Genomic DNA, 57,671 nt, shown 5'->3' on the forward strand with positions numbered 1-57,671 from the left:
ACGGTGCCGGGGGTGGTGGGTGGCGATTCGGGTTCTAACCCGAATCGCCACTCACGACCACCTGTACCGACCACGACACGTCCGGCCTTCCCTCACTAGGTACTCGTCTTTGCGTTCTTCACGGAGCGGAACTGCAGTAGCGCGGCCAAAACGATGATCACGCCCTTGGCGATGTTCTGGATGTCGGTGTCCAGGTTGTTGAGCGTGAAGATGTTGGACAGCACGGTGAAGATCAGCACGCCGATCAGGGTGCCGATGAGCGAGCCGCGGCCACCGGTGAGCAGCGTGCCGCCGATGACGACCGCCGCGATGGCGTCGAGTTCGTAAAGCATGCCGTTGGTCGAGGCGCCCGCGGTGGTGCGGGCGACGACCATCAGGGCGGCGATGCCGCAGCACAGGCCGGCGACGCCGTAGACGAGCGCGGTGTGCCGTTTGACGTTGATGCCCGCCAGCCGCGAAGCCTCGGCGTTGCCGCCGACGGCGAAGGTGCGGCGGCCGAACGTGGTGCGGTTCAGCAGCACCCAGCCGACCACGAACACCAGCGCGAACATCCAGATCAGCACCGGGACGCCGAGCAGGTCCCCGCGGAAGAAGTCCAGGAAACCCGCCTCCGCCACCACCTGCGTGCGGCGGCCGCTGATGCGTTCCGCGAGCCCGCGGGCCGCGACGTACATCGCCAAGGTCGCGATGAACGGCACGATCTTCCCGTAGGAGACCAGTATCCCGTTGATCAGCCCGCAGCCGAGGCCGACCAGGAGTCCACAAAGGATCATCACCCACGGGCCGTAGGACTGGGTGGCCAGCGTGGTCAGCCAGACGCTGGAGAGCGCCACGATCGACCCGACCGAGAGGTCGATGCCGCCGGCGATGATCACGAACGTCATCCCGACGCTGACCACCCCGATGGCCGCGGCGAGCCGCAGGATCGTCGAAACGTTGCCTTCGGTGAAGAACTGGTCGGGCCTGGTCACCTGGCCGACGATGCACAGGACGACCAGTACCCCGGCCAGCCCGAGCAGCCGGGTGTCGAGCGAGAAGTTTCGCTTTTCCTTGGGTGGCACGGTTTCCACGGCGGTATCCGTACGCACCGATTCGGCTTGGTCGGTCACGCCGCACTCCCCTCGAGAATCACGTCGAGCACATCCGCCTCTGTCAGCTCCGCAGACGGCTTTTCAGCCAGGACACGTCCTTCACGCAGCACCAGCACCCGGTCGGACAATCCGAGTACTTCGGGGATCTCACTGCTGACCAGCACGATCGCGACCCCGGTCGCGGCCAGCTCTTCGATCAGCCGGTACAGCTCCGCCCGCGCGCCGACGTCGACCCCGCGCGTCGGTTCGTCCAGCAGCAGGACCCGGCAGCCGCGGACCAGCCAGCGCGCGAGCACCGCCTTCTGCTGGTTGCCGCCGGACAGCGTGCGGATGATGCGGTGCGGGTCGGCGGGCCGGAGATCGAGGCGCCGCAGGCTTTCCCCGGCGTCGTCGAGTTCCCTGCCCCGCTCGGTGAAACCGAACGTCGCGTATTTGCTCAGGCTCGCCAGGGTCACGTTGTGCACGACGGGCAGGTCCAGCAGCAGGCCCTGGCTCTTGCGTTCCTCAGGTGCCAAGCCGATCCCTGCCTTGACCGCCGCGGACACGCTGCCCGGCCGGACCGGTTCGCCGTCGACCGAGACCGTTCCCACGTCCTGTTTGCGCGCGCCGAAGATCGTCTCCAGCAGCTCGCTGCGCCCGGATCCCACAAGGCCCGCGATACCGACGACCTCCCCGGCGTGCACGGTGAAGCTCACGTTCTCGAACTCGCCCGCGGTGGTCAGGTTCTCCACCTTGAGCACCTCTTTGTCCGGGTTGACGTGTTCCTGGTGGCGCGGGCCGAACACGGTTTCGACCTTGCGGCCCGCCATGAGCGCGACGAGATCCGACGTCGGCGTCTCCTTGGCGTCGAGGCCGGTGGCGACGGTCTTGCCGTCCTTGAGCACGGTGACGCGGTGCCCGATCCGGCGCAGTTCTTCGAGCCGGTGGGAGATATAGACGATCGCGACGCCCTCGGCGGTCAGTTCGCCGACGATGCGGAACAGGTTGTCGACCTCTTCCCCCGCCAGCGCCGCGGTGGGCTCGTCCATCACCAGCAGCTTCGCGTCGTACGCGAGCGCCCGCGCCATCGAGACCAGCTGCTGCCCCGCCGCGGAGAGCTTGCCGACCTCGGTCGACGGCGTGATCTCCGGATGCCCGAGCCGGGCCATCAGTTTCGCGGCCATGGCGCGCGATTCGCTGATCCGCGTGAAACCGAAGCTGGCCCGCTCGCGGCCGAGGAAGATGTTGTCCGCCACGGAAAGTCCCGGCACCAGGTCGAGTTCCTGGTACATGGTCGCGATGCCGATCTTCAGCGCGGCGACCGGTGAGGGCAACGTGACCGGCTCGCCCTGCCAGAAGATCTCGCCACCGTCGGGACGGTGCGCCCCGGCGAGGGTCTTGATCAGCGTCGACTTGCCCGCGCCGTTCTGGCCGAGAAGACAGTGCACCTCGCCGGGTTCGACGTCGAAGTCGACGCCGTCGAGCGCGCGGACCCCCGGGAAGGTCTTCACGATCCCCCGGACCGATAGCAAGGTCATGCCGGCGCCTCCTCGGTGAGCACTGGTACGAGCGTCGGGTCGGCGAAAAGCCGTTCGGTGGCAAGGTGTGCGGCCCCGCGCAGGGGAGCGGTGGTGCCCAGCGGCGACGGCTCGACCCGGCAGGCGGGATCGTGCCCGAGCGGCCGCGCGGACAGTTCGCGGCGCACCGGCTCGACCAGCCACTCGCCCAGTTCGGCGAAGTAACCGCCGAGCACCACGACGTCCGGGTCGAGCACATCGACCACAGTGGACACCGCGACGCCGAGCGCGACCCCGAGTTCCGAGACCGCCGCGACGGCGCGCTGGTCACCGCGCTGGACACGATGTTTGAGCAGCCCGACCCGGCCGTCGACGCCGAGCGCGGGATCGTGCAGCGAGTCGCCCGGCGAGGCGGCGACCCGCAACACGGCGTTGAGCCCGGCCTTGGTCTCCAGGCAGCCGACCCGGCCGCACTGGCACTGCTCGCCGGACGGGTCGACGGTGATGTGCCCGACCTCGCCGGCGAAACCCCTGGCACCGCGCAGGATCGCGCCGCCGGAGACGAGTCCGCCGCCGACGCTCATCCCGCCGCTGAGGTAGAAAAGCTCCCGCACGCCACGGCCGGCCCCCGCGACCGCCTCGCCGACCGCGCCGAGGTTGGCCTCGTTGTCGACGACGATGGCGTCGACCGGCAGACCGAGCCGGGCGGCCAGCAGGTCGGCGATTTCGGCGTCGCGCCACCGCAGCGTCGGCGCGAACCGCAGCACGGCGGCGGCCGAGTCGACCAGGCCCGGAACCGAGACGGTGACGCCGACCGGCTGCTCGTCGCACAGGACCTGTCCGGCGAGGAAGGCGAGTTCGTCCATGCTCCGGTGCAGACCGAGCGCGGCGACGTCGGCGGACTCGGCGCGTTCGGCGATGACCCGGCCGTCGAGGTTCGTGACGACGGCGGCGAAACGATCGGCTTCGACACTCAGCGCGAGCCCGTAGGCGCTGGCGCCGTTCAGCTCGACCAGCTGGCTGGGCCTGCCGTTGCCGCTCGCTTGGAGTCCGGCGGAGCGGACGAGACCACGCTCGGACAGCTCGGTGACCAGACCCGAGACGGCCGCCTTGGTGATCCCGCTCCGCGCCGCGAGCTGGGTACGCGACAGCGGCCCCGCGCGCAGCGCCCGCAGGAGCGCGGCGAGGTTCGCCGTGCGTGGGCTGACCGGGTCGAGCTGCCCGGGATCAGTCGCGGCCACACTGCCCCATTTGACGACGCCTCACTTACGAATCGGCCGTAACAAACTTTGTTACTTAGCCAGCGAAAGTAGGGTGACTGCTGTCACTCGTCAAGGTGACAACAAGACAGAAATGCCCCCCGTCACCCGTTTAGCCGCTCCGATCGGTGCAGACTTTTGTACTTTTCAAGCGAAAGTCTGTACGATCTTGACGTTACTAATCGGAATCAGGTGAGTGCCCAACGTGCCGTGAGACGTGGGTCGAGTGGGTCGTGAGTGGCGATTCGGGTTCTAACCCGAATCGCCACTCACGACCACCGAAAGCGCTCAGCTGCTCAACGTGAACGCGCGGTCCGTGGCCGACCAAGCGGCCCCGATGACCCCGGCGGTGTCCCCGAGTTCGGACAGCACGATCGGCAGGTTCCCGGTCGCCAGCGGCAGCGAGCGGCGGTAGACCGAACTGCGGATCTCGGCGAGCAGCTGATGCCCGAGCTGCGCCACGCCGCCGCCGATCACGACCATCCCCGGGTTCACGAAACTCACCAGCGAAGCGACCACCTGGCCGAGCCGCCGCCCGCCGTCGCGGATCAGGTTGACCGCGCCGAAATCGCCCGACGCCGCCGCGCGGCCGACGTCCGCGGCGGTGATCGCGCCCCGGTCCGCGACGACGTCGGCGAGGTACGCCGACCGGCCGCTGCGCGCCAGCGTCAGGCCGTCGCGGGCCAGTGCGGCGCCACCGAAATACGCCTCGAGGCAGCCTGTCTCACCGCAGACACAGGTCGGGCCGTAGTCGTCGAGGCGGATGTGCCCGATGTCGCCCGCGGTGCCCGCGACGCCGCGGTACACCTTGCCGCCGAGCACGATCCCGCAGCCGATACCGGTACCGATCTTGACGAACACCAGATCGTCGATGGACCGGGCGACGCCGGCATGCCGTTCCCCGAGCGCCATCGAGTTGACGTCGTTGTCGACGGTGACCGGGCAGCGCAGCAGCCCGCCGAGATGGTCGCGCACGGAAAACCGGTCCCAGCCGGGCATTATCGGCGGCGCCACCGCCATCCCCTCGGCGAAGCTCACCGGCCCCGGCAGGCCGATTCCGGCGGCGATCAGCTTGCCCGGCGCCTCTTCGCGGATCTTCTCCGCCAGCTCCACGACGCGTTTGAGGACGGCGTGCGGTCCCTGCCGGACGTCGCAGTCCTCGACGGTGTGCACCAGCACCTCGCACGAAGCGTCGGTGAGGGCGACCCCGACCGACGTCGCGCCGACGTCGACGGAGAGCACGCGCAGGTCTCCCGCCAGCCGCACCAGCGTCGACCGCCTGCCGCCCCGGCTCGCCGACGGACCCGCCGTCTCGACGAGGCCGACCTCGGCGAGGCGGGTCACCTCGGCACCCACCCGGGCACGCGGCAGCTCCAGCCGCTCCCCCAGTTCGACCCGGGACATCGGGCCCTCGTCCCGCAGCAAGGTGAGCAACTGGGTTTGGTGCCGGGTTTCGACCATCGGATGCTCCGTGGTGGATGCCGTGCTCATTCAGCCGAGCCTACGGCGTTGTCCACTTCCTGTCCCGGACGCCCGTGGCCGTCCGGCCGCGCCTGAACATCGCGCGGTGGTCCCGCGGCCGATGTCCGGTCAGCCGCGCGAAGACCGCGCCGAATGTCCCGGGATCTCGATAGCCGACCTCGGCGGCGATACCGGCGACCGTCCGCTCCGTGGTCTCGAGCAGATGCTTCGCCCGGCGCACCCGTGCCTCCTGCAGATGGCCGAGCGGGGTCTTGCCGGTCTCGTCGCGAAATCGCCGCAGGAGGGTTCGCGTGCTGACATGGAACGTCGTGGCGAGCAGCCCGAGGTCGTACCGCTCGCGCAGGTTCTGGTCCAGCCAGCGCTGCACACTTTGGGAGAAATCCCTGCCGCCAGTGGGCAACAAGTCTGTGTCGACATACGGCGTCTGGCTCGACCGCGCGTCGTCGACGAGCGCGATCCGCGCGGTCGCACGGGCTACCCGGCCTCCGTGGTGTTCGCGGATGAGGCCGAGTGCGAAGTCGTACATCGCGCTGAACGCGCCCGTCGTGGTCACCCCGCTGTCGGTGATGACGAGTTTCTCCGGCAGGACTTCGGTGCCAGGGCATCGGGCCGCCAATTGGTCGGCGAAAAGCCATGACGTCGTCGACCGCCGTCCGTCGAGCAAACCCGCGTCGGCCAGCAAGAACGCGCCGACGCAGATCGAGACCACCGCGACTCCCGCCTCCGCGGCCGTCCTGATGGCTTCGATTTCCGGGCGGAGCGACCTGAGCCTGGTATCGAGATCGAGTCCTGGCGTCAGCTCGAACCCGGGCACCACCAGGACATCGACCGGCCGCACCGGGGAGACCGCGAGCGCCGCTCCGCCGGAGGCGACCACACGCCGCCGCGGCGACAAGATCGAGACCTCGTAGGAAGAATCCCCGTCGGCGGCGACATGCGAGGCCATCGTGAGGAGATCGGGAACCCCGAAGACCTCCGACGCGAAGCACCCCGGATAAGCGAGAACTCCGACGCGCGGCGGGGCCACCATGATGGCGAGATTACCCGGTCTTATGGCGATCTCGCCCCTGCCCGGATCCGGAGCCGTACCGGACGATGGCGTGATGGACACCCTCGCGGACTTCTCGAAACGGCTTGTCGATGTCGAAGGAGTCGCCAAAACCGTCTATGTCGCCGGATCCGGCGCGGCGGTGGTGCTGATGCCGGAGATGCCCGGCATCAGCCCGGACGTCGTCCGCTTCGCCCGGTGGATCCGGGACGCGGGTTTCACGGTCTACCTTCCGTCGCTTTTCGGTGTCGACGGCGCCTTCCCCACCGCCGCCGACGGAGAGAAGGTCGCCCGTCGCGCCTGCGTCAGCGCCGAGTTCCGGGCTTTCTCCGGCGGCGGCACGAGCCCCGTCGTGAGCTGGCTGCGCGGGCTGGCGAGGAAGGCGTTCGAGGAGTGCGGCGGGCCGGGCGTCGGTGCGATCGGACTCTGCTTCACCGGCAACTTCGCCCTCAGCATGACCCTTGAACCGGCCGTCATCGCGCCCGTCGTCAACCATCCTTCGTTACCGCTGGACGACCCCGGCGGGCTGGAAATCGGCGAGGCGGACGCCGTCGCGATACGCGAACGCGTCGAGCGCGACGGGCTGAAGGTGCTCGCCTACCGCTTCGACAACGACCGATGGTGCACCGGGCAGCGTTTCGCCGCGTACCGGGCACTTCTCGGTGACGCGTTCGATGGTCGCGTCATTCCAGGTGCGGCGGCCAATCCCGAACCGCCGCCGTTCTTCCGTGACGTCGTCGCGTGTCCCCACAGCGTCGTCACCGCTCACCTCGTCGATCAGGAAGGGCACCCGACCGTCCGGGCCAGGGACGAAATCCTGGCCTTTCTCGCCGATCGGCTCGGACGAGAATCGCGGCCGGGATCAGCACGATCGCGGTGACACCGACGATCCACCAGTGTGTGGCGGCGATGGCCGACGCGGACCCCGGCGACGTGTTCGCCAGCTGGACGGCGACGAGCACGGTGAAGAGCGAAGTCCCGAAGGAACCACCGATCCTTTGCAGCATCGCGAAAAGGGGCATCGCCTGGGAGATCTGTTCCTTCGGCACCATCAGCAACCCGACGGCCAGCGCCGGTGTCGTGGTCAGGCCGATGCCGACACCGCGGACGATCTGTACCGCCGAAAGCCACCAGTAGCCGTCGGTTTCGGTGATCATCGCCAGCGGCACCGTGCCGAGGACGGTGATGGCCAGGCCCGCGAAGATCACCCGCGCGCCACCGATCCGGTCGGTCAGCCTGCCCGCCAGTGGCAGTGCCGCCACCGTGCCCAGCGCCAGCGGCGCGGTCAGCAGGCCGGTGTCGACGAGGCTTTCGTGCCGGACGTCCAAGTAGTACAGCGGCAACACGATCATCGCACCGAACAGCGCGATGCCCATGCCGAAGATGACGAGTGCGGCCGACGAGAACGCTTTGTCGCGGAACAGCCGCAGGTTCAGCAGCGGATGGCTCGACCGCAGCGCGGTGACGACGAACGCCGCGAGCAGGAGCGCGCCGGCGATCGCCGGGACCGGGGCGAATTCCGAGACGCCGTACACGAGTAACGGCAGGCCCGACACGGTGAGGACCAGACCGCGCCGGTCCAGCGGTTGTGTGGTGGCCGGGGTCTGGCGCGGCAGCCACTTCCGGCCCAGCAGCAGGCTGAGCACCGAGATCGGCACGTTCACCAGGAACAGCCACGGCCACCCGAGCCCGTCGGTGAGCATGCTGCCGAACAGCGTGCCGAGCACCGGGGCCAGATAGATCGGAATGCTCAGCACACTCATCATCCGGCCAAGCCGCTTCGGTCCTGCCGCCACCGCGAACAGGATCTGCCCGGCAGGCACCAGCAGCCCGCCGACGGCGCCTTGCAGGACCCGGAAAACGATCAGCGCCTCGATCGACGTCGCCATCGCGCAGCACGCGGAGAAAATCGCGAACAATCCGACGCACCCCAGCCACAACCTGGTCGCCCCGAAGCGGCGGCTCGCCCAGCCGCTCACCGGCACCATCGCGGCGAGCGCGAGCAGGTAACCGGTGGCGCTCCACTGCGCGGTGCCGAGCGGCGTGCGGAACGCCGCCGCGATCGTGCCGAGCGCGACATTGACGACTGTGGAGGTGAACATCGACAGGAACCCGCCCAGGGTCAAGATCGAGGCCATTCCCCACAAAGCAGGGGAAATGCGCTCGTCAAGTGGACGCCCGATCATCCTACCAGCCAACCTTATCGCCATTAAGATCTTAACAGTGATAAGATTCGGTCGAGTTGTCAAGTCCGCTACGGACCGGCGAAGGTGTGCGCATGGTCGTGAGACGGGATGGGTACGTTCGAGCCGCGCTCGAACTCCTCGACGAGGTCGGGCTGGACGGGTTGAGCCTGCGCAAGCTCGGGGAGAAGCTCGGCGTGCGTGGTCCCGCGGTCTACACGCACTTCAAGAGCAAGCAGGCGCTGCTCGATCAGATGGCCGAAACCATGCTGGACGACGAACTCGCCCCGCTCGACGATCCCGCGTCGGTGGACGAGTGGCCCGCGTGGCTGGCCAAGCGAGCCCGCGCCATCCGCCGCACCCTGCTGTCCTATCGCGACGGTGCCCGCCTGCACGCCGGCTCCCGCCCTACCGAGCGATCGGCGATGACGCCGCTGATCAAGCCGTTGCTGGCAGCCGGTTTCACCGAGGAAGACGCGACACACGCGATCCTCGCCGTCAGCCGGTACACCCTCGGCTGCGCGATCGACGAGCAGCAGTACGTCGAGGACGAGTCGGCCGACCACGACGAAGACCCGGCCGCTTCCTTCGAATACGGCCTCTCGCTTCTGATCGCTGGCCTCCGCTCCGCCGCCCCCTGATTTCGCCCCGCGTTTGGTCCTCTAAATGCGGTCAGGACCACAGGTAGCGCCGTTCGGGGCGTCCCGTCCCGCCGTACTTGAGGCTCACCTCGGCCTTCCCGGTCGCCACGAAATGCTCCAGGTACCGCCGCGCGCTCACCCGTGCGACGCCGGTCGCCTCGGCGCATTCGCTCGCGGACATCCCGCCCGCCGCACCGCGCAGCGCGGTCTCCACCAGCCGCGCGGTTTCGGCGGTGAGTCCCTTGGGCAGCACGGGTTTCGCGCTCGGCCGGGCACCGAAGACCTGGTCGACGTCGGCCTGCCCGGCCTCGGCCAGCCGGTCCAGCCGCTGGTGCAGCGACGCGAAATGGGTGAGCTGATCCCGCAGGGACGCGTATTCGAACGGCTTGATCAGGTAGTGCAGGACACCGCCCCGCATCGCCTGCCGCACGGTTTCCACGTCGGTCGCGGCGGTGATCAGGATGACGTCGACGTCCTCGGTGGCGCGCAGCTCCCGCAGCACCGAAAGCCCGTCCAGGTCAGGGAGATAGACGTCCAGTAGCACCAGGTCGGGCTTCAGTTCCCGCGCCAGCCGGAGCGCGTCGGCGCCGGTGTGCGCGACCCCGACGACGGCGAACCCGTCCGTGCGCGCGACGTATCCACTGTGGACTTTCGCGACCATGAAATCGTCGTCGACGACCAGTACCCGGATCATCGCGGAAGCCTTGCCGTGAACACCGCGCCGCCGGAATTGTGCACCTCGACCGATCCTCCCCGCCGGACGCACGCCTGCCGGATCAGCGCCAGCCCGAGACCACGCTGGCCGTGTGCGGCCGCCTTCGTGGTGAAGCCGTGTTCGAACACTTCCTCGGCGATCTCCGGGGCGACACCGGGTCCGGAATCTCGGACCTCCACCCGCACTTCGTCTTCCTCCTGCCACACGCCGACCTCGATCCAGCCACGCTCACCACCCTGCTTGTGTGAACTCAGTGCGTCCAACGCGTTGTCGACGAGATTTCCCAGCACGGTCACCAAATCCGTGGACAGCCCCTCCTCGACCCGGTCCAGTTCGCTGTCCGGGGCCATCCGCAGCCCGACCCCGCGTTCCGCGGCGAGCGACGCCTTCGCGATCAGCAGCGCCGCCACCGCCGGGTCGCCGATGCGCGAGCCGACCTCCGCGCGCCACTCCCCCTGCGCCGAACTGATCCGGCTGACGTAGCCGCGAACCTCGTCGTACTCCCCGAGTTCCAGCAGCCCGGAAATGGTGTGCAGCCGGTTGCTGAACTCGTGCGCCTGCGCCCGCAACGTGTCGGTGGCGTGCCTGCTGGCGTCGAGTTCGTCCCGCAGCGTCATCAGATCGGTGCGGTCCCGCAAGGTGACGACGGCGCCGCGCACGTCGATCGGCATCCGGTTCAGCGTCAGCACTTTCCCTTGCCGCAACACGATCTGGTCGGCGCCGGTCGCGCGGCCGGTGAGCAGATCGCGGATGCGCTCGTTGAGGTCGAGGTCCTCGACCGACCGGCCGACGGCGTCCTCCGGCAACGCCAGCAGTTCGCGGGCCTGATCGTTCACCAGGGTGATCCGGTGCTGCGGGTCGAGGCCGACGACACCCTCCTTGATGCCGTGCAGGAGCGCCTCCCGGTTTTCCACCAGGGCGGTGATCTCATGCGGTTCCAGGCCGAGAGTCTGGTTCTTCACGCGCCGCGCCAGCAGCAGCGAGCCGCTCACGCCGATCACCAGCGCGACACCCAGCACCCGCAGGGCGTTGTCCGGTGAGTCGAGCACGCCCGCGAAGAAACCGGGCGACTTCGAGCCCGCCGCGACCATGCGGACCACCTTGCCGCCCTTTTCGTCGAGCACCGGGACGTGCGCCACGATCGACCCGTCGAGTTCGCCGACCCAGGACCGTCCATGCAGGACAGTGCTTTTCCCGATGTCGAGCAGGGTCCGCAACTGACCCGGATCCGGTGACGCGAGCACGTAGCGGTCCGCGCCCGCGATCACCACGAAATCCACCCCGGACAGGCTCCGCGCGGTCTCTGCGGGCGCGTTCAGTTCGAACGGGCCGTTCTCGAGGTCGCCCACGACACCCTGCGCGGCGACACTCTCCGCGACCGAAAGCGCCCGGCGTCCCTCGGTCGTGCGGAAGTTGCTCCCCGCCTGGACGACAGCCAGCACACCCACCGCGCACAGTAGGCAGGTCACGACTACCAGTTGCCACACGAGGAGCTGACGGGCCAGCGACCCCCGAGCACCCATCGCCACCTCCGCGTGACCAAAACGACCACAACAACCATTGGGCCCGCAAGCGGGACATCTCTGTTTACACGAGTGCAACATGTCCAACCACGCGGCAGAGAGGCGGGGATCACAGTGAAGCCCAGTAGCTGGTTGGCCATCGCGGCGGCGCTGGTCGCCGTTTTGCTGGTGCCACCGTTGCTCACCCCGGGCGGCGAGGCCGACGAGGGCTCGCAGATCCGGTCGTTGCGGGTACTCGTGCCCAACGCGCCCGGCGGCGGTTACGACATCACCGCCCGCACGGCGACCAAGGCGATGGAGGACGCCGACCTGCTCGGCAACGCGGAGGTGTTCAACCTCCCCGGTGCCGGCGGCACGGTCGGCCTCGGCCGCACGGTGGCCGAACGCGGCAACGGAAAGCTCGTCATGTCCATGGGACTCGGCGTGGTCGGCAGCGTGTTCACGAACAAGTCGCCGTCGTCGCTGCTCGACACCACACCGGTGGCGAAGCTGATCGAAGAGTCGGACATCGTCGTGGTCGGCAAGGACTCGCCGTACAAGACGATCGGCCAGCTGGTCGAGGCGTGGAAGGCCGATCCCGGCGCGGTCCAGGTCGGCGGCGGTTCGTCGCCCGGCGGGCCGGATCACCTGGCGCCGATGCTGATGGCGAAGGCGGTCGGGCTCGCGCCCAAGGCGGTCAACTACGTCCAGTTCGACGGCGGGGGTGAACTGCTCGCGTCGGTCCTCGGCGGCAAGGTCGCGTTCGGGGTCTCGGGTGTCGGCGAGTACCGCGACCAGATCGCGGCGGGCACGCTCCGGGTGCTCGCGGTGACCAGCGCGAACCGGATCCCCGGCATCGACGCGCCGACGCTTTCGGAGTCCGGCGTGGACGTCAAGTTCACGAACTGGCGCGGCATCGTCGCGCCGCCCGGGATCACCGACGCGGACCGCGCGAAGCTGGTCAGCCTGTTCGAACGGCTGCAGAAGACGCCGCAGTGGCAGGAAGCCCTGCAGCGCAACGGATGGACCGGGGCGTTCGCGCCAGGGGAGCAGTTCGGTTCGTTTCTCAAAGAGGAGAACACGCGAGTGGCAACGGTGCTGAAAGAGCTGGGTCTGGCATGACCACGTGGCTGAAGGAGCGCTCCGAACTCGGGGTGAGCGTGGTACTTCTGGTGCTCGGGGCGCTGGTGCTCACCGACGCGCTGAGCATTCCGACCGATTTCGCCCAGCGCGGACCGGTCGGCCCGAAGGCGGTGCCGATCCTGGTCGGCTCGCTGCTGCTGATCGTCGCCGTCCTGCTGGCCCGCGACGTGCTGCGCGGCGGCAAGGGAGAAGCCGAGGGTGGCGAGGACATCGACCTCACCGCACCCGCCGACCTGCGCACGGTTCTGTTGCTGTGCGGTGCTTTCCTCGCCAACGCGGCCTTGATCGGCCTGGTCGGCTTCCCGATCTCGGGCGCGATCCTGTTCTGGGGCGCGGCCTACGCGCTCGGCAGCCGCAACCTGGTGCGTGACCCGCTGATCGCGGCGGGCATGTCCGTCGCGACCTTCCTGATCTTCAACAACCTGCTCGGTGTCCCGCTCCCCGGTGGCCCGTTGATGGAGGTGTTCTGATGCTTCAGCAACTCATCGACGGCTTCGGCACCGCGCTGACGCCGACCCATATCGCGATGGCGGCGATCGGGGTCCTGCTCGGCACCGCGATCGGCGTGCTGCCGGGGATCGGCCCGGCCATGGCGGTGGCGCTGCTGCTCCCGGTCACCTACGGACTGGAGCCCACCGGCGCGTTCATCATGTTCGCCGGTATCTACTACGGCGGGATGTTCGGCGGCTCGACGACGTCGATCCTGCTGAACACCCCGGGTGAGAGCGCGGCGGTCGTCGCGGCCATCGACGGCAATCCCATGGCCCGCAAGGGACGCGGTGCGCAAGCGCTTGCCGCGGCGGCCATCGGGCACTTCGTCGGCGGCATCCTCGGCACGATCGCGCTGGTCGTGCTGGCCCCGGTGATCGCGAAGCACGCGGTCGACATCGGCGCGCCGGACCTGTTCGCGATCATGGTGCTGGCGTTCATCGCGGTTACCTCGGTGCTCGGCGGTTCCCGGATCCGCGGCGTGGCGTCGCTGCTGATCGGACTGACCATCGGACTGGTCGGCCTCGACGAGATGACCGGTCAGCAGCGGCTGACCTTCGGCTCGCTGCATCTGGCCGACGGCATCGACGTGGTGATCGTGGCGGTCGCGCTGTTCGCGGTCGGTGAATCGCTTTGGGTCGCCGCACACCTGCGACGTAACGCGCATCAGCCGATTCCGGTCGGCAGGCCGTGGCTCTCGCGTGCCGATCTGAAGCGGACTTGGAAGCCGTGGTTGCGCGGACCGCTGATCGGCTTCCCGTTCGGCGCGGTGCCCGCCGGTGGCGCCGAGATCCCGACGTTCCTTTCGTACGTCATGGAAAAGCGGCTCTCGAAGCACAAGGACGAGTTCGGCAAGGGCGCCATCGAAGGCGTGGCGGGCCCGGAAGCGACGGCGTCGGCCTCCGCCGCCGGGACACTGGTCTCGATGCTGACGCTCGGCCTGCCGACCACCGCGGTCGCGGCCGTGATGCTGGCGGCCTTCCAGCAATACGGCATCCAGCCGGGACCGCTGCTGTTCGAGCGGGAGTCGTCGCTGGTGTGGGGTCTGATCGCCTCGCTGTTCGTCGGGTTGACGCTGCTGCTGATCCTGAACCTGCCGCTGGCGCCGCTGTGGGCGAAGTTGCTGCGGATCCCGCGGCCGTACCTCTACGCGGGCATCCTGTTCTTCGCCAGCGTCGGCGCGTACGCGGTCAACGCGGACATCTTCGACCTCCTGGTCATGTTTGTGATCGGCCTGCTCGGCTTCGCGATGCGGCGCTACGGCTTGCCGGTGCTGCCGGCGATCATCGGCGTCATCCTCGGCCCGGCCGCCGAACAGCAGATGCGGCGCGCACTGCAACTGAGCGACGGCGCACTGAGCGGGCTGGTCAACACGCCGTTCTCGATCGTGGTCTACGCGATCATCCTGCTGATCGTGTTCTTCCCGTTGATCAAACGTCTCCTGCCCTCCCGGCCGCCCGCCGCCGAGGCTGAACCACGGACCAAAGTGGACGTCTGACCTGCGGCAACCCCGATCAAGACCCGGCCTCGACTGCCCCGAGGCCGGGTCTTCTTTTTCGCCACGGTGAACCGCTTCGCGCCGTCGTTCGTGTGCCCTGCGTCACCTCGTCGCAAGATAACGAAAGGATAACGGCGAGATCGCGTTTTGAACCGTCCTCGGACTGGGGCCGTTTCAGCCAACGCGGAGTCAGTGACGCCGGTGATGCCGGTGACGCATCCCCCGGGCTCCGCGAAACGACACCGAACGAGGTGAACGATTTCATGCCCCGTAACCCAAGATCCGCCGGCCGCCACCGCATGGCACGCCGGACCAAACTCGCCACCGGCGCCATCGCGCTCTCTCTCGCCATCGGCGGGCTCGTCGTGGTGAACACGACCGGGACCCCCGACACGGCCAGAGCCGACGGCGCGGACAAGTCGTTCTTCATCGACATCGCGAAGGTCCCCCGCGGCAACAACGTCAACCTCGACCTCGCGAAACGAGGCGCACGAGGAACGTTCACCGTCGACTGCGGCCGCAACGAGAACGGCCACTTCAACGGCGACAACTTCATCGCACAGCCCGGTGTCCGCAATGGAGCCGAGCACCTCCACGACTACGTCGGGAACCTCTCGACCAACGCGGACTCCAACAACAAGAGCCTGCTCCGCGCGGGCACCACCTGCAAGAACGGTGACAAATCCGCCTACTTCTGGCCGGTCATCCGGATCAACACCGAGGAAGAGGAAGAAAACGCGGCGGCGAACGAGGAAAAGCTCGCCGCCGACCGTGCGAACGCGGCCAAGGACGAAGCCTCCCCGCAGGCCGACTGCCCCGACGTCGCCAGCGAACTCGAGGACGTCCCCGACCAGGCCATGGACGCGGTCAACGAAGGCCTCATCAAGATCGACCAGGACGTCGACAACGCCAACAACCAGCTGGCGCAAGGCAAACAGGCCGCCCCGGTGCTCGACGACCTGAAGAACAAGCGCGAGTCGGCGATCAAGAAGATCACCGAGGGGATGAAGCAGGCGGGCAAACCGGTCGCGAAACCCGCGGACCAGCTCACCGGCTGCGCGGTGAAGCAGAACGGCGAAGGCGGCCTCGACAACGGCGGCGAGAACAGCAAGGTCGCCAAGAGCGGTGACGTCGAGCAGAAGAAGGCCGACGGCAAGGCCGCCGAGCTTCCCGGTGCCAACGACAACAATGAGATCGGCGACAACAAAGGTGAGATCCAGCGGCCCGCGAAGGTGGACCTGACCTTCACCAGCGGCGGCGCCCGCCGCGTCGTCGCGATGCCGAAATTCCTGCGGGTGCTCTACGGCGACGCCAAGCAGTCCACCAACGGCCCGGCCAACGCCCGGCCCAGCTGGACCTGCAGCGGCTTCGAGGACCGGCTCACCGAGCTGTACCCGATCTGCCCGCAGGGCAGCAAGGTCACGCGTGTCCACTCGTTCCCGAACTGCTGGGACGGGAAGAACACCGACAGCGCCAACCACCGCACGCATATCGTGTTCTCCGACCGCGACGGGAAATGCCCGCGCGGCTTCAAGAACGTGCCGCAGCTGCGGATCACGCTGACCTACGACATCCCGCCGGAGGTCCAGCTCGCCAGGCAGTACGCGGTCGACGCTTTCGCGCAGGAGAAGCACAACCCGCGCTCCGACCACGACGACTTCGCGAACGTGATGTCGCAGTGCCTGATGAACCAGCTCGTGAAGTGCATCAACAGCGGGAAGCGCTGCAAGCAGTAGGCGGCGGAAACGCGTAACGCTCGTGAGTGGTAATGACGGTTCTAACCCTCACTACCACTCACGAGTCTTCAGCAGGATGGGTCCGGTTTCTGGCCCGGCGTAGGGGTACCGGGCCAGAAACCGGCGGGCGGTACGGCTTTCCCTCCCTGGAAGCCGGCTCGCCCGGTCTGGGGCTAGGCCGTCGTCGACAACCGGCTCACCCGGTCGAACACGAGCGGCGCCGGCACCGCCGGGTCGACTTCGGCCAGTACGGCGTCGGCGTCCAGGCCTGGCAAATGAATCCACGCGCTGTCGGCGAAATCCGGCGTGGTGACGCTGATCCGGCCGCAGCGCGCCGGCGGGACCAGCGCGACACCGAAGGGCTCGACCACGTTGCGCCACACCGATTGCGAGACGATCATCCCGGCGCCGAACTTGTCGCCGGTCGGATCGAGACGGCACCAGTAGCCGACGGCGTCGTTGAAGGTCGACGCGCACAGCAGCCGGGTCAGCGTGATGTACGTGCGGTGGTAGCGGTGATTGTCCGCCATCGGTCCCATATGGACGGCCACCCGCGCTCGCATCGGGACGCGGGCGTAGCGGTTGCGGGACCGCAGCAGATGGTCCAAATGGAACACCACCTCGCAGAGCTGCCCCACGGCCCGGTCCGGATAGGCGACCATCAGCCCGTCGCCGGTCTCCCGGAAATGCCGTGCTTCCGCCGGCGCGAGCCCGACCGCGGTGAAGGAGCGGGAGACCAGCGTCTCCATCTCGGTCTTCATCGGATCCAGCAGGTCATCGCTGGCCTTGGACGAACCGACGATGTCGACGGCGAGCACGGCATGGGTGTGCGCGTTGTATTGGCCTGAGGTCAGCACCTGCATCTCTGCGACCCCTCCCCTGATCGGTGAAAACTGGCGGCACGAAGCAGTGTTCCCACTCCTCACCGGAAGTTCTGTTCGGAACCGAACAGAACCTGACCCCGCCATGGTCAACGCCAGTGAGCTAAGTCACACCTTTTTCCGTGATCACCCGCAATGCGTCGCGATCGACGACGGTGATCGCACGGCGCGAACTGGCCACGACTCCCGCCTTCCGGAGCTTGTCCAGTGCCTGCGCGACCATGGTCCGGCCCATCGGGATGAACTGCGCGAGTTCGTCCTGGCTCAACGGGATCCCGATCCGCCAGCCGGCGGGCGTCCGGATCCCGCAGACGTCGACCAGGTAGTCCAGTCGCGTCGCGACCCGCGCCACCGCCTGCGGTTTCCACGACTGCGTCCGCTGCCGCTGGGCGAGCACGAACCGGCGGGCGACGCTGACGAGCACCTCCCGCATCGCCGACGGATGGTCCAGCAGGAAACGGTTGAACTCGCTCGCCGCGATCCGCCGGACGTGGACCTCCTCGATGGCGACGACGTCGGCCATCCGGATACCGCCCGCGATCACCGCGATCTCGCCGTGCAGATCGCCGGGCACCCCGACGTCGAGGATGACCGTCGCCCCCATCCGGTCGGCGCTGGTCACCTTCACGTAGCCGTGCCGCAGCAGCATGACGAAGTCGCCGGGCTCGCCCGCGCGCATCAGCGCCTGTCTGCCCTCATAGGTCTGCGGGGTACCCATTTCCAGCAACCGGGCACGGACGGGTTCGTCCAGCCGCTCCAGGAACGGACGTTCTCTTTCTTCGGCGGCCTCCGGGCCCAAACCCACGAAACACCCTCCCAGGCAGTCGTGAACACCTATCGCGGAGAGTAACCGAGCCGGGCACCCGATCCGGCGGCGGAACCATCGTGTGTGGTGAAGATGCCCAGCCGGACCAGCTCCGATCTGATCCACTCGGCCAGCCGGTGCAACGGTCCGTCCTCGGCCTCGACGAAATAGCTGTCCACGATCTGGTGTCGTCTGTCGGCGTGTTTCGCCGCGTAGAGCAGCGCTGACCGTACCTCTGACACCTTCAGCGGAGCGACCTTGATCCCGGGGGCGGGCCGCACGGTGCTCTTGGCGGCCATCACCGCCAGCACGGCCTCCTCCAGGCTGAACCGGTGCTCCACCGGTACGACCACATGTTCCACGCCTTCGACAACCCGGCGCCCGATCAACGGCATGCTGTCAGATCAGCATGACGCACGGCCGTAGTCTGTTCGGCAGCGAACACTCGCCGCCGATCAGCCCGGTTCGACCGCCGCGATCGCTTCTTCGAGCACTTCCCGGAACAGATGCAGGCGCTGGACGAGCATCAGCTGGTCCGGGTTCTCGTCCCGCACCGATCGCTCCAGCTTCACGGTCAACTGCCTGACGGTCAACTGCAGTTGGAGGACACCCTCCGCCCCTTCGCCCTTCCGCTGCTCGAGCAGCGCCACCGCGCGCCGGAAGGCTCCGGCCAGTTCCGTCTCGCCCGGGCGCACCGTCTCGATGGCTGTCAGCGCGCGGCCCAGCAGGCTGTAGTGGTCGTAGCCGGTGGCGGGTTCGGGCGCACGGAACTCCGCCCTTTTCACCGGTCGCCTGCCGCTCAGCACGAAGAACGCGACCTCGGCGGGAATCAGCACGGCGAGCGCGGCGACCGCGCCGAAGAGCCAGGCTTGTGGATGCGGCAAGGTCACCGAGTGACCAATCAAGGCCGCGATGACCGTGAGCACGCCGGTGACGACGTGGAACGGACGGTTGTCGGGATCGGCCATGTCAGAAGTTGCTGAAGACGTTGACGAACATCTTGTCGATGCCGTGCGGGTCGACGGCCTGGTAGCTGCGGGCCTTGGACTTCTGCGCGATCTCGTCGAGAACGCGGCTGTCCGCCTGCGCGCCGTAGGCCATGGTGAAGATCCGGACGGAGTTGTCCAGCCGCTCGGCGTCGACGTTCTGCAGCACCTGTTCCTTCGTCCCGGCCTCGGTATTCTGGCCGTCGGTCAGAAAGACGACGGCGTTGATCAGGGTCGGGTCGAACTCCCGCCGCATCTTGTCGTTCGCGGCCATGACGGTCTGGTACAGCGCCGTATCGCCTTTCGGGGTCAGGTTTTCGACCAGGTCGACCATCGGGCCGCGGACGTTCTTCACCTTGCCGATCGGCATCTTTTCCTCGTACCCGTCCGAGAACGTCCACAACCCGACCTCGTCTTCGGGATGCAGGTACTCGAGCTGTTTCCGGATCGCCGGTTTCAGCAGGGCGATCCGGCTCTCGGAATACGGTTTGTCCTTGCGGTTCTTGTCGAACGGTTCGTTCATCGATCCGGACAGGTCCAGCACCAGCAGGATCCGGCCGCGGCGCTGCGTGTACTCCCAGCCGTCCAGCATCTTCTGGATCTGCTCGCCGGTCGGGACACCGATCTTCGGGGGCTCCTGGGTCTCCTGCGTGCCCACGACCTTGGCCAGCTCGGGATTCCCGCTACCGCCGGGGTCCCGGAACCCGAGATCACGGAACCGTTTCTGCTGTTCGGTCTCCAGGAGGAAGTCGTAGAAGTCCTTGGCCGCCGTCTGCTGCTCCGGTGTCGCGTTCGCGGTGGTCAGGAAGGGATGGTCGATCAGCATCGTCCCTTCCCTGGGGTGGACGGCGACCAGCGGGCGCAGCGGCGCGACGGGGTTCCCCTTCAGCTGCGCGGGATCCCCGGTCGGCACGCCGCGGTTGTAGAGATAGACCATCTGTTCCTGCATCGCCATCGCGCTGATGTAGGGCGTCGGCTTCTTGCGGTCCTCTTCGTACAGCGTCTTCAGGAAGGCCACCGAATCGTCGCTGTAGTAGGCGACCGACGCCTCGATCCCGCGGACGAACTGCACGGTCTCCGCGGTCCCGATCTTGCCGTAGTCGCCGCCCGTCGCCGCGAAGTAGGTCGCGATGGTCGCGGCGAGCCCGGACGTCGACCGCCGCGGGTTGTCCTTGCCGAGCGTGAAGTTCCCCCACTGGGCGTACGCCGCGCCCTTCGAGGCCCAGCCACCGTCGCGGTTCATTTCCAGGACGTCACCCCAGCCGGGCGTTCTCTCCGGCCAGCCGAGTGCCTTGGCCATCGGCTCCGGCATCGCGATCACCATCGGGCTGGTCGCGAGCGAGGTCTTCGGCCCGGTCCTGATCCGCTCGCCCTTTCCGCGCTGGCGCAGCAGATCGAGCCAGAGCGACGAACTGGGCAGCCAGACCTGGGGTTCGGGCTGGCGTTCGTCGATGTCGTTCCAGCCGTCGGCGATGAGGTCGAGCGTGGCACCCGAGGTCTTCTTGTACGCCTCGACCTTCGCGCACCGGCCGCGGTCGAACGTCCGGCCGGTGTTGTTGTACCGCTCGGCCAGTTCGGCGATCAGGTCGCCCTTCTCCGTGGAAGAACTCGTGACCAGGCGGACGCAATCGGTCCGGAGCGCGTTCGAGGGCGCGGTGACGACGGTCGCCAGCAGAACGATCACCAGCGTCCCGACCAGCGTGCCGAAGGCGAGCGAAAGCCAGCCTGATCTCCGCATGCGCGCCCCCTCGACGTCGTAGCGGGCAAGTGTAGCTACAACGCGGTTCCCGGTTCTGTTTCCTCGGTCACCAGATCGTAGGTTTCGAAACTGAAGCGGGCGAGGGTGCCCACCCAATTCCGATAGACCTCTAGATCATCGAAGGATTCGGCGTCTAGCCGCCATTCAGGTGGAAAGGCTTCGGACAACGATTCCCCATCGGACAACGCGATGAAGGTCGAGCGCGCGGCGTCCGGATCGGCGACCAGCAGGGTCAGCAGCACCAGCACCGCCCGGTAGGGGCCGCCGACGAACCGCGCCAGTTCCGCGTCGGGAATACCGATGCGCACCAGCCGGTAGAGGTTGACCAGTTTCCGGATCTCCCGTGGCGTGTTCAACCGTTTCCGCAGCACGTGGACGAAAGCGCGTTCGACTTCGGTGAGCCGCAACCGGTCCGGCCGCATGTTGTAGAACGTGGGCGGGGCCGTGTCCTTGACGATGACCTCCCTTGTTTCACCGCGTTCGGGGGCACTGTCGTCCTCCGGCCATTCTTCGGGCTCGGACGGCCCCGGTTCCCGTTCCTCGATCGGCATCAGCGCGTCGATCAGCTCGTCCGCCGCGCTTCCCATGGGGCGCAGGGTGAACACGACCTGGAAGATCTTGTCGAGGTACTCCGCCCGGCGCGCCTCCCCGGTGCCGAACAGTTCTTCGTGGTGCTGGTCGAGGCATCGCCGCAGCCATCGGGGATCGACGGCCACCACCACGACGAACGCGGGCAGGGCCAGCAGCAGGTGCACCGCGGCGAGCACTTCGATCACCTTCGACGGCGGACAGCGATCGAGGTCGTCGATGTAGAGCACGATCCGTTCCAATGGCGGCTCGCCCTTGCCGCCTGCCAGCCGCCAGTCCTCACGCGCGTCCACCAGATCCGCGCTCAGCCGCGCGAGATCTTCCCGCACGCGGGCGAAAACCCCTTGGTAGTCCCCGTATCTGCCGTCCGTCGCCTCTTCGATCAGCTCGCCGAGCCGCGTGGCCGCGTCCAGCCGCCGGAGCCGTTCCTCGGCCTCGCGGACCTCGGTCTCGAACCGTTCCGCCCGTTTGTCGACGTCGTGCCGCAATTTGTCCAATGTGGACTTCACCGGCGCGAGGGCCGCCTTGGCGGTGGTGAGCGCCGGGGTCAGCACGGCACCGAGCGCGACGATCGCGCCCGCCGCGGCGAGGATCGCGTTGTGCCACAAGGCCCATCCGGTGATCGCCCCGGCGACACCGAGCACACCGAGCACCGCGTACCCGGCGACGGCGAGCCGCCGCCGTCGGCGTTCGGCCCGGTCCACCCCGGACACCAGCAGCCGCCAGCGCCACGTGAGCGGGGAATCCGCTTTGACGGCCCTCAGCCCGGCGAGCCGGGTCCGCAGTTCCTCGCGTTCGGCACGGACCTCGTCGGCGTCCGCGTGCGGTTCGGGCGCGCCGAGGTTCCGGAACAGGTGATCCACCAGCCCGACCCACAGATGGTCGTCGTGGTACTGCCAGGCGTTGAACCGGATCTGCCGGATCTCGCCGGCGAACACGCTGTTGGCGGCGTCGCCCCGGGATCGCCTGGCCAGTTCGGCCACCCGATCGGCCACCTGCCGCACGAAACTCGATTTGCCGGAGCCCCAGGGGCCCAGCAGCGCGATGCACAGCGGCGGGCTGGTCTCCCGGTCGGCGATGACCGCGGCGAGCGTGCGCACATCGTCCTGGAAGCCGATCAGGTCGATCGCGCTTTCGACGTCCGGAGTGATCCTCGGCCGGGCCCGTCCCGGCTTGGGCTCGACGAAACCGGTGCCGTCGATCTGATTGCCGAAGCGGTCCCACACCCGGATCGTGCGGTCGTCGCCGACCGAGATGATCTTCTCGTTGCCCGCGGTGCAGGCGATCGCGCGGACGTTGCCCTCGTGTCCCGTGAGGAGGGTGTATTCGGCGGGGTTCTCGATGTCGCGGACGTAGACCTCGCCGCCGGAACCGCCGGAGAGCACCAGTTTTCCATCCGGGCTGAAGGCCAGCGCGCGCACCACCCCGGCGTGGCCGGGGAAGACGAGGGCGGGATCGCCTTTCCGCCCCCACAACCGGACCGTCTCGCCCTCACCGGACAGCACCCGCGCGCCGTCGGCCGAAACCGCGACCACGTGTACCGCGCCAGCGCCGCCGAACCGGTAGTGGGAAACGACTTCGCGGTCCCACAGCCGCACGCCGCCGGTGTCGTCACCGGCGACCACGACCCCGCCGTCCGGGGTCACCGCGACCGATTCGATCTCCGGGCCACCGGTGCGGAGACCACGCACCGTCACGCCGTCCAGCCGCCGGACCTCGACGGTGCTTCCCACACCGGACACGACGAACTCCTTCGCCACCGCGACCGCGAGTGCCCGTTTGGTCGTCTGGACCTCCGGTGGCTGCGCCTCGTGTCCGGTGAGCCGCCAGCGCCGCACCGTCGCGCCATCGCACCCCACCACGTACTGGCCCGAGATACCCACCGCGAGCACCGGCCGTTCGTGGCCGCCCAAGGCGAACCGCTGCGCGCCGGTCTCCAGGTCCCATACCCGCACCGTCTTGTCCGTACCGCCGGTGACCAGCCGGTTTCCGTGCACCGCGACGGCGAGGATGGGTTCTTCGTGTCCGGTGAAACGCGCCGTCGTCATAACCGGACAGTCTTCCGGTCGCGTCAAGATCATGGTTAACGACAGGCGACTATCGGCGGGTTCCGCGACGACCTCGACAGGTCCTAACATCACGCGGAGGCAACGGAGGACTACTCAGAGATCCCTCTCGCCCGAACCAAAGTGTCGACACTGCTCCGCAATTCCAGCACGCCTTAACGCGAGGAGTAAAACGTGCTTCGACGTACTTTCGCCGCGGTGCTCACCGGCGCCGCGCTCTCCCTTTCGATGCTCTCGGCGCCCTCCGCCGGAGCCGCCGAGATCATGGCGACCACCCTGACCTACGACGACAGCCAGGCCGCGGAGTTCAAGGACGCGGTGGCCGCCGGCGTCAACGTCTGGAACACCAACGTCACCAACGTCCGCATCGTGAAGGCGACGCCGGGGCAGCGGGTCAACATCCGGGTCATCGCCGACAACGGCTGGCCGCGCGCCACGCTCGGCCCGGTCCGCCCGAGCGGCACGGTCACCGTGTGGATGGGCAGGCAGGCCGTCCAGCAGGGCTACCACACGCCCCGGATCGCTTCCCACGAACTCGGGCACAGCCTCGGCCTGCCCGACGTGAAGCCCGGCCCGTGCTCGTCGCTGATGTCCGGCTCGACCGGCGGGGTCAGCTGCACCAGCGTGAACCCCAACGCGCAGGAGAAGGCCAGGGTCCAGCAGCTCTACGCCGGCACCGCCGTGCAGAACGCCGACGCGGGCAAGGTCCTCGTGGACGTCGGCTGATCCCGCGCCAGGGGGTGCCCGCCCGGCACCCCCTGGCCCGGGTGGTCCGCTAGTCGTCCGCCGTGATCGCGGCCGCCGGGCACACCTGCGCGGCGTCGCCGATCCCGGCCGGTTCCGGGTCCAGCAACCGGACCCGGCCGTCTTCTTCGTCCTGTCCGAACACCTCCGGCGCGGTCAGCACGCACATTCCCGCGCCCACACACCGTTCCCGGTCCACTTCGACCCTCATCGCGATCAGCCCCAGGCCACCGGGAGCGCGTACACCCCGTAGATGTCGGAATCCGTCCGCAGCGGGATCTCTTCGGCCGGAACGGCCAGGCGCAGCGCCGGGAACCTGCCGAGCAGCCCGGTGAAGGCGACCTTCAGCTGGACTCGCGCGAGCTGCTGGCCGAGACACTGGTGCACCCCGTGCCCGAAAGCGGCGTGCCCGGCGGCGTTCCGGCGGAGATCGAGCCGGTCGGGTTCCGGGAACTTCAGCGGATCGCGGTTGGCCGCCCCCGCCGAGAGGGCCACCACCTCCCCCGACTTGACGACCTGGCCGCCGATCTCGACGTCTTCGAGCGCGGTGCGGACGCCCGTGTGCGCGATCGTCAAGTAGCGCAGGAGTTCCTCGATCGCACCGTCGATACTCTCCGGGTCCTCGCGCAGGACGGCGAGCTGGTCCGGGTTGCGCAGCAACGCGAAAGTACCCAGCGCCAGCATGTTCGCCGTGGTGTCCAGGCCCGCACCCAGCAAAAGGAACGCGATGCTGGTGAGTTCCTCGTCGGTGAGGTCGGTGGCGGCCAGTTCACCGAGGATGTCGTCGGTCGGCTCGGCCCGTTTCGCCACGACGAGTTCGTACAGGTAGCCCCCCAGTGCGTTGATGGCGGCTTCTTGTTCCTCCAACGGCGCCTCCGGCCGGTTCAACGGCGCGACGTTGCGGCGGAAGAACTCGTGGTCGGCGTACGGGACACCGAGCAGCTCGCAGATCATCAGCGCCGGAATGGGCTGCGCGAACGCGGTCACCAGCTCGGCCGTCGTTCCTTGTCGCTCCATCGCGTCCAGGTGTTCGACGGTCACCTGCTCGACCCGTTCGGTGAGCTGCCGCATCCGGCGGACGGTGAACTTGCCGGTGAGCAGCTTGCGGTACCGCGCGTGCTCCGCACCGTCCATCTTGATGAACATCCCCGGCTGGGCGGGCGGCATCTCCGCCATCGCGGCCGCACCCGGCAGCGGCGTGTGCATCAGCTCCTGCCGGGCGCTGAATCGCGGATCCGCGAGGACGGCGCGAATGATCGCGTGGCCGGTCGCGAGCCAGCCTTCGTGCCCGTCGGGAAACCGCAGCCGGACGAGCGGATGCTCGTCGCGCAGCGGACCGAGTTCGGCGGGCGGGTCGAACGGACAGCCCTTCGGGCGTTCGAGGGGCAGTTCCGTGAGATGAGGTACCGACGTGGTCATTGCTGTTCCTCCCAGTTTTACCGCTACCCGAAGGCTACGTTGCATTTAAGGATCTCTCAAAGCTCAACTCTGGCCATTTCTGTGTTATTGCTGGTAGTTTCCGGGAATCGTTGCAACGTTCTTGGAGATGAACGCAACGACGTGTTGCAATGATCTGCGCGTGAACGCACAGGAGGTGCCCATGCCGGGCGGCAGGCTGACACCGGAGGACCGACGGCTGATCGCGGCCTGGCTCAAGGACGGCCTCGGTTACGCCGAGATCGCCCGGCGGCTCGGGCGCCCGACGTCGACGATCAGCCGTGAGGTCGCGCGCAACCGCGGGCACTCCGGCTACCGCGCCGAAGAAGCGAACCGGGTGACCGGGGAACGCGCGCGGCGGCGCCGAAAGCCGCCCGCCCGCGACGTCGCGGCCGTCTCGCACGGCTACGGCCGGAACCCGGAAGCCGTCCGTCGCTTCGAGGCGGACTTCGCGGAAATGATGGTCCGGACCGGACTGCCGCGGATGACGGCGCGAGTACTCGCGTGCCTGTCCGTCAGCGACGACGGCGTCCACACCGCGGCCGAACTCGCCCAGCGGCTCCAGGTCAGTCCCGCGTCGATCTCCAACGCCGTCCGGTACCTCGAACAGCAGGCGATGCTCAAACGGGAACGGGACGGACGGCGGGAACGGTACGTCATCGACGAGGAGATGCCGCAGCGCGTATGGGCCGAAAGCATCCGCTCGAACCAGGAATGGGTCGTCATCACCCGCCAGGGCACCGAAGTCCTCGGCATCTCGACGCCCGCGGGCGCCCGCATGGACGACCTGTCCCGCTTTCACGCGCGCATCAACGACATCATGCTGGACGACCGCGTCGACGTGTACGCCGCCGACGCGCTGACGGTACTCGCCGCCCTCCTGCACGCCGGGCACGCACTTTCCGTCCCGGCACTTTCGGCGGCACTGGGATGGCCTTCGGAACGGGTTTCGGCGGCTTTGCGGGTGGTGGCCGAGCATCCGCATATCGCCGGTCCGGTGACGGTGGTTTCGACAGGCGAGGAGTACCGGGCGGTTCCTTCGGTGGAACGGCTCACGGGGGCACAGTTGGCGGCTTTGGGGTCTTGAGTCCGGCTGGTGACAGTGCTCGTCGTTGGATGGGGGTGCCGGTTTTCGGCGAACGACGGCTGGCTGGTGGCTGGTGGCTCGTTGCGAGGGGCCGTCGCCGATTTTCGGCGATGAGGCGGCCGGAAGGGTGCGCGGCCATCGGTGACAGCGGGATTGGCGGGTCGGCGTGATGACCGTCGCCGGTATTCGGCAATACTGCTGCCACGGGCAGCGTCACCGCCGACAGCGGCATGGTCGGACTTGGCGACCGTCGCCACACTCCGGAAAAGGGCAGCTGGCGACGGGAACACGGCCCTCGACCGTTACGGCACCATCGGATCGCCGCGAACAACCGTCGCCGATTTTCGGCGAACGACGGCTGGTGGCTCACTACGAGGGACCGTCGCCGATACTCGACAATACAGCTGCCACGAACAGCGTCACCGCCGACAGCGACAAGGCCAGACTCGACGACCGCCGCCACACTCCAGAAAAGGACAACTTCCGGCAGGGACACAGCCCTCGACCGTTACGGCACCATCGGATCGCCGCGAACAACCGTCGCCAGTATCCGGCAATACGGCCACCACGAACAGCACCACCACCGACAGCGGCAAGGCCAGACTCGACGACCGCCGCCACACATCGGAAAAGGACAACTGCCAACACGAACACCGCCATCGACCGTCACAGCACCATCGAATCGCCGCGAACAACGGTCACCGGTTTCCGGCAATACGGTGATCGCTTGATCCGAAAATTGTCGGTGGCTGGTCGTATGTTTGCGGGGTGGACACCCGCAAAGCCGCGCCGGTGGCGCTACTCGAGAAACTGACCGATCCTGACACGTTGGCACCGGTCAACGCTTCGCTGAATTCGTTGGGCGACAACGATTCCGTCGCTGTCGCCCAAGCGGCGTCGGCGGGGATCGCCCGGCTTGAGGCGGTCCGGTTCCGGGCGCTGGCCCAGCTGAACCGGCATCGCGAGGGCGCGAGCAGTGTTACGCAGGAGGTCGCCTTCGCTTTGTCCCTTGTGGACAATCACGCGGGGGCGATGGTCGCGGCCGCCGATGCGTTGACCACCCGCCTGCCGCGCACCTTGACCCTGATGGACAAGGGAAAAGTGAGTGGCTTCGGCGCGATGAAGGTCGTCGCGGCGACGGCATGGCTGTCGGACGAGAACGCCCGGGCCGCCGATTCCCTGCTCGAGGAACGGTTGGCGGGGAAGAATTCCGACCAGATCCGGAAAGCGGCGAATCATGCGGCGATCACGGTCGACCGCGAAGGCGCCGACAAACGTGCTGAGCACCATCGTGAAGGCCGCCGTCTCACCGTGCGACAGGGTGAGACAGGGGTGGCGTCGATCGAGGTCGAGGACGGCCCAGCCGAGAAGGTCAACGCCGCCTACCTTCGGATAGACAGAGAAGCCAAGAAGCTCAGGTCCGGCGACGAAACCCGCACCCTGGACCAGTTGCGCGCGGACGTCGCGCTCGATCTCCTGCTGGGTGGCCAGGGCGGCACGAGCGAACACACGGAAGTGTTCCTGTACATGGACCTGTTCACCTACCTCGGCCTCAACGACGAGCCGGCGGAAATGGCCGGACACGGCCACCTTCCCGCGGCACTGGCACGGCATATCGCGACCGGGCCGAACGCCGTGCTGCGCCGGATCATCACCGACCCGCTGTCCGGACAGGTACTGGACCTCGGCCGGGACCGGTACCGGCCGACAGCCGGCGTCGGCGAGTTCGTCCGGGTACGGGACCGTGAATGCCGGAGACCCGGCTGCGGCCGTCCCGCGCAGACCTGCGATCTCGACCATTCGGTGCCGTGGGAGTTCGGCGGCACCACCGACGCCGACGACCTGATCGACCTCTGCCGTCGAGACCACCGGCTCAAAGACGAAGCCGGATGGATCTACCGCCTCGCGTCCGACGGCACCCTGACCGTCACCACCCCGACCGGGCAAAGCCACGACAGCGCCCCGCCGCCACTTCACCAGCCCCGCACGCGAACCGCTCCGGCCGGGGAAGCGCCACCGTTCTGAGCTCATTACCGGAAAGTGGCGATGGTCATCACGCCGACCCGCCAGTACCCGCAATCACCGGTGGCCACGCACTCTTCTGGCAGCTTCACTCGCCGAAAACCGGCGACGGCCCTCGCAGCGATCCGACGGGCCGCAACGGTCGATGGCCGCGTACTCGTCGCTAGCGTCGCTTTCTAAGAACCGGCGATGGTTGCCATGTCCGGTCAGGTCACGCTGTGGTCGGTGGTGGCGTAGCCCGTGGTGGCCGTCGTTGCCGAAAGCTGGCGATGGTTCTCGCCTTGGTCGGCGATGCGGCCTCTGCCGGTGAATGCACACGCTTGCGGATCAAGCGACCACCGCGGCCCATCGCCGATTTTCGGCAATGGGCCACCGGCGAATCACTTCACGGCACATCCCGCACGACCAGCCGCTCCGAAGCCCGCTCGATCGCCGCTTCCACGGCACCGACCCGGTCCGCCAGCAGGCCCACCGCGCCGACCGCGCGGCTCATCGGGTCCTCCTCGTCGCCACCGAGCGCCTGTGCCCGCAGATAACCCGCCTTGACCTCGGCCCACCGTCGCGCGTCCGAGTCGGTCAGGCGTCCGCGCAGTTCCGCCAGCTTGAGCAAGTTGGCCTCGGCGCCCGAGGTCAGCGTCTGTGCTTCGCCGGCGTAGTGGTCGTCGATGAGCGCTTCAAGCTCAGTGTCGTTCATCGCGGGTACGATCCGGCCGGCCAGCTTGTTCATGTTCCGGTAGGAACCCTGCAGCTGGAACGGCGGTTCGACGCGGGACGCGTCCGCCTGCGCCGCCGAAGCGATGTAGGCCTGGTTGTTTTTCAGCACGATCCGCTGCACCTGGATCAGTTTTCGCAGCACGGCGAGGATCTGCTCCAGTTCGGTCGCCGAATACGCGTGCTTCAGCTGATCCGCCCGGACGCCGCCGTCGCCGCGGGCCAGCCGGACCAGAACGTCCACATCGGACCGTTCCCGCGAGACGAGCGGTGCCAGTACGGTGTTCGCGGTGAGCGAGTTCTCGATGTAGCTCAGTGCGAACAGTTCTTCCTTGCCCGACAGGACATCGCCGAGGTTCCACACGTCCGCGCGGTTGGCGAGCATGTCCGGGATCCGGAACCGTTTGCCCTGCTCGGTGTACGGGTTACCGGCCATGCAGACCGCGAACCGCTTGCCGCGCAGGTCATACGTGCGCGTCCGGCCTTCCCAGACGCCTTCCATCCGCCGCTGCGCGTCGCACAGCGAGATGAACTTCTGCAGCAGTTCCGGCGACGTGTGCTGGATGTCGTCCAGATACAACAGCACGTTGTTGCCCTGCTCCAGCGCGAACGAGATCTTCTCGACCTCTTGGCGCGCGGTCGCGTTGGGCGCGTCCGCCGGATCGACCGAGGTGACCTCGTGTCCGAGGGCGGGCCCGTTCACCTTGACGAACACCAAACCGAGGCGGCTCGCGACGTACTCCATCAAGGTCGTCTTGCCGTATCCCGGTGGCGAGATGAGCAGCAACAGACCGGACTGGTCGGTGCGGCGGGCGTCGCCGGTCGCCCCGAGTTGCTTGGCGAGGTTGTCGCCGATCAACGGCAGATAGACTTCGTCGAGCAGCCGGTTGCGCACGAAGGCGCTCATCACCTTCGGCTTGTACTCGCTCAACCGCAGCCGGTCCCGTTCGGCCGCCACCAGTTCGTTGCGCAGCCGTTGGTACGCCCGGAAACCCGGTACGCGATCCCGCCGGAACCGCTGCGTCCTGGCCAGCATCTCGTCGAGCCGCAGGGTCAGGGACCGGTTGACGATCCGCGGATGCGAACCGAGCAGACCGTCCACAGTGGCCGAGAGTTCCGCCGACGAGTCGTAGCGCGGCAGGTCGGCCAGTTCGATCGCGACGGCCTCCGCCAGTTCGTCGTCGGGCAATCCAGTGGAGTCCACAAAGGACGAAAGCCAGGCTTCGGCGAGCTGATGGCGATCGGCGAGGTCGTCGAGCGCGCGCAGGTCTTCGGCGAAACTGCGCCTGTCGAGCCGGAACTTGTCGAGCAGCGTCCGCGCGCCGCCGCTGGTGACGAATCCCGGTGACGCGTCGGCTAGTTCCTCGAACAGGTACTCGCCGGCGAATTCGAGGTCGAGCGCCAGACCGAAGTCCTCGGCGAACGCGGTCATCGCCTCGGTGAACTCCCGGGCCAGCGCGTCGATCGCCGTGGTGTGCCCGAAGGCTTCCCGGACCCGCGCGAGCGACGCGGCCCGCGTGGTCCACGCGCCCTTCGCAGCCTCTTCGGCGCCGAACGCCCAGAACAGCTGTGCGGCCGCCCTCGACGCGGGCGGATACCGCAGCAGTCCCGCGGCGGAACGCAGGCGCAGCACCGCCGACAGGATGGCGGCGGCGTCGTGGTCGTGCACGCCGCGCGCGTAGCCCTCGTCGTACCGGTTCCCCGCCACGCGCCGGACTACGTCGAGCAGATCACCTTCGATCAAGTCCGGCTCTTCGAGCAGGATCGATGTCGCGAGATACTCGGCGCGATAGACCTCGGGCGATTCCGAGACCAGCAACTGGTCCCAGTACGGCCTCGTCGCCTCGAAGGAGGCGTCCCGGACGGGAGCGCGGTAGTCGGTGCCGGTGATCGCGAACTTCATCCCGCCGTCGTGCGGCACCAGCGTGAGGTCGATGTCCTGGGTGTTGACCGCGAAGGTGTTGCGGCCGAGGCGGATCGTCTCCCCGCCCTCGCCGTAGAGGTCGAGGCGGTCGCGCAGCGCGCGGCCCGCTTCCTGGCGAGCGGCCTTGACCCTGCCTTCGAGTTCTTCCGCGCGCACCTGGTCGCCGAGGTCGCGCAGTTCGGTGACGACACTGCGCAGCTTCGCGACCATCGGATCAGATGCGAAATAGGTGTTGATCTCGTCGACCGAACCGAGCGTGCCGACCCGCCTGGTCACACTCGTGAGGATCCGCTCGGCCGAATCGACCAGCCGGTCCGCGCGGCGTGCCCGCTCGTCGAGCAGCGCCTGCTTGCGGGAGGAGAACGCCTCGTAGACGTCGGTGCGCTTCTCCCCCAGCGACACCAGGAAGTCGTCGAACTCGCCGAACCGCGACTCGAGGTTTTCCAGCTGGAGCAGCAGTCTGCCGAGCTGCTCGTCGCAGCGGTCCGGGGTGTCCGCGACCGCGAGGCCGCCGGTGATGGCCTGCGCGAGCAGGGCGAACTCGGCTGCGAACTCCGCCCGTCCTTCGGTCTCCAGGAGTTCCTTGCGCCGCGCCTCAAGGGTGGCCCTCGCCCGGTTGACCCCGCCGATGACCTCGCCGACGCGTTCCAGGATCCGCGTCCGCACCACGGCGTCCGCGATCTCCAGCCCGCCGACGACGTCGGTGAGGACTTCGAGCCCGCCGGACTGTTCGTCGAGCCGCTCGGCGACCGGGACCGCCTCGGCCACGGTGGCGATCGCGCCCGCGGCGGCGATCAGTCCGTCCACTTCGGCGTGGTAGCCCGTGAACGCGTCCTCGCCCTGCAGGAACCGCACGGCCCGCCGCGCGGCCTCACCGAACTCCGTGTCGAGATCCGTGATCAGCTTGTCCACGCGGTCCGTGTCGACGTACCGCAGTTCCCGCACGGTGACCAGATGTCCCCGCGCGCGGTGCATCTCGGCGAGCCGTCGCACCCACGCGTCGGCCGAGTTCAGCGCCTCGCCGCGTACCCTGCGCACGAGTGAGGCGGTTTGCGCGGCCGCCTCGTCGACCGCTTCGGCCGCCTGCGTGGTGAGCGCGGTGACCGTCTCGAACTCGTCGAGCACCTGCTCCGCGGTGACCCGGACGTCCGACAGCGGCGACCGCAGATCGCCGAGTTCGGCCTCGCCGAGCCAGTGGTAGTGGTCGAAGATCCGCGCGCACGCGGCGATCAGGGCCTCGAACACCGCCGCCGACGGCGCCATCTCGTCGACCATCCGGCCGATCGAAAGGCAATCGGAGATCCCGCGGACCAGATCCGCGTTGCCGACCCGCTCCAGCGGACCGGTCCCTGTCGGCTGCGACGCGGCGTAGGTGTCCGATTGGAACGGCGTCCGCCATACCTGCATCGGATGCACGCGGCTCGGCTCGTCGGACAACGCCCGGAACAGCACCATCGTGCCGTCGTCGAACAGCGAGTACCCGTGGCACGGGATCGGGTTCGAGACCTCTTTGCGGATCACGTTGTACGGCAGGAGGAGCGTGCGTCCCTCGGCCCGCGCGTGAAAGACGTAGAGCACGTCCTCGCCGTTGGGCGAGCGGATCACCCGCTCGAATTCGAGACCGTCCACAGTGGTGTCGAACGTCTTGCTGACACCCGTGTCGAGGTAGTAGCCGCCGGGGAAGATGATCCCGTGGTCCTCGGGCAGCCGCTGACAGGCCTGCCCGATGCCGTCGAGGCGGACCACATCCCGCGTCCGGGTGTTGAACACCAGGTACCGGTACGTCGTCTCCTTGTACGGCAACAGCCTCAGCAGGATCAGCGGGCCGATCCTGGCGTAGGAGACCTCGGCGTCGGCCAGGCTCTGGAGTGGCTCGTCGACCGGTTCGGAGTAGACGCCCTCGCCGGTCTCCGTGTTGTTCTCGACCTTGATCGTCAGGTTGCCGCCGACGGTCTCGACGAACACCTCGTCCTCGATCGAGATATGCGGATGCCGTCCGAGCACATGCTGCTCGCGGGTGGTCTCGATCCATTCGAAGTCGTGTGACGGCGGGAAGACGTGGTCGCGTTCACCCCGGCTGTCCACATAGGACACCTTGCCGTCGGCGGTGATCCCCCAGCGCAGCACCCGGATGTCCTCGGTCCGCGGCCCGATCTGGAAGATCGCGAGCAGCTTGCCCTCGACCCGCCGCAGCTGCAACAGCTTCGCCTGCCGGTAGTACCGGTACAGCTCGGCGAAATCGCGGACGAACCGCTCGTCGCGCAACAGCTCCGGCAGCTCTTCGGCAGGCACGTCGTCGAAGCGGAAGGCTTCCTCGTCATGGCTGAAGCCGTGCAGCGAAAAGACGTCGTCGACCGTCGTCTCGGGTTTAAGCCCGATGAAGACGTTGTAGCCGAACAACATCCGTCCGCCGACCGACACGACGTCCCGCGGCACACAGTTGTTCGCGGTGCGGATCCGCTCCGTGCCGATCAGCGCGAGCTGCGCGCTGCCGAAGACCCCGAGCCGCGCCTTGTTGAGCTCGTCCGCGCGTTTCGCCAGTTCGGCGGCCTGTGCGGCGAGCCGGGCGCGGAGCACCTCATAGGTGCCCGCGTCCAGCTGCTCCGTTCCTGCCGCCGGTTCGGTCGTCGTCACTGCTTCGCGGGGGCGAGGGTGGCGACGGACTTGTCAGCCAGGCCGAGCCGCTGCGCCATGGCCAGCAGTTCCTGCAGCTTGCCGCTGTCCGGGCCGCCCGCCTGCAGCTGCTTGGCCAGGAAGGCCGACAGCGTCAGGTTCTTCACGTCCTCCGTACTCACCGAGCCGACCAGTTTCGTCAGGTCGTCGGTGAAGCTGCCCGAACCGTCGAGCCACGACTTCCCGAGGGTCTGGACGACGTCCGAGTGCTCGACGAAGCCGTCCACGCTCTTGCCGAGCCCGATCGAGCCGATGACCTTCTCGAAGAACATCGTCTCGCCGCCGACGATGTCGATGTCGGCCTTCTCCAGCCCGATGCCGAGCACCGTGGCCTGCGCCTCGGCGACCTCGCGCTGCACGGTGAGCGCGGCGAGCCGGATCTCCTTCTCCGCTTCCAGGCGCAGGCGGTACTCCTCGTGCTGGCGGCTGGCGCTGTCGAGCGCGGCCATCGCGGCGGCCTTCTCGGTGAGACCTTCGGCCTCGCCCTTGAGCTTGTCGCGCATCCCGTCGGCGAGCACGATCGCCTTCTCGCGGGCGACGATCGCCTCGGCCCGGCCGACCTTCTCCAGCGCGTCGGCGTCGCGTTCCTTGACCTGGGCCGCGGCCAGCCCGCTGGCGGCCTCTTCGGCCTGGATCCCTTCCGCGAGACGGATCTTCGCGCGGGTCTCCAGTTCTGCGGTCTGCTGGCGTGCCTCGGCCAGCGTCAGTTCCTCGCGGGCCTTGTGCTTCGAAGCGGCCTCGGCGGCTTCCGCGGCCTTGATGTCCTTGACCAGGCTTTCCTGTGCCTCCGCCTCGGCCCGGATGATGATGGCCTCGCGCTGGCGCTCCGCCTCTTCGACGACGCGGAGCTTCTTGATGATCTCTTCCTGCTCCGCCACCGTCTTCTCGACCGCGATCCGCTCGCGGATCACCTCGGCGATCGACCGCTTCTCGGTCTCGACCTCCTTGTCCTTGGCGATCCGGGACAGCTCGGTCTCGCGTTCGCGGCCGATGACCTCCAGCAGGCGGTCCTTCTCGATGCGCTCACTCTCGATGGCGATGACGCGCTCGCGGTTCTTGCCCGCGACCTCGATTTCGCGCTGCTGGTTCTGGTGCTGGATACCGAGCTGCTCGTCCGTGCGCAGCCCCGCGGCCTGCGACTTGAGCCGCTCCTCCGCCTGGACCTTGGCGATCTCGGCCTCTTCACGAGCCCGCATGGTCTCGATCTCGCGCCGCTGCTTGATCTCCGCGTCGGCCTGTCGCCGCTCCAGTTCGAGGATCGCCTCCCTGGCGTCCACGTCCTGGCGGGTGATCTCCTTTTCCTCACCGCGGCGGAACTCGTTGGTGCGCACGTGCTCGATCGCGGTCAGCTCGGTGATCTTGCGGATACCTTGCGCGTCGAGGATGTTCGCGGAATCGAGCTGCGCCATCGGTGTCTGCTCGAGGTAGTCGATGGCCGCGTCCTCGAGGCTGTACCCGTTGAGGTCGGTGCCGATGACGCGGATGATCTGGTCGCGGAACTCGTGCCGTTTGGTGTAGAGATCCACGAAGTCGAGCTGCTTACCGACGGTTTTCAACGCCTCGGAGAACTTGGCGTTGAACAGTTCCTGCAGGGTCGCCTCGTCGCTCGCCCGTTCGGTGCCGATCGCCTGCGCGACCTTGATGACGTCCTCGGTGGTCTTGTTGACCCGGACGAAGAACGAGATCCGGATGTCGGCGCGGATGTTGTCCCGGCAGATCAGGCCTTCGCGGCCGGTGCGGGTGATCTCCATCGCCTTCACCGAGGTGTCCATGATCTCGGCCTTGTGCAGCACGGGAAGGACGATCGCGCCGGTGAACGTCACGTCGACCCGGCGGACCTTCGAAATGATCAGCGCCTTCCCCTGCGGCACCTTCTTGAACAACCTCGTGATCGTGAAGAGCAAAACCAGGAGGATGACAACTATCACGGCGATCAGAACGCCGGCCCCCACGCTGATGGCACCCATACTGTTCCTTTTCTGCTTCAGATGTCCAAGGACTCGACCCAGAAGAACTCGCCTTCGGAGTCGTAGTCATAGAGAACTACGCGGCTCCCCGCCGTCAGGTTGCCTTCACCCGCCTGGCGAACGTCCACAATGGCCGTCGACCCGTCGGCGGCGGCGACCTCGGCCTGCCCGAAGTCGTGGGTCACCGACGAGGTGCGGATGACCGCGGCGCGGCCGACGAAATCCATCCTGCTCGGTTCCCTGGCGGGACCGAATACCCGGCGCAGCGGCACCACGATCACCCTCGTCCCGAGTGTTCCGAGGACGAGCGCGACGACGAGCACGCCGGCGCCGAAGCCGATCCTCGAAGGTGTCGAAAGCTCCAAGTCATCGAGAAGAACCGTCCCTGCCAGGCTGGCGAACCAGGTGAATGCGATCAGCAAAGAGAGCGAAAGGGACAGGGGGACGCCGCCAAACCCGGCAAGGAGCCCGTCGCCGCCGTCGAACTCATCGAGATCGAAGACACCGAGCAGTGCCAGCAGCCAATAGCCGATCACCACGATCAGCAGGAAGCTGAAAAGCACGGCCGGGAACCCCAGAGCCGCGGTGACGAACCCGCCCATCGCCGTCGTTCCCTCCCCCATTACCCCGAGTCAGGACTATAACCAGGGCGTGACGCCGCGAGGAGGGTTTTCGGCTACGAGTGGGTCACGGTGTGCGCAAGCGTGCGGCAGGGCTGGGTTACGCCGACCGGCCGCTCCGACGCCATCCGGTTGGACCTGTCGCGCCACCGGGAGCGCCCCCTACTCTCCAGTATTGAGAGTGACACAGGACACACCACGGTCTTGGGAGGCTCCATGGGGTGGCACGTTCGCGAGGTGATCGACGGGGATCAGCGCGAACGGCGGATCCGCCATGTCACCCGATGTCTGAGCTGCACGCTCACCTGCGTCCACTGTGGACTTCCCGCCCGATTCTCCCTTCCCCCAGGGCATCCGGGTCTCGGCGTCGTCGAGCACCTACCCGGCGCCGCCACCCCCGGTCTGCCGGACCTCGCCCTCCTCCACCGGTTCTGCCGCGACAATCCCACGCCGGGAACCGGTATCGCCCTCCGGCGCGCCTACCTCGGGCTGGCGACCGAACTCTTCGAAACGGGGCGGCGGATCCGCTGCCACCAACGGCGAAGTCACCAAAGACTCGGCGTGCGCCCGCCACGGCCGGGACGGCTCGAGGTCTACCGGAAACGGTGGCGAGTGGCCAAAATGCGGTACGCCTGCAAGGCGTGCCGGTACTACACCGGCTCTCACTGAGCCGATTCTCCCCCGGAGGACTCGTGCTCGTTCGTCTCATCCTCGGTCTGCTCATCACGGTCGTCGGCCTCGCTTTCGCCGCCCGCCGCGCCGCCTGGCTCGCGAAACTGATCCGGTCCGGCCAGCCGGACAAGAAGCGCTCGGACGTCATGGCCGTCCGCGTGAAAACGCATCTGGCCGAGGTCTTCGGGCAGCGCAAACTGCTGAAGTGGTCCGTTCCCGGGCTCGCGCATCTGTTCACGTTCTGGGGTTTCGTGATCCTCGGCTCGGTCTACGTCGAGGCGTACGGTGCCTTGTTCGACCAAGACTTCCACATCCCGCTCATCGGGCATTGGGCGGTTCTCGGGTTCCTCCAGGATTTCATCGCGGTCGCGGTCCTCGTCTCGCTCGCGGTCTTCGCGGTCATCCGGATCCGCCAGGCGCCCGAAAAGAAAGACCGCGCGTCGCGCTTCTTCGGCTCGCACACCGGTGGCGCCTGGCTGATCCTGTTCATGATCTTCACTGTGATTTGGACGATGTTCCTCTTCCGCGGCGCGTCGGCGGCGGTCGGCGTCTTCCCGTACGAGTCGGGCGCGTGGGTCTCCCTCGGTGTTGGCGAACTCCTGGAGCCGCTGGGGCCTTCGTTCAACGAACCGCTGGAGACCGTCGGGCTGCTGCTGCACATCGGTGTGATGCTGGCGTTCCTGTCGATCGTGCTCTACTCCAAGCACTTGCACATCTTCCTGGCGCCGGTCAACGTCACCGCCAAACGGCTCCCGGACGCGCTCGGCCCGCTGCTGCCGATGGAATCGGCGGGCAAGCCGATCGACTTCGAGGATCCCGGCGAGGACGACACGTTCGGCCGCGGCAAGATCGAGGACTTCACCTGGAAGGGCATGCTCGACTTCGCCACCTGCACCGAATGCGGCCGCTGCCAGTCGCAGTGCCCAGCGTGGAACACCGGGAAACCGTTGTCGCCCAAGCTGGTCATCATGGACCTGCGGGACCACCTCTTCGAGAAGGCGCCGTACATCCTCGACGGCAAGGAGCCGCCCGAGGAGCGTCCGCTCGTCGGTACCAAGGAGGACTTCGGGGTCATCGATCCGGACGTGCTCTGGTCCTGCACCACCTGCGGTGCCTGCGTGGAGCAGTGCCCGGTGGACATCGAACACGTCGATCACATCGTCGACATGCGCCGCTATCAGGTGATGATCGAGTCCGCGTTCCCCAGCGAACTCGGCGTGCTGTTCAAGAACCTGGAGACCAAGGGAAACCCTTGGGGCCAGAACAATTCCGATCGTCTCGCGTGGACGAAGGGCCTGGATTTCGAGGTGCCGATCTTCGACGGCGAACTCGCCGAGGACGTCGAGTACGTCTATTGGGTCGGCTGCGCGGGCGCCTTCGACGACAACGCGCGCAAGACGGTCCGCGCCACCGCGGAGCTGTTGCATCTGGCCGGGGTGAAGTACACGATCCTCGGCACCGACGAATCCTGCACCGGCGACCCGGCGCGGCGCTCGGGCAACGAGTTCCTCTTCCAGATGCTCGCGCAGCAGACCGTCGAAACCCTGAACGCGGTGTTCGAGGGCCGCGAACCGGGTACGCGCAAGATCGTCACCACCTGCCCGCACTGCCTGAACACGCTCGGCCGCGAGTACCCGCAACTGGACGGGCACTACGAGGTCCTGCATCACACGCAGCTGCTGAACCGGCTCGTGCGCGCGGGCAATCTGACCCCGGTCAAACCGGTCGACGCCGGACCGGTGACCTATCACGACCCCTGCTATCTGGGCCGCCACAACAAGGTCTACGAACCGCCGCGCGAACTCGTCGGCGCGACCGGCGCCACGCTGAGCGAGATGCCCCGGCACGGCGACCGCTCACTGTGCTGCGGCGCCGGCGGCGCGCGGATGTGGATGGAGGAGCAGATCGGCAAGCGCATCAACCTCGAACGCGTCGACGAGGCGCTCGGCACGGACGCCGAGACCATCGTCACCGGCTGCCCGTTCTGCCGCGTGATGCTGAACGACGGTCTCGTCCAGCGGCAGAGCGAGCAGCGTGGCGAGAACGTCACCGTGCGCGACGTCTCGCAGCTGCTCCTGGAAACCGTACGAGAGCGGAACCCCACAGCGACCGAGATTTAAGCGCCTGTCGGCGGAGCTGAGATGTATGCCGGAAAGACACAACGCGTGAACCCGCCCGGCCGAAGGCCCGCTATCGCGGTGGCAGGGCGCCTTTCCTCGTTAACCTGACTGGACTGACCAGGTGGCGCCCTGCCGACGTCGCTCGCGGACGCGGATTCACTCAGAGATTTAAGGCACAGGTGAGTTGGAAGTTCGGCCTGCCGAACTCTAGACTCCCGGCATGGCGAATCTGCGCAAGGCCGTCTGTGCGCTGGCGGCGTCCACGCTCGTCCTGACCGCGTGCGGCGGCCCCAGCGCGGGCGACAGCGACCGCAGGCCCGTCGTACTGACCACGTTCACGGTCCTCGCCGACATCGCTTCCAACGTCGCGGGCGACAAGCTCCGGGTCGAGTCGATCACCAAGCCCGGCGCGGAGATCCACGGCTACGAGCCCACTCCGGACGACATCAAGAAGGCCGCGAAGGCCGACCTGATCCTCGACAACGGACTGAACCTGGAGGCCTGGTTCGCCCGGTTCGTCAAGGAGAGCGACGCACCGCACAAGGTGGTCAGCGAGGGTGTCCAGCCCATCGACATCGCAGAAGACTCCTATCAGGGAAAGCCGAACCCGCACGCGTGGATGTCCCCGACGAATGTGGGTATCTACGTGGACAACATGGTGAAGGCGTTCAGCGAGCTCTCCTCCGGCGACGCCGCCGTGTTCAAGGCCAACGGCGACGCCTACAAGGCGAAACTGCGGGAGGTGCAGGACGAGATGACCGGTGCGCTGAGCGGCCTTCCGCAGAACGAACGCGCGCTCGTGACCTGTGAGGGCGCGTTCTCCTACCTCGCGCGCGACACCGGCCTCACCGAGCGGTACATCTGGGCGGTCAACGCCGAACAGCAGGCGACGCCGCAGCAGATCACCCGCGCCATCGAATTCGTCAAGCAGAACAAGGTCCCCGCGGTGTTCTGTGAGTCGACCGTCTCCGACGCCCCGATGCGCCAGGTCGTCTCCGCGACCGGTGCCGCGTTCGGCGGCGTCCTCTACGTCGATTCCCTGTCCGGCCCCGAAGGCCCGGTGCCGACGTACCTCGACCTCATCCGACACGACTCGAAGACGATCGTGGCCGGCCTCACCGGAGCGAAGCCGTGACCGCCGCGATCCGCGTCGAAGACGTCACCGTCCACTATGGCGACGTCCTCGCGCTCGACGGTGTCGACGTCACCCTCGAACACGGCCGCGTCTGCGGTCTGGTCGGGATGAACGGCTCCGGCAAGTCGACGCTGTTCAAGACGATCATGGGCATGGTGCGGCCGGACACCGGCACCGTCTCGGTCGACGGCGGCCCGCCCGCCCGCGCCCGCAAGACCGGCGTGATCGGCTATGTGCCGCAGAGCGAGGACGTCGACTGGTCGTTCCCGCTGTCGGTGCGGGATGTCGTGATGACCGGCCGCTACGGGCGTCTCGGGTTCACCCGGCGGCCGCGCCGCGCCGACCACGAAGCCGTCGATCAGGCGCTGGACCGGGTCGAGCTGACCGAACTCGCCGGACGTCAGATCGGGCAGTTGTCCGGCGGCCAGCGCAAACGCGCGTTCGTCGCCCGTGGCATCGCCCAGGGCGCGCGGGTCCTGCTCCTCGACGAGCCGTTCGCCGGTGTGGACAAGCGCTCCGAGGCCACGATCACCCGGCTGCTCAAGGAACTCGCGGCCGACGGGGCCGCCGTCCTGATCTCCACCCACGACCTGCACGCGCTGCCCGGCCTGGCCGACGAGGCGATCCTGCTCATGCGCAAGGTGCTCGCGCACGGCTCCCCCGACGAGGTGCTCCGGCCGGAGAATCTCGCGCTGGCCTTCGGACTCGATGTCCTGCGACGGGAAGAAGAACCCGCGTGAACCTCTACGATCTCCTGCTCGAACCGCTGAACTACGGCTTCATGGTGCGGGCGCTGGCCTCCACGGTCGTCGCGTCCGTGGTCTGCGCGGTGCTCTCCTGCTGGCTGGTGCTGATCGGCTGGTCGCTGATGGGCGACGCGGTCTCGCACGCGGTGCTGCCCGGCGTCGTGCTCGCCTACATCCTCGGCGCGCCCTTCGCGCTGGGCGCCGTCGTCTTCGGTTTCCTCGCCGTGGCACTGATCGGCGTCGTCCGCGACACCAGCCGGGTCAAGGAGGACGCCGCGATCGGCATCGTGTTCACCACGCTGTTCGCCCTCGGCCTCGTGCTGATCTCGGTGACGCCGAGCCAGACCGACCTGAACCACATCATCTTCGGCAACCTGCTCGGCGTCGACGTCTCGGATCTGCTCCAGATCGGCGTCCTCGGCGCGATCACGCTCACCCTGCTCGTGCTCAAACGCCGCGATTTCACCTTGTACGCCTTCGATCCCACGCATGCGCACGCCATCGGTTTCAACCCCCGGCTGCTCGGCGCCGCGCTGCTCGGGTTGCTCGCGCTGACGTCGGTGGTGGCGTTGCAGGTGGTCGGCGTGATCCTGGTGGTGGCGATGCTGATCATCCCCGGCGCGACGGCGTATCTGCTGACCGACCGGTTCGGCCGCATGCTCGTGATCGCGCCGTCGTTCTCGGTGCTCGCGGCGGTGACCGGGCTGTACCTGAGCTACCACCTCGACACCGCGTCCGGCGGGATGATCGTGCTGGTGCAGGGGGCGGGGTTCACGCTCGTGTACCTGTTCGGCCCGCGGCACGGGATCGTGGGGAAGCGGCTCGCCAAGCGCAGGCGGGAAGCGGCGCGGGTGGGCCGCCCTCAGGACTTCCCACTGTCCTGAGGGCGACCCTCACGTGCCACAGAACGATCAGGCGCCGGGAGGCACCGGAAGCGGCATCCCCGGAACGGTCATGTCCGCGGGTGGCAGCACACCATCGGCCAGGAAGTCCTCGACGACACTGTCCAGCGTCTTGTTGTTGTGTACGCCACTGGTGGCGTACAGGCCATGGTCGCCTTCACCGGTGACGGTGACCATCCGGGAACCCGCGAAGGCCGCGTGCGCGCGCCTGCCTCCTTCGATCGCGGTGGCCGGGTCGTGTTCCGAATGCAGCATCAGCACCGGTGGCACACCCTTGCCGTCGATGACCGGCAGCGGCGGCCGCGGCTTGTCCCAGTAGATGCACGGCTGGACCATCCACTTGCCACCGACCAACGTCTGCTGCATGTCGAGGTACTGCTGTGACTGCACGACGACGCTGTCGCGGTCACCGGTCCACGGACCCTCGTTGCACCGGATCGTCCAGAACGCGGTGGGATACGAGTCGGCGGCGGCCGCGCCGAGCCTCGGGATCAGCACGTCCTCGTTCTGGCGCGCCGAGGAGATCCGCTTCGCCGCCGCGGCCCGTTCGTCGGCGGACGCGGTCTGCTCGGTCAGGGTGCGGATGTCGACCAGCATGGTCGCCGTTCCGTGGAACTGGCTCTTGGCGTAAATGCCTTCGGCCGCGAACGAGTCGAGGATGTTCGGCCCGACCTTCATGCCGCCGTAGTCGACCGGCCGCGTTCGCAGCTTCGCACGGACCTGTTCGAACGTCTCCCGGACCGCGTCAGCGGTGGTGCCGAAGTGATACAGCTTGTCGTACTTCGCCATCCACGGCAGGAAATCCTGGCGCCAGCGCCGCTCGAAGCTCATCGGCTGCCAGTCGAACGCCTTCTGCCAGGTGGTGGTGAACTCGACCGGCGAGTCGAGCAGGAACCGCCCGGCCCGCTCCGGAAAGCGCTGGGCGTAGTACGCGCCCATCCAGGTGCCCGCCGAGTAGCCGACCCAGTTGATCTTCGGCCGATTCAGCAGGACCCGCAGCAGATCGATGTCGCGGATCGTCTGGTCGGTGGTGATCAACGGCCCGAGGTCGCCGGACCGCTCTTTGCACAGCCCGACAGCCTCCTTCGTGACATCGAGAATGCGGCCCAGGTTCGCCGGGTCCCGGTCACGCGGGTCGAGGTACTCGGGGTTGTCCAGCGCGCCACCGCAAGTGATCGTCGTGCTCATCCCGGTGCCGCGCGGATCGAAGCCGATCACCTCCTGATTCGCCCGCACCCGCGGCTGGTTGCGCAGTTTCACCGGCCAGATCCGCCCGGCCGCACCAGGGCCACCCGGGTTGATGAACAGCGATTGTGTCGCCGTACCGGTGGCGGGCAGCCTGCTGATCGCGATGGTGAGATCGCGGGTGTCGGCGAGGTTCGTCCAGTCGCGCGGCGTCAGGTAAGTCGCGCACTGGATGTTCTCCGCGCCGGCAGGCGGTTTGGACGGCAACTCGTTGTCCGCGCACGGATGCCAGTTGATCGGCTGCTCGGCGTACTTCGCGGGAATTCCCGTCGAGTTGACCGGCAGGGTTTCGTCGACCGGATCGATTGTCGCGAAGGCAGGCGTGAACCCGCTCAGCATGAGGCCCGCGATGGCCGGAACGACCAGCGCGTGACGGAATCTCTTCATCTGTTACATCCCCAGTTTCTGTCGCGTCCTCACGCGACCGGCACCTTGATACCGGATCCCGGTCCCACCCGCCCGCGATTCGGGGAAACCGCGGGCCGTCGTCACGAAGATCAGCTCCAGCCCTCGTGCAGCCCGGCCGCTTCGTGGATCTCCCGCAGGGTAAGCACGTCGTGCAGAGCGAGGACTCGCCGCCCGGAGGCCGGCGAGATGCCCTGAGCGCCGCGTTGCTCACCGAAAGCCGTCAGCATCGACAGATCCTCACCGGCGCGAAATAGACGTCGACCGCGCGCCGGGCGTTGGCGTCCACGCGATCCCACAGCAGTTCGTACAAGCCTTCCATGCGTCTCCCCCGCCTTCGTCGCCCGGAAGGCCACGGACGACGACCGAACCTTTCCTGGATCGCGCGTTCGCGGTAACCGGGCGGTCACCCGGCGCGCTGTGTCACTCACGACACCGGCCGGCCCGCTCCCTTAGGTTAGGCTCCCCTCATGTCGACGGAAGACGCGCTGCTCACCGGCCATGACCTGGTGCTCGCGCACCATGAACGGGCCGTGGTGGACGGCGTGTCGCTGTCGCTGCGCGCGGGTACGGTGACCGCGCTGGTCGGGCCGAACGGTTCCGGCAAGTCGACGCTGCTGCGTTCGCTGGCGCGGCTGCACAAACCCCGAGAAGGCGACGTCCGGCTCGGCGAGCGTTCCGTCTGGGGTCCGAACGCGTTGTCCGGCAAGGAGTTCGCCCGCCAGGTCACGTTGCTGACCCAGCACCGGCCCACGCCGAGCGGGGTGTCGGTCCGCGACGTCGTCTCCTACGGCCGTTACCCGTACCGCTCGGGCTGGCGCGGGGTCGACGCCGACGGCGCCGCCGCGATCCGCCGCGCGATGGAACTGACCGGCGTGACGCCGATGGCCGAACGCGGCGTCGACGAACTGTCCGGCGGCGAACTCCAGCGCGTCTGGCTCGCGTCCTGCCTCGCGCAGCAGACCTCCGTGCTGCTGCTCGACGAGCCCACCAACCATCTCGACCTGCGCTACCAGGTCGAGATCCTCGATGTCGTCCGCGATCTAGCCGGAGAAGGCGTCGCGGTCGGCGTGGTGCTGCACGACCTCGACCACGCGGCGATCATCGCCGACGAGGTCGTGCTGCTGAGCGAGGGAACCATCGTGGCCACGGGCGACATCGGCCAGGTGCTCACCACCGAGCATCTTTCCCAGGCCTACGGAGTCACCGTCCACGTCGCGAACGACCCGGTCACGGGCGCGATCCACTGCAGGCCACTCGGGCGTTATTCGCCCAGGCCCGCCTGAGAAAATCCAGGAAGAACCATGCGAGTGCTGACCCCTGCCCTCCTCACGGCGGCGGCGTTGCTGCTGTCCGCCTGCGGCACCACCGAGACCCCCGCGTCGGCGCCGAACGAGTCCGCCGCCACGAGCGGTCCGGTCACGGTGACCGACGCGCGCGGCAAGGCCGTCACCCTCAAGGCCCCGGCGAAACGCGTCGTCGCGCTGGAGTGGGGCGAGGCCGAAATGGTCGCCTCGCTCGGGGTCATGCCGGTCGGCGCCGCGGACGTCGCGGGCTACCACGTCTGGGACAAGGCCGTTCCGCTGTCGGCCGAGGTCAAGGACGTCGGCAAGCGCAACGAACCCAGCGTCGACGCGATCGTCGGGCTGAACCCCGAGGTCGTCATCATGGCCGAGGAACGCGACTCGACGCTGGTGCCGCAGATCGAGAAGTACGTGCCGGTCGTGGTCACCAAATCCAGCGACGCGAGCCGGAACTTCGACCGGTTGCGCGAGGACTTCAAGCTGATCGCCAAAACGGTCGGCAAGGAGGCCGAGGCGGACAAGCAACTGTCCGAAATGGACGCCAAGCTCGCCGAGGGCAAGAAGGCCGTCGAGGCCAAGGGTGCCGCGGGCACGCCGTTCCTGATGGCCGACGGCTACCTCGAAGGCAGCACCGTCAGCATCCGCCCGTTCGGCAAGGGTTCGCTCGTCTCCGACACCGCCGAGGCCGTCGGCCTGAAGAACGTGTGGACCGGGCAGGTCGACCCGCAGTGGGGCCTCGGCCAGACCGACGTCGAGGGCCTGACCGCGATCACCGATCCGAAGACCGTGCTGTTCTACAGCGCGTCCGAAGAGGACGTCTTCACCACCGGGCTCGCGCAGAACGCCGTCTACCAGCGGCTGCCGTTCGTGGTGTCGAAGAAGATCTACAAGCTGGAGGCGGGGACGTGGACCTTCGGCGGGCCGAAGTCGATCATCTTCACCGCCGACCAGATCGTGAAGGCCATCACCGCCTGATGATCGAGAACCTGCGGTCGCCGCAAGCCGTGCGGACCGCCGTGGTGTCGGCGGGGTTGGTGGTGCTCATCATCGTCCTCGCCGGCATTCACCTGACACAGGGCACCTCGACGTCCGGTCCGCTGGACGTGGTGAAGGCGCTCTTCGGCCAGGGCGACGCGCAAACCCTCGCGGTACTGGAGGGTTCGCGCGTCCCCCGGCTGCTCGCCGCGTTGCTGCTCGGGGTCGCCCTCGGCGTCGCGGGCGCGGGAATGCAGTCCGTGGCACGGAATCCGCTCGCCTCGCCCGACACGCTCGCGGTGAACGCGGGCGCGCATTTCGCCGTCGTGGCCATTTCCGCGTTCGGGCTTTCGCTGCCGCTCGTCCCGGTGGGCGGGGCGGCGTTCGCGGGTGGACTCGCCGCGGCCGTGGTCGTGCTGGGACTGGCGGGCGGCGGTTCGGCGAGTCCGCGGCTGGTGCTCGTCGGTTCGGCGGTGATGCTGGCGCTCCAGTCGGTGACCATCCTGTTGCTGCTGATGTTCGAGCAGGAGACGTCCGGACTGTTCGCCTGGGGCAGCGGTTCGCTCACCGTTTCGGATCTGCGGGCGACCGGGCAGATGACGCCGATCGTGGTGGTCGCCGTCGTGGCGCTCATCGTGATGGGCCGCAAACTCGACATCCTCGCGCTCGGCGACGACAACGCGACCGTGCTCGGCCTGCGGGTCCGGCGGACGAGGGTCGGGGCGGTCCTGCTGACCGTCGCGCTGACCGCGGCGGCGGTGACCGTCGCCGGACCGGTCGGGTTCGTCGGGCTGAGCGCGCCGGTGATCGCGCGGCTGCTGCTGCCGATCGCCAAGCACCGCGTGCTGTTGCCGGTGTCCGGGCTGGTCGGGGTGGTGACGGTGCTCGGCGCCGACGTCGTCCTGCGGGCGATCATGGGCTCGGCCGCCGCGGTCCGCGTACCGACCGGAGTGGTGACGACGCTCGTCGGCGCCGCCGTGATGGTGTGGCTGGCGCGACGCGGCCGGGCCAGTGGCTCGCGCCGTCCGTCCCCGGCGGGGCGGGTCGGCGTCGCCGGATCGAAGCGGCGGCTCGTGACCATCACCGCCGCGCTGGTGGTGCTGCTGGCCGTCGTGCCGGTCGTCGGCCTGATGCTGGGCGATCGCGTCGTGCTGCTCGGCGACCTCGCGAACTGGGTCACCGGGAACACCGGGACCGCGCTCACTTTCGTGCTGGACCAACGGCTTCCGCGGGTCCTCGCCGCGCTGTTCGCCGGTGCCGCGCTGGCGGTGTCCGGCTGCGGGATCCAGTCGGTCAGCCGCAACCCGCTCGCCGAACCCGGCCTGCTCGGCATCACCGCGGGTGCCGGGCTGGGCGCGATCACGTTGATCACCATCGTCCCGACGGTCGGTGCCTGGGCGATCGCCGGTGCCGCCGGCGCGGGGGCGGCCGTGGTGTTCGTGCTGGTCTACGGACTGGCGTGGCGCTCGGGGCTGGATTCGGACCGGCTGGTGATCATCGGCATCGCGGTCTGGTCGGCCGGGATGGGCCTGATCACCCTGCTGATCGTCGTCTCCGATCCGTGGAACTCGGCCAAGGCGCTGACCTGGCTTTCGGGGTCGACCTACGGCCGCACGCTGGAGCAGGTCGCGCCGGTGGCGCTGGCGCTGCTCGCACTGACCCCGCTGTTGTGGCTCAAGCACCGCGAACTCGACTTGCACGCCCTCGACGAGGACACGCCCCGAGTCCTCGGGATGCGCGTCGAACGGTCGCGGCTGGTGGTGCTGGCGGCGTCCGGGATCCTGGCGGCCACGGCGGTGTCCGCGATCGGCGTGGTCGCCTTCGTCGGGCTGGTCGCGCCACATCTGGCGCGCTCGCTGGTCGGCGGACGGCACGGCCGGGTGCTCCCAGTGGCCGCGGCGATCGGCGCCCTGCTGGTCAGCGTCGCGGACACCCTCGGGCGGACGGTCATCGCGCCCGCCCAGATCCCCGCCGGCCTGGTCATCGCACTGGTCGGGACGCCGTACTTCGTGCTGGTGCTCTGGCGGACCCGACCGTAGAAGTACGTGAAGGCCCCCATCATGTACCTAGGCGCAATGAAGGGGGCCTTCATGTACTTGGACTACAGGGTTTTCTGGAGGTGGGTGGCCAACAGCTTCGTGAAGCGTGAGGGGTCGGCGAGTTCGCCGCCCTCGGCCAGCAGGGCCATGCCGTAGAGCAGTTCGGCGGTCTCGGCGAGACCCTCGTTCTCGCCCTGCTTCGCGAAGGCGTCCCGCAGTCCGGAGACCAGCGGGTGGCCCGGGTTGAGTTCCAGGATCCGCTTGATCTGCGGCATTTCCTGGCCCATCGCGCGGTACATCTTCTCCAGCGTCGGGGTGACGTCGTTCGTGTCACCGACGATGCAGGCGGGCGACGTCGTCAGCCGCGACGAGAGCCGGACCTCCTTGACCTGCTCCGCAAGCGCCGTCGTCAGCCAGGTCAGGAGCCCGGAGAACTCCTCCTTCTGCTCGTCGGTGGTGTCGGAGTCGAGTTCGACCTCGCCCTTCGCGACCGACTGGAACTGCTTCTCCTCGAAGCCCGGCACCGCGTCGACCCACATCTCGTCGATCGGGTCGGTGAGCACGAGCACCTCGTACCCCTTGGCCTTGAAGGCTTCCAGGTGCGGGGAGTTCTCGATGCTCTGCCGCGATTCGCCGGTCAGGTAGTAGATGTGCTCCTGGCCGTCCTTCATCCGCTCGACGTACTCGCGCAGCGTGGTCGGCTTCTCCGGGTCGTGCGTCGACGCGAAGGAGCAGATGTCGAGGATGGCGGTGCGGTTCTCGTGGTCGTCCAGCAGGCCTTCCTTGACGGCGCGGCCGAACTCCTTCCAGAACGTCTCGTACTTGTAGGTGTTCTCGCCGGTCATCAGGCCCTTGACGGTCGAGAGGACCTTCTTGACCAGCCGACGGCGGATCAGCTGGATCTGCCTGTCCTGCTGGAGGATCTCGCGCGAGACGTTGAGCGAGAGGTCCTGCGCGTCGACGACGCCCTTCACGAAGCGCAGGTACTCCGGCATCAGCGCTTCGCAGTCGTCCATGATGAAGACGCGCTTCACGTACAGCTGGACGCCGCGTTTGCGCTCCCGCATGAACAGGTCGAGCGGCGCGTGTCCCGGCAGGAACAGCAGCGCCTGGTACTCGAAGGTGCCCTCGGCCTGGAGGCGGATGGTCTCCAGCGGGTCGTTCCAGTCGTGTGCGACGTGCTTGTAGAACTCGTTGTACTCGTCTTCGGTGACGTCGCTGGAGGAGCGGGCCCACAGCGCCTTCATCGAGTTGACCGTGACGACCTCTTCGCCCTCGGTCATCCGGATGGGCCAGGTGATGAAGTCGGAGTACTTCTTGACGATCTGCTTGATCTTGGTGGCCGAGGTGTAGTCGAAGAGCTGGTCTTCGGTGTCCTCGGGCTTGAGGTGCAGGGTGACCGAGGTGCCCTGCGGCAGGTCCGGCACCGTCTCGATGGTGTAGGTGCCTTCGCCCTCGGACTCCCAGCGGACGCCTTCGTCCGATCCGGCGCGGCGGGTCAGCAGGGTGACCTTGTCGGCCACCATGAAGCTGGCGTAGAAGCCGATACCGAATTGGCCGATCAGATCCTGCGAGGCCGCGGAATCCTTGGTCTCTTTGAGCTTCTTCAGGAATTCGGCGGTGCCGGATTTCGCGATCGTGCCGATCAGCGCCACGACGTCGTCCCGGCTCATCCCGATTCCGTTGTCCCGCACGGTCAGGGTGCGGTTTTCGGGGTCGGTGTCGATCTCGATGTGGAGATCGTCGGTGTCCGCCTGGAGGTCCTTGTCACGGAACGCTTCGAGGCGGAGCTTGTCCAGTGCGTCGGAGGCGTTGGACACCAGTTCCCGCAGGAAGGTGTCCTTGTTCGAGTAGATCGAGTGGATCATCAGCTGCAGGAGCTGACGTGCCTCCGACTGGAACTCGAGTGTTTCGGCAGAGGTTGTCACGGGGCGATATTACCGAGCGCGGGAGCGGGTCAAGCCAGCCTCTGCCTGGCCACCTCGGTCAGCCCGTCGCCGGTGGCCTGTTCGATCGTCGCGACGGCGGAGCGGCCGGTGGTTTCGACCGTGGCGATCACGTTGCCGAAATGCGGGCCGGACACCTTGGCCCAGGTCAGTGGCTCGGGTGCGACGCCGCCTCGGCGAGCCCACCGGCGCGCGAGCGACGCCACCCCGGCCGACCAGGTCGCGGCGAACGCCAGCCGGAGCGGCCGCGGCATCGCGTTGTGCACCGGCGAGCAGGTGAGCTGGTACACCGTCGACGTCACCGGTTCGGGGTACCGCGCCTCGGCGATGTAGGCGTGATGGACGTCGCCGGAGAGCACCGCGATGGTGGCGGGCGGCTCCTCCCGGCGTCCCTCGCGCGCGATCATCGCGGCGAGCCGGTCGAACGACCCGCGGAACGCCGCCCAGTGTTCGAGGTCGCCCGCCTGCCGGATCTTCTCCGCGAGCCGTCCCCGCCACCCGGGACGGTTGCAGGCCCGCTCGTTGAGGGACTGCAGGTGGGAGATCGCCGGCGGCAGCAGCCACGGCAGCGAGGACCCGATGAGCAGGTGGTCGCAGGCATCGGCGGCGTTCTCCTCGACCCAGTCGAACTCGTCGTCGTCGATCATCGCCCGATGGCCGGGTTCCAGGATCCGGCCCGCCCGGCTGTCGATGACCAGCAGCCGCACCTTGCCGAAGTCGCGCCGATAACTCCATCGCGCGCCTTTGGTGCCGTCGCGTTCGTTGTCGGCTTCGTCGGCGTAGGCGACGAGCAGATCGGCGTTGTCCCTGCCGGAGGCGAGGGCCTTCTGATAGGTCGGGTCCTCGGCGAGTTCGGCGGGGCCGAGGTTCCCGAGGTGCTGATAGGCCCAGTAGGACATGATCGCCCCGCGCAGGCGCTCCTGCCACCACGGCTGCGCGCGCATGTGCTCCCGCCACGTATGCGAGGTGTTCCAGTCGTCGCGGACGTCGTGGTCGTCGAAGATCATCGACGTCGGCACGGTGGAGAGCAGCCAGCGGATCGTCGGCTCACCCCAGGCTTCGAGGTAGAGGTGGGTGTACTCCTCGAAGTCCGTCACCTCGGTCCCGGGCGGCTTCGAGGTGTCCCGGCGCCGCTTCAGCCATTCCTGCGTCTCGTCGGTGGTTTCGTCGGCGTAGACCTGGTCTCCGAGCATCAGCAACGCCTGCGGCCATTCGGCTTCGTCGCCGTCGGCCATCCGGCGGGCGTACGCGGCCAGCGCGTCCGGACCGAAGGTGTCCCCGTCGTGCGGTTTGCGACAGGAGCCGAACACCAGCCGGAGCCGGGACTCGTTCGCGGGCAGTGTCCGGATGCGACTGGGCGGGAACTCGGAATCCGCCGGCGGCCACACCTTCTCGCCGTCCACGCGCACTTCGTACTCGGTGCTGGTGCCGGGTTCGAGCCCGGTCAGGACGAGCAGGGCGTAGTGGTGGCCGCGGATCTCGAACGTCCTCGCGGTCGTGCCGAGGACTTCGACCTCACTCGCGGTGCCGGTTTCGACCCACACCGTCGCCGACGTCTCGTCGACGTGGCGCAGCAACGGACCCAGGAGCAGACTCATTCCTGAAACGGTGCCACAGCGAAGCCAAGATCGTGCGTTGAGCGAGAGCCTCAGCCGAGCCGCGCGAAGATCTCCCGGATCTCGGCCAGCGCCGCTTCCCGTTCCGCGTCGTCTTCGTACGACCCGTCGGCGGCCCGCTCCTCGACGATCGCCTCGGGGGTGAACTCCTCGCCGAACCGGTAGTCACCGAGGCAATAAGTGAACCCCGACTCGCTCAGCGGGTCCAGTCCTTCCCGGCGGCAGTGATCGAGGAAGCCTTCGGCCTGCGCCCACCGCTTGCCGTCGAACCAGAACACGCCACCGGCGTAGTGGATCGCCGCCCCTGTCTCCGGATCGACGAGGTTCAGGGATTCGTAGTTCTCGGGACGGTTCCGCACCAGCGCGAAGAGGTGTTCGGGGACACCACCGTAGAGCGCCTCCTGCACTGAGTAGTTCCCTTCGGCATACAGGTTCAGGACCGACTCGTGGTCGAAGGTCAGCAGCAACGCCTGCTTGTCCGGGGTGAAGTACCAGACGGCCGACTGCCCGCCACCGTCGTTCCAGGCGAACCGCTCGGCGCCGTCCACCGCGATCGGCGTGACCTCGGTGATCGCGTCGATCACCGAGGCACGCCGCCGCACTTCTTCGAGGGATGTTGCACCGAGTGCCGCCCAGATCTCTTCGCTCACCGGCGCAGGCTACCGGCCCGCAGGCCCCGTCCAGCCGTCGGGCACGTGGCCGATCCGGATGCGCTGCGGGTGGTCGCCGACCGGGACGGACTTCACCTTCGCGCCGGTCGCGAAGTCGATCGCGGTCACCTGATCCGAGGCGCTTTCCGAGATGACGCAATGCTTTCCGTCACCGCTCACCGTCGCCCAGTACGGCTTCGCGGCCGTCACGAGCCGGGCCTCCTGCAGGCTCGCACGGTCCACAATGGTCGCGTAGTCGTCCATCGTCCCGGCGACGCACAGTTTGTCGCCCGCGGGACTCATCGAAAGCCCGTGGTGGCGCGAATCGTTGACCCAGGTCGTGCGGTCTTCGCTGGTGTTCGGGTTCTTCGGCAGCGTCTTCGACCGCGTGATGCGGTCGGTGGCGACGTCGTACTCCAGGAGTCCGTTGAAGAAGGACACCTGGAAGTACAGCTTCGACTCGTCAGGGGTGAAGGCCACCGGCCGGACGGCGTCGGACAGATCGGTGCGGCCGAAAGCGTCCAGCCGCTGGCGCATGTCGATCACCTTGACCTGCTGGAAGGTCTTCGCGTCCACGACGGTGAGCTTCCGGTCGCCCTTGGTGAAATCCTGCCACGGCGCGTCGAGCGCGGTGTTGACCTCGCCGATCGAGCTGTTCCAGAGGTACCGGCCGCCGTCGGTGTAGGTGTTCTCGTGTGGTTTGTCGCCGGTCTTGAACGAACCCAACTGCTGCCCGGTCTCGATGTTCAGCACGTGGACGGTGTTCGACGTCGAAGCGGACACCGCGATGCTGCGCCCGTCCGGTGAGACGGCCATGTGGTCGGACCGGAACCCCGACACCGGGAAGCGCCAGTTGACGCGGCCGGTGGTGAGGTCGATGGAGACGACGTCGGCGAAACTCGGGCGGGACGCGACGACCGAACGGCCGTCCGGGGTCGTGTAGAGGTCGTCGACGAGCTGGTCGTGGCCCTCGCCGACGCCGTTGCGGATACCGAGGAAGAACGCGAGCTTGATGGGGTTCAGGTAGATCTCGGTGAGCCGCTCGTCCTTGTCCGGCACCATGTCGACGCGCGCGATCTTCGCGTAGTCGCCGGAGGGCCGGATGACGTCCGCGGTCCCCTCCCAGTTGTTGCCCACGAACAGGACCTGCCGCAGGGCGGCGCTCGCCGCCGTGGCCGCGGGCACCGAGCCCAGTGCCGCGACGGCGAGGCAGGTCACGAGGACGGTGTTGAGCAACCGGCGTTTCCGCATCACACGCACCCTTCGGCGAAGTCCTGTTACCTTTCGGTAGCTCTCAGGAAACCAACCGATCGGACACCCTCGGTAGGGGCCGGTCGCCAAGGACCGCGTCGTTCGTTGTGCACAGCTCACAACCACCCGTGGGAAGGCGGTGGCGATGGCGCACCGGTTGCTCCACGAGGTGCTGTCCGCGATGGCGGCCGACGCCGATGTCGTCGAAGAGGTCGTCCTGGCCGCCCGCACGGAGTCGCCGGAAGTGGCCGCACTGCCGGTGCACGAGAACCGGCGGCACGTCGCGATCGTGCTCGCCGCCGGGCTCGCGTCCTTCGAGCGGCCGGGCGGGACCAGCGAGCAGGACTACGCCGCGGCCGCCGTCCTCGGCGCCGACCGCGCGGCACAGGGAGTGCCGCTCGCCGCGCTGCTGCGCGGGGTGCAGGCCGGCCGCAGCCGCGCGGTCGAGATCGCCGTCGAACGCGGCAAGGCGGCCGGGGTCCCGGACGACGTCATGCTGGCGGCACTGGTCGATTTCGACCGGAACACCCGCGCGCTCGAACGGCAGGTGATCGCCGGCTACCACGAAGCCGAACTCGAACTCTCCCGCACGGTCCACGACAGCCGGGTCCGGTTGCTTCGGCGATTGCTGGGTGACGACACGGCGGTGCCGTCGGCCGAGGAGGTCGCGCACGCCGGGCTGAACCCGGACGGCCGCTACCACTGCGTGCACTCCGACATCGGCGATCCGTACCAGGCACGGGTCGTCGAGCGGCGGCTCGGCGGGACGGGCGGGATCTTCGGACTGGTGGACGGACGGCTGACCGGGCTGGCGCCGCGGCTGCCCACGCCCTCGGCGCTCGGGGACGACGTCCTCATGGTGGTCTCCCCCGCCGTCCCGCTCACCGAGGTCCGCGGAATGCACGCCCTGTGCGCGATGGCCCTGCCGACGGCGGCGCGGGAGCGGGCCCGCGGCCTGCACGAGGTGGCCGAGCTGGCCGTGGAGACGGCGCTGGACGCCCAGCCCGGGCTCGCCGCGCTGCTCGGCGAAACGCTGCTGGGCGCGCTGACGCCGGGTGACGCCTTCCACGAGCAGCTCGTCTCGACCGCGCTGGCCTACCTCGACCACGGGCGGCGGCTCGACCAGACCGCCGCGGCACTGCACGTCCACGCGAACACCGTCCGGTACCGGCTCTCCAGGCTCGGCGAGATCACCGGAGCGTCGCTCGACCTGCCGGAAGACGACGGCGGATCACAGGTGCGGCACACCGTCGGCTGGTGGTGGGCGCTGCGCACCTGGCGATCGGGCTGAACCGACCGCGCCCACCGTCCGTGTAACCCGATAAAGGCTCCTACCCCCTGGAAGGAACCCGCCTTGTCGGTTTTCACGCGCCCCGCACTGGTGGGCCTGCCGGGAGACCGGACGACCGCCCGCGAGATCGCGTCCAGCGCGGTGACGACGCTGGCGGGCGTCCTCGTGCTGTTCGCCTTGCTCGCGCCGAACGACCTCGACAGGCTGACGCCGGAGGCGTTCGTGCGGCTGCCGGTGGAAGCGCTGCTCGGCGCGGCGGTCGTGCTCATGCTGCGCGACGGCGCGCGGCGGATCGTCGCGGTGTCCGCCGGCGCCGTCCTCGGGCTGCTCACCGTCGTCAAGGCCATCGACATCGGTTTCGGGCTCGCACTGAACCGGCGGTTCAACCCGGTGTTCGACTGGGGCGTCGTCGGCAACGGCGTCGACCTGCTCGGCACGTCGATCGGCCGGGCGGGCGCGATCGCGTCGGTCATCGGGCTGGTGCTGCTGGCCGGGGTCGTCATCGGGCTGATGGCACTCTCGACGCTGCGACTGAGCCGGATCGTGGCCGGACGCCGCACCCGCTCGACCCGGGTGGTCGCCGTGCTCAGCGTGCTCTGGATGGTCTGCGCGGTGGTCGGCGTGCAGCTCGCGCCGGGGCAGCCGCTCGCGTCCCGCAGTGCCGCCGCCTACGCCTACGACGACCTCCGGCAGGTGCGGGCCGGTATCCGGGACCGGGAGGCCTTCGCGTCGGAGGTCGCCGTCGACGCCTTCCGTGACACGCCGCCGTCCGGGCTGCTGAACGCGTTGCGCGGCAAGGACGTCCTGTTCACCTTCGTCGAGAGCTACGGGCGGGTGGCCATCCAGGACTCCGACATCGCGCCGAAGGTCGACGTGGTGCTCGACGCCGGGACCGCGCGGCTCAAGAACGCCGGGTACGGCTCGCGCAGCGCGTTCCTGACGTCGCCGACGACGAGCGCGGGCAGCTGGCTGGCCCACTCGACGTTCCAGTCCGGCGTCTGGGTCGACAGCCAGCACCGCTACGACGACTTCGTGAAGACAGACCGGTTCACCCTCGCCCGCGCGTTCAAACGCGCGGGCTGGGACACCGTCGGCGTCGTGCCGGCGCACACCGAGGACTGGCCGGAAGGCAAGGTCTACGGCTACGACCGCTACTACGACTCACGCGGCATCGGCTACCGCGGCCCGCCGTTCTCCTACGCCACGATGCCGGACCAGTTCACGCTTTCGGCTTTCCAGCGCGCCGAGCGCGCGAAGCGGGACCGGCCACCGCTGATGGCGGAAATCGACCTCGTCACCAGTCACTGGCCGTGGACCCCACTCCCCCGCATGGTCGACTGGAACGCCGTCGGCGACGGATCGGTCTACAACCCCATGCCCTCGCAAGGGAAAACGCCCGAAGAGGTCTTCAGCGACCCCGCCAAGGTGCGGGACGCGTACGGCGACTCGATCGCTTATTCGCTGAACTCGCTGATCTCGTACGTGGAGACGTATGGAGACGACGACCTGGTGCTCGTGTTCCTCGGCGACCATCAGCCGAACCCGATCGTCGCCGGGGCGGGCGCGGACCGCGACGTGCCGATCACCGTCGTCACCCGGGACAAGGCCGTGCTGGACAAGATCGCCGGCTGGAACTGGCAGGACGGGCTGAACCCGGACCGAAACGCGCCGGTCTGGCGGCTGGACGCGTTCCGGGACCGGTTCCTGAGCACCTTCGCCCGCTGAAACCCGCATTTAGAGGACTAAACGCGGTAAGCCAAACGTGGGTGGGTTGCGTTGGTCGTGAGTGGCGATTCGGGTTCTAACCCGAATCGCCACTCACGACCACCTCGACCGACGACCCACCGCCGCGCTCCCACCGCCGCCTCCACCACGACACGTTCGCCGTACCCCTCACTGAACGCGGGTCGCGTCGCGATACCGGTCGGCCAACGTGCGCAGGTAGTCGACCAATTGCGGGGGTTCGGTGACCCGGAAAGGGACATTGAGCAGTCCCAAGTGGACGGCCAAGGTCTCGATGCTGTCGGCGCCGGTGTGCAGCACGCACGTGTTCGCGTCGATGGCCTCCACCGTCCCGACGGCCGGGTTGATCCGCGCGGTCACCTCGTCGGCGGGCGCGTGGACGGTGACCGCGGCCCGGTACCGCCAAGCCGCGGCCGAGACACCGCGCCGCACCCGGTCCGTGACGTCCTCGGGCAGCTCGCGCGGGGTGAAGCGGGGACCGATCGGGACCCGCGGGGTCAGCCTGTCGACGCGGTAGGTGCGCCAGTCGCCACGGTCGAGATCCCAGGCGACGAGGTACCAGCGGCGTCCCCAGTTCACCAGGCGGTACGGCTCGACCTTCCGGACACTCTCCGAGCCGTCGTGGGCCCGGTAGCCGAAGCGCAACTGCTCGTGGTCGCGGCAGGCGGCTGTCAGCACGGTGAGCGTCTTCGCGTCGACACGCGGGCCGGGATCGTCCCTCGGTACCGGGATCGTGTACGCCTGCAGCGCGTTGACACGGCGCCGGAGTCGCGAGGGCAGCACCTGTTCCAGCTTCGCCAGTGCGCGCAGCGACGTCTCCTCGACACCCGCGATGGTGCCGCCCGCCGCGGTGCGCAGGCCGATCGCGACGGCGACGGCCTCTTCGTCGTCGAGGAGCAACGGTGGCAGATCGGCGCCCGCGCCGAGACGGTAGCCGCCGATGGAGCCGCGCGTCGCGTTCACCGGGTAGCCCAGCGCGCGCAGCCGCTCGACGTCGTTGCGGATCGTCCGCGCGCTCACTTCGAGGCGTTCGGCCAGTTCAGTGCCGGTCCAGTCACGGGGAGTCTGCAAGAGGGAG

The 57,671-nt window shown here is 68.1% G+C and carries 44 protein-coding genes and 1 pseudogene (1 of these 45 running past the window's edge); 19 read left to right on the top strand and 26 right to left on the bottom strand.

The genetic code is table 11. The features are described from left to right. Positions 1 to 95: 95 nt before the first annotated feature. The 5 genes from ACZ54P_RS07615 to ACZ54P_RS07635 all read right to left on the bottom strand — a co-directional run bounded on the left by ACZ54P_RS07615 (position 96) and on the right by ACZ54P_RS07635 (position 6,358). Positions 96 to 1,070, bottom strand: a complete 975-nt coding sequence (locus ACZ54P_RS07615; RefSeq protein WP_465460859.1) for an ABC transporter permease — start codon at positions 1,068 to 1,070, stop codon at positions 96 to 98. Between the two features lie 35 nt (positions 1,071 to 1,105). Beyond that, a complete protein-coding gene (locus ACZ54P_RS07620; protein ID WP_465460689.1) occupies positions 1,106 to 2,608 on the bottom strand; it encodes a sugar ABC transporter ATP-binding protein in 1,503 nt (500 codons plus the stop codon). Next, positions 2,605 to 3,828 carry an ROK family transcriptional regulator gene (locus ACZ54P_RS07625; RefSeq protein ID WP_465460690.1) on the bottom strand — a complete coding sequence of 408 codons (1,224 nt, stop codon included), beginning with the start codon at positions 3,826 to 3,828 and terminating at the stop codon, positions 2,605 to 2,607. Before ACZ54P_RS07625 ends, ACZ54P_RS07620 begins: the two co-directional genes overlap by 4 nt. A gap of 306 nt (positions 3,829 to 4,134) precedes the next feature. Further along, the gene (locus ACZ54P_RS07630; RefSeq protein WP_465460691.1) at positions 4,135 to 5,337 is read right to left on the bottom strand and encodes an ROK family transcriptional regulator; all 1,203 of its coding nucleotides are present in this window, start codon (positions 5,335 to 5,337) and stop codon (positions 4,135 to 4,137) included. A 10-nt stretch (positions 5,338 to 5,347) separates the two neighbouring features. Then, on the bottom strand, positions 5,348 to 6,358 hold the full coding sequence (locus ACZ54P_RS07635) for a GlxA family transcriptional regulator (protein ID WP_465460692.1): 1,011 nt from the start codon (positions 6,356 to 6,358) through the stop codon (positions 5,348 to 5,350). Positions 6,359 to 6,431: 73 nt separating this feature from the next. Between ACZ54P_RS07635 and ACZ54P_RS07640 the strand changes: the two genes are divergently transcribed. Further along, positions 6,432 to 7,256 (top strand): dienelactone hydrolase family protein, encoded by an 825-nt coding sequence (locus tag ACZ54P_RS07640; protein WP_465460693.1) that lies wholly within the window; start codon positions 6,432 to 6,434, stop codon positions 7,254 to 7,256. A gap of 82 nt (positions 7,257 to 7,338) precedes the next feature. Here the strand turns inward: ACZ54P_RS07640 and ACZ54P_RS07645 are convergent. Beyond that, positions 7,339 to 8,586 (bottom strand): annotated as a pseudogene (locus tag ACZ54P_RS07645) (DHA2 family efflux MFS transporter permease subunit); the annotation flags it as partial. Positions 8,587 to 8,654: 68 nt separating this feature from the next. On the opposite strand from ACZ54P_RS07645, the gene ACZ54P_RS07650 reads away from it, so the two are divergent. Further along, positions 8,655 to 9,200: a TetR/AcrR family transcriptional regulator C-terminal domain-containing protein gene (locus ACZ54P_RS07650; RefSeq protein WP_465460694.1), complete on the top strand. Its 546-nt coding sequence runs from the start codon at positions 8,655 to 8,657 to the stop codon at positions 9,198 to 9,200. A gap of 31 nt (positions 9,201 to 9,231) precedes the next feature. On the opposite strand, the gene ACZ54P_RS07655 is transcribed toward ACZ54P_RS07650, so the two are convergent. Together ACZ54P_RS07655 and ACZ54P_RS07660 are read right to left on the bottom strand one after the other, a co-directional pair. Beyond that, positions 9,232 to 9,894, bottom strand: a complete 663-nt coding sequence (locus ACZ54P_RS07655; RefSeq protein ID WP_465460695.1) for a response regulator — start codon at positions 9,892 to 9,894, stop codon at positions 9,232 to 9,234. Then, positions 9,891 to 11,438, bottom strand: coding sequence for a sensor histidine kinase (locus ACZ54P_RS07660; RefSeq protein ID WP_465460696.1), 1,548 nt, complete (start codon positions 11,436 to 11,438; stop codon positions 9,891 to 9,893). The genes ACZ54P_RS07655 and ACZ54P_RS07660 overlap by 4 nt, the downstream gene beginning before the upstream one ends. Positions 11,439 to 11,570: 132 nt before the next feature. On the opposite strand from ACZ54P_RS07660, the gene ACZ54P_RS07665 reads away from it, so the two are divergent. The 4 genes from ACZ54P_RS07665 (at position 11,571) to ACZ54P_RS07680 (ending at position 16,283) form a co-directional block, all read left to right on the top strand. Continuing rightward, the gene (locus ACZ54P_RS07665; protein ID WP_465460860.1) at positions 11,571 to 12,539 is read left to right on the top strand and encodes a Bug family tripartite tricarboxylate transporter substrate binding protein; all 969 of its coding nucleotides are present in this window, start codon (positions 11,571 to 11,573) and stop codon (positions 12,537 to 12,539) included. After that, positions 12,536 to 13,030, top strand: coding sequence for a tripartite tricarboxylate transporter TctB family protein (locus ACZ54P_RS07670; protein WP_465460697.1), 495 nt, complete (start codon positions 12,536 to 12,538; stop codon positions 13,028 to 13,030). The genes ACZ54P_RS07665 and ACZ54P_RS07670 overlap by 4 nt, the downstream gene beginning before the upstream one ends. Further along, positions 13,030 to 14,547: a tripartite tricarboxylate transporter permease gene (locus ACZ54P_RS07675; RefSeq protein WP_465460698.1), complete on the top strand. Its 1,518-nt coding sequence runs from the start codon at positions 13,030 to 13,032 to the stop codon at positions 14,545 to 14,547. Before ACZ54P_RS07670 ends, ACZ54P_RS07675 begins: the two co-directional genes overlap by 1 nt. A gap of 299 nt (positions 14,548 to 14,846) precedes the next feature. Further along, positions 14,847 to 16,283, top strand: a complete 1,437-nt coding sequence (locus ACZ54P_RS07680) for a DUF1996 domain-containing protein (RefSeq protein WP_465460861.1) — start codon at positions 14,847 to 14,849, stop codon at positions 16,281 to 16,283. 173 nt (positions 16,284 to 16,456) lie between these two features. Here the strand turns inward: ACZ54P_RS07680 and ACZ54P_RS07685 are convergent, their stop codons facing one another. The 6 genes from ACZ54P_RS07685 to ACZ54P_RS07710 form a co-directional block, all read right to left on the bottom strand. After that, positions 16,457 to 17,146, bottom strand: a complete 690-nt coding sequence (locus ACZ54P_RS07685) for a hypothetical protein (protein WP_465460699.1) — start codon at positions 17,144 to 17,146, stop codon at positions 16,457 to 16,459. Positions 17,147 to 17,267: 121 nt separating this feature from the next. Then, positions 17,268 to 17,969: a Crp/Fnr family transcriptional regulator gene (locus ACZ54P_RS07690; RefSeq protein ID WP_465460700.1), complete on the bottom strand. Its 702-nt coding sequence runs from the start codon at positions 17,967 to 17,969 to the stop codon at positions 17,268 to 17,270. 29 nt (positions 17,970 to 17,998) lie between these two features. After that, the gene (locus ACZ54P_RS07695; RefSeq protein ID WP_465460701.1) at positions 17,999 to 18,364 is read right to left on the bottom strand and encodes a hypothetical protein; all 366 of its coding nucleotides are present in this window, start codon (positions 18,362 to 18,364) and stop codon (positions 17,999 to 18,001) included. 60 nt (positions 18,365 to 18,424) lie between these two features. Then, complete coding sequence (locus tag ACZ54P_RS07700; protein WP_465460702.1) at positions 18,425 to 18,937, bottom strand: hypothetical protein; 513 nt, start codon at positions 18,935 to 18,937, stop codon at positions 18,425 to 18,427. Position 18,938: 1 nt separating this feature from the next. After that, the gene (locus ACZ54P_RS07705) at positions 18,939 to 20,693 is read right to left on the bottom strand and encodes a substrate-binding and vWA domain-containing protein (RefSeq protein ID WP_465460703.1); all 1,755 of its coding nucleotides are present in this window, start codon (positions 20,691 to 20,693) and stop codon (positions 18,939 to 18,941) included. Positions 20,694 to 20,728: 35 nt separating this feature from the next. Beyond that, complete coding sequence (locus tag ACZ54P_RS07710; RefSeq protein WP_465460704.1) at positions 20,729 to 23,350, bottom strand: P-loop NTPase fold protein; 2,622 nt, start codon at positions 23,348 to 23,350, stop codon at positions 20,729 to 20,731. A gap of 192 nt (positions 23,351 to 23,542) precedes the next feature. Here ACZ54P_RS07710 and ACZ54P_RS07715 point away from each other — a divergent pair, with 192 nt between their 5' ends. Continuing rightward, positions 23,543 to 24,094, top strand: coding sequence for a snapalysin family zinc-dependent metalloprotease (locus ACZ54P_RS07715; RefSeq protein ID WP_465460705.1), 552 nt, complete (start codon positions 23,543 to 23,545; stop codon positions 24,092 to 24,094). Between the two features lie 49 nt (positions 24,095 to 24,143). Here the strand turns inward: ACZ54P_RS07715 and ACZ54P_RS07720 are convergent, their stop codons facing one another. Together ACZ54P_RS07720 and ACZ54P_RS07725 are read right to left on the bottom strand one after the other, a co-directional pair. Beyond that, positions 24,144 to 24,323 carry a ferredoxin gene (locus ACZ54P_RS07720; RefSeq protein ID WP_465460706.1) on the bottom strand — a complete coding sequence of 60 codons (180 nt, stop codon included), beginning with the start codon at positions 24,321 to 24,323 and terminating at the stop codon, positions 24,144 to 24,146. 5 nt (positions 24,324 to 24,328) lie between these two features. Next, positions 24,329 to 25,531, bottom strand: a complete 1,203-nt coding sequence (locus ACZ54P_RS07725) for a cytochrome P450 (protein WP_465460707.1) — start codon at positions 25,529 to 25,531, stop codon at positions 24,329 to 24,331. A 181-nt stretch (positions 25,532 to 25,712) separates the two neighbouring features. Between ACZ54P_RS07725 and ACZ54P_RS07730 the strand changes: the two genes are divergently transcribed. Then, entirely contained in the window at positions 25,713 to 26,636 is a 924-nt protein-coding gene (locus tag ACZ54P_RS07730) for a GbsR/MarR family transcriptional regulator (RefSeq protein WP_465460862.1), read from the top strand. Between the two features lie 768 nt (positions 26,637 to 27,404). Further along, positions 27,405 to 28,661 carry an HNH endonuclease signature motif containing protein gene (locus ACZ54P_RS07735; RefSeq protein ID WP_465460708.1) on the top strand — a complete coding sequence of 419 codons (1,257 nt, stop codon included), beginning with the start codon at positions 27,405 to 27,407 and terminating at the stop codon, positions 28,659 to 28,661. 382 nt (positions 28,662 to 29,043) lie between these two features. On the opposite strand, the gene ACZ54P_RS07740 is transcribed toward ACZ54P_RS07735, so the two are convergent. Genes ACZ54P_RS07740 through ACZ54P_RS07750 form a run of 3 tightly spaced genes read right to left on the bottom strand, consistent with a single transcriptional unit; the run spans position 29,044 to position 36,535 of the window. Beyond that, on the bottom strand, positions 29,044 to 33,927 hold the full coding sequence (locus ACZ54P_RS07740) for a DNA repair ATPase (RefSeq protein ID WP_465460709.1): 4,884 nt from the start codon (positions 33,925 to 33,927) through the stop codon (positions 29,044 to 29,046). Further along, positions 33,924 to 35,933 (bottom strand): flotillin family protein, encoded by a 2,010-nt coding sequence (locus ACZ54P_RS07745; protein WP_465460710.1) that lies wholly within the window; start codon positions 35,931 to 35,933, stop codon positions 33,924 to 33,926. Before ACZ54P_RS07745 ends, ACZ54P_RS07740 begins: the two co-directional genes overlap by 4 nt. Before the next feature lie 17 nt (positions 35,934 to 35,950). After that, complete coding sequence (locus ACZ54P_RS07750; protein ID WP_465460863.1) at positions 35,951 to 36,535, bottom strand: hypothetical protein; 585 nt, start codon at positions 36,533 to 36,535, stop codon at positions 35,951 to 35,953. A 234-nt stretch (positions 36,536 to 36,769) separates the two neighbouring features. Here ACZ54P_RS07750 and ACZ54P_RS07755 point away from each other — a divergent pair, with 234 nt between their 5' ends. The 5 genes from ACZ54P_RS07755 (at position 36,770) to ACZ54P_RS07775 (ending at position 42,110) form a co-directional block, all read left to right on the top strand. Further along, positions 36,770 to 37,222 carry a hypothetical protein gene (locus ACZ54P_RS07755; protein WP_465460711.1) on the top strand — a complete coding sequence of 151 codons (453 nt, stop codon included), beginning with the start codon at positions 36,770 to 36,772 and terminating at the stop codon, positions 37,220 to 37,222. A 23-nt stretch (positions 37,223 to 37,245) separates the two neighbouring features. Further along, positions 37,246 to 39,345, top strand: coding sequence for a heterodisulfide reductase-related iron-sulfur binding cluster (locus ACZ54P_RS07760; protein ID WP_465460712.1), 2,100 nt, complete (start codon positions 37,246 to 37,248; stop codon positions 39,343 to 39,345). Positions 39,346 to 39,565: 220 nt separating this feature from the next. After that, positions 39,566 to 40,480 carry a metal ABC transporter substrate-binding protein gene (locus ACZ54P_RS07765; protein ID WP_465460713.1) on the top strand — a complete coding sequence of 305 codons (915 nt, stop codon included), beginning with the start codon at positions 39,566 to 39,568 and terminating at the stop codon, positions 40,478 to 40,480. Further along, positions 40,477 to 41,220: a metal ABC transporter ATP-binding protein gene (locus ACZ54P_RS07770; RefSeq protein WP_465460714.1), complete on the top strand. Its 744-nt coding sequence runs from the start codon at positions 40,477 to 40,479 to the stop codon at positions 41,218 to 41,220. The genes ACZ54P_RS07765 and ACZ54P_RS07770 overlap by 4 nt, the downstream gene beginning before the upstream one ends. Beyond that, entirely contained in the window at positions 41,217 to 42,110 is an 894-nt protein-coding gene (locus ACZ54P_RS07775) for a metal ABC transporter permease (RefSeq protein ID WP_465460715.1), read from the top strand. The genes ACZ54P_RS07770 and ACZ54P_RS07775 overlap by 4 nt, the downstream gene beginning before the upstream one ends. A gap of 27 nt (positions 42,111 to 42,137) precedes the next feature. Here ACZ54P_RS07775 and ACZ54P_RS07780 read toward each other — a convergent pair whose 3' ends face one another. Beyond that, positions 42,138 to 43,760 (bottom strand): alpha/beta hydrolase, encoded by a 1,623-nt coding sequence (locus tag ACZ54P_RS07780; RefSeq protein ID WP_465460716.1) that lies wholly within the window; start codon positions 43,758 to 43,760, stop codon positions 42,138 to 42,140. A gap of 110 nt (positions 43,761 to 43,870) precedes the next feature. Beyond that, a complete protein-coding gene (locus ACZ54P_RS07785) occupies positions 43,871 to 44,008 on the bottom strand; it encodes a hypothetical protein (RefSeq protein WP_465460717.1) in 138 nt (45 codons plus the stop codon). A gap of 240 nt (positions 44,009 to 44,248) precedes the next feature. Here ACZ54P_RS07785 and ACZ54P_RS07790 point away from each other — a divergent pair, with 240 nt between their 5' ends. Genes ACZ54P_RS07790 through ACZ54P_RS07800 form a run of 3 tightly spaced genes read left to right on the top strand, consistent with a single transcriptional unit; the run spans position 44,249 to position 48,096 of the window. Beyond that, positions 44,249 to 45,064, top strand: coding sequence for an ABC transporter ATP-binding protein (locus tag ACZ54P_RS07790; protein ID WP_465460718.1), 816 nt, complete (start codon positions 44,249 to 44,251; stop codon positions 45,062 to 45,064). 18 nt (positions 45,065 to 45,082) lie between these two features. Further along, the gene (locus ACZ54P_RS07795; RefSeq protein ID WP_465460719.1) at positions 45,083 to 46,057 is read left to right on the top strand and encodes an ABC transporter substrate-binding protein; all 975 of its coding nucleotides are present in this window, start codon (positions 45,083 to 45,085) and stop codon (positions 46,055 to 46,057) included. Next, positions 46,057 to 48,096, top strand: a complete 2,040-nt coding sequence (locus tag ACZ54P_RS07800) for an iron ABC transporter permease (RefSeq protein ID WP_465460720.1) — start codon at positions 46,057 to 46,059, stop codon at positions 48,094 to 48,096. Before ACZ54P_RS07795 ends, ACZ54P_RS07800 begins: the two co-directional genes overlap by 1 nt. A 62-nt stretch (positions 48,097 to 48,158) precedes the next feature. On the opposite strand, the gene htpG is transcribed toward ACZ54P_RS07800, so the two are convergent. From htpG to ACZ54P_RS07820, 4 genes are read right to left on the bottom strand one after another with little or no spacing between them, the layout of a single operon-like run. Then, a complete protein-coding gene (gene htpG, locus ACZ54P_RS07805) occupies positions 48,159 to 50,024 on the bottom strand; it encodes a molecular chaperone HtpG (RefSeq protein ID WP_465460721.1) in 1,866 nt (621 codons plus the stop codon). 29 nt (positions 50,025 to 50,053) lie between these two features. Then, positions 50,054 to 51,640 carry an alkaline phosphatase D family protein gene (locus ACZ54P_RS07810; RefSeq protein ID WP_465460722.1) on the bottom strand — a complete coding sequence of 529 codons (1,587 nt, stop codon included), beginning with the start codon at positions 51,638 to 51,640 and terminating at the stop codon, positions 50,054 to 50,056. A gap of 50 nt (positions 51,641 to 51,690) precedes the next feature. After that, positions 51,691 to 52,308, bottom strand: a complete 618-nt coding sequence (locus ACZ54P_RS07815; protein ID WP_465460723.1) for a hypothetical protein — start codon at positions 52,306 to 52,308, stop codon at positions 51,691 to 51,693. 9 nt (positions 52,309 to 52,317) lie between these two features. Next, on the bottom strand, positions 52,318 to 53,559 hold the full coding sequence (locus tag ACZ54P_RS07820; RefSeq protein ID WP_465460724.1) for a YncE family protein: 1,242 nt from the start codon (positions 53,557 to 53,559) through the stop codon (positions 52,318 to 52,320). A gap of 145 nt (positions 53,560 to 53,704) precedes the next feature. On the opposite strand from ACZ54P_RS07820, the gene ACZ54P_RS07825 reads away from it, so the two are divergent. Together ACZ54P_RS07825 and ACZ54P_RS07830 are read left to right on the top strand one after the other, a co-directional pair. Next, positions 53,705 to 54,850, top strand: coding sequence for a PucR family transcriptional regulator (locus ACZ54P_RS07825; protein WP_465460725.1), 1,146 nt, complete (start codon positions 53,705 to 53,707; stop codon positions 54,848 to 54,850). A gap of 63 nt (positions 54,851 to 54,913) precedes the next feature. Continuing rightward, positions 54,914 to 56,575 carry a sulfatase-like hydrolase/transferase gene (locus ACZ54P_RS07830; protein ID WP_465460726.1) on the top strand — a complete coding sequence of 554 codons (1,662 nt, stop codon included), beginning with the start codon at positions 54,914 to 54,916 and terminating at the stop codon, positions 56,573 to 56,575. Positions 56,576 to 56,743: 168 nt separating this feature from the next. Here ACZ54P_RS07830 and ACZ54P_RS07835 read toward each other — a convergent pair whose 3' ends face one another. Continuing rightward, positions 56,744 to 57,671, bottom strand: partial view of a helix-turn-helix transcriptional regulator gene (locus ACZ54P_RS07835; RefSeq protein ID WP_465460727.1) — the 3' portion only. Its footprint extends 35 nt past the window's final position; 928 of the gene's 963 nt are visible here — the last part of the coding sequence; the start codon falls outside the window, past its right edge; its stop codon occupies positions 56,744 to 56,746.

Source organism: Amycolatopsis sp. NPDC034160 (assembly GCF_055575355.1).

Coding starts and splice junctions, on each gene's coding strand:
- ACZ54P_RS07675 (WP_465460698.1), top strand. CDS start 13,030: ATGCTTCAGCAACTCATCGACGGCTTCGGCACCGCGCTGACGCCGACC.
- ACZ54P_RS07795 (WP_465460719.1), top strand. CDS start 45,083: ATGCGAGTGCTGACCCCTGCCCTCCTCACGGCGGCGGCGTTGCTGCTG.
- ACZ54P_RS07725 (WP_465460707.1), bottom strand. CDS start 25,531: ATGACCACGTCGGTACCTCATCTCACGGAACTGCCCCTCGAACGCCCG.
- ACZ54P_RS07635 (WP_465460692.1), bottom strand. CDS start 6,358: ATGGTGGCCCCGCCGCGCGTCGGAGTTCTCGCTTATCCGGGGTGCTTC.
- ACZ54P_RS07825 (WP_465460725.1), top strand. CDS start 53,705: ATGGCGCACCGGTTGCTCCACGAGGTGCTGTCCGCGATGGCGGCCGAC.
- ACZ54P_RS07650 (WP_465460694.1), top strand. CDS start 8,655: ATGGTCGTGAGACGGGATGGGTACGTTCGAGCCGCGCTCGAACTCCTC.
- ACZ54P_RS07710 (WP_465460704.1), bottom strand. CDS start 23,350: ATGACGACGGCGCGTTTCACCGGACACGAAGAACCCATCCTCGCCGTC.
- ACZ54P_RS07660 (WP_465460696.1), bottom strand. CDS start 11,438: ATGGGTGCTCGGGGGTCGCTGGCCCGTCAGCTCCTCGTGTGGCAACTG.
- ACZ54P_RS07670 (WP_465460697.1), top strand. CDS start 12,536: ATGACCACGTGGCTGAAGGAGCGCTCCGAACTCGGGGTGAGCGTGGTA.
- ACZ54P_RS07800 (WP_465460720.1), top strand. CDS start 46,057: ATGATCGAGAACCTGCGGTCGCCGCAAGCCGTGCGGACCGCCGTGGTG.
- ACZ54P_RS07785 (WP_465460717.1), bottom strand. CDS start 44,008: ATGCTGACGGCTTTCGGTGAGCAACGCGGCGCTCAGGGCATCTCGCCG.
- ACZ54P_RS07705 (WP_465460703.1), bottom strand. CDS start 20,693: ATGCGGAGATCAGGCTGGCTTTCGCTCGCCTTCGGCACGCTGGTCGGG.
- ACZ54P_RS07640 (WP_465460693.1), top strand. CDS start 6,432: ATGGACACCCTCGCGGACTTCTCGAAACGGCTTGTCGATGTCGAAGGA.
- ACZ54P_RS07790 (WP_465460718.1), top strand. CDS start 44,249: ATGTCGACGGAAGACGCGCTGCTCACCGGCCATGACCTGGTGCTCGCG.
- ACZ54P_RS07780 (WP_465460716.1), bottom strand. CDS start 43,760: ATGAAGAGATTCCGTCACGCGCTGGTCGTTCCGGCCATCGCGGGCCTC.
- ACZ54P_RS07680 (WP_465460861.1), top strand. CDS start 14,847: ATGGCACGCCGGACCAAACTCGCCACCGGCGCCATCGCGCTCTCTCTC.
- ACZ54P_RS07750 (WP_465460863.1), bottom strand. CDS start 36,535: ATGGGCGGGTTCGTCACCGCGGCTCTGGGGTTCCCGGCCGTGCTTTTC.
- ACZ54P_RS07765 (WP_465460713.1), top strand. CDS start 39,566: ATGGCGAATCTGCGCAAGGCCGTCTGTGCGCTGGCGGCGTCCACGCTC.
- ACZ54P_RS07630 (WP_465460691.1), bottom strand. CDS start 5,337: ATGAGCACGGCATCCACCACGGAGCATCCGATGGTCGAAACCCGGCAC.
- ACZ54P_RS07745 (WP_465460710.1), bottom strand. CDS start 35,933: ATGGGTGCCATCAGCGTGGGGGCCGGCGTTCTGATCGCCGTGATAGTT.
- ACZ54P_RS07810 (WP_465460722.1), bottom strand. CDS start 51,640: ATGAGTCTGCTCCTGGGTCCGTTGCTGCGCCACGTCGACGAGACGTCG.
- ACZ54P_RS07620 (WP_465460689.1), bottom strand. CDS start 2,608: ATGACCTTGCTATCGGTCCGGGGGATCGTGAAGACCTTCCCGGGGGTC.
- ACZ54P_RS07685 (WP_465460699.1), bottom strand. CDS start 17,146: ATGCAGGTGCTGACCTCAGGCCAATACAACGCGCACACCCATGCCGTG.
- ACZ54P_RS07700 (WP_465460702.1), bottom strand. CDS start 18,937: ATGGCCGATCCCGACAACCGTCCGTTCCACGTCGTCACCGGCGTGCTC.
- ACZ54P_RS07720 (WP_465460706.1), bottom strand. CDS start 24,323: ATGAGGGTCGAAGTGGACCGGGAACGGTGTGTGGGCGCGGGAATGTGC.
- ACZ54P_RS07695 (WP_465460701.1), bottom strand. CDS start 18,364: ATGCCGTTGATCGGGCGCCGGGTTGTCGAAGGCGTGGAACATGTGGTC.
- ACZ54P_RS07655 (WP_465460695.1), bottom strand. CDS start 9,894: ATGATCCGGGTACTGGTCGTCGACGACGATTTCATGGTCGCGAAAGTC.
- ACZ54P_RS07730 (WP_465460862.1), top strand. CDS start 25,713: ATGCCGGGCGGCAGGCTGACACCGGAGGACCGACGGCTGATCGCGGCC.
- ACZ54P_RS07755 (WP_465460711.1), top strand. CDS start 36,770: ATGGGGTGGCACGTTCGCGAGGTGATCGACGGGGATCAGCGCGAACGG.
- ACZ54P_RS07820 (WP_465460724.1), bottom strand. CDS start 53,559: ATGCGGAAACGCCGGTTGCTCAACACCGTCCTCGTGACCTGCCTCGCC.